Origin of the sequence: Nostoc edaphicum CCNP1411 (assembly GCF_014023275.1) — a bacterium.
GTDB lineage: Bacteria > Cyanobacteriota > Cyanobacteriia > Cyanobacteriales > Nostocaceae > Nostoc > Nostoc edaphicum_A.
In genome coordinates this window covers 403,700-461,370 of record NZ_CP054698.1, presented here as the reverse complement: position 1 = coordinate 461,370, position 57,671 = coordinate 403,700, and the positions used below count along the sequence as shown (strand labels likewise).

At 38.9% G+C, this 57,671-nt stretch carries 42 protein-coding genes and 1 riboswitch (2 of these 43 running past the window's edge); of the genes, 16 read left to right on the top strand and 26 right to left on the bottom strand.

Annotated elements, in window-relative coordinates:
* Positions 1-380, bottom strand: the 5' end (the start) of a protein-coding gene (locus HUN01_RS04685; protein ID WP_181930301.1) for an ABC exporter membrane fusion protein. Its footprint begins 910 nt before the window's first position; the window shows 380 of its 1,290 coding nt (coding positions 1-380); its start codon is at positions 378-380; its stop codon lies off the left edge, out of view.
* Between the two features lie 125 nt (positions 381-505).
* A complete protein-coding gene (locus HUN01_RS04680; protein WP_181930300.1) occupies positions 506-1,099 on the bottom strand; it encodes a TetR/AcrR family transcriptional regulator in 594 nt (197 codons plus the stop codon).
* A 315-nt stretch (positions 1,100-1,414) separates the two neighbouring features.
* Here HUN01_RS04680 and HUN01_RS04675 point away from each other — a divergent pair, with 315 nt between their 5' ends.
* Positions 1,415-2,560 (top strand): endo-1,4-beta-xylanase, encoded by a 1,146-nt coding sequence (locus HUN01_RS04675; RefSeq protein WP_181930299.1) that lies wholly within the window; start codon positions 1,415-1,417, stop codon positions 2,558-2,560.
* Between the two features lie 196 nt (positions 2,561-2,756).
* On the opposite strand, the gene HUN01_RS04670 is transcribed toward HUN01_RS04675, so the two are convergent.
* The 12 genes from HUN01_RS04670 to HUN01_RS04615 form a co-directional block, all read right to left on the bottom strand.
* Positions 2,757-3,581 (bottom strand): WecB/TagA/CpsF family glycosyltransferase, encoded by an 825-nt coding sequence (locus HUN01_RS04670; RefSeq protein ID WP_181930298.1) that lies wholly within the window; start codon positions 3,579-3,581, stop codon positions 2,757-2,759.
* A gap of 153 nt (positions 3,582-3,734) precedes the next feature.
* A complete protein-coding gene (locus HUN01_RS04665) occupies positions 3,735-4,886 on the bottom strand; it encodes a glycosyltransferase family 4 protein (RefSeq protein ID WP_181930297.1) in 1,152 nt (383 codons plus the stop codon).
* Between the two features lie 105 nt (positions 4,887-4,991).
* Positions 4,992-5,885: a glycosyltransferase family 2 protein gene (locus tag HUN01_RS04660; RefSeq protein ID WP_181930296.1), complete on the bottom strand. Its 894-nt coding sequence runs from the start codon at positions 5,883-5,885 to the stop codon at positions 4,992-4,994.
* A gap of 133 nt (positions 5,886-6,018) precedes the next feature.
* On the bottom strand, positions 6,019-7,035 hold the full coding sequence (locus HUN01_RS04655) for a hypothetical protein (RefSeq protein WP_181930295.1): 1,017 nt from the start codon (positions 7,033-7,035) through the stop codon (positions 6,019-6,021).
* Between the two features lie 24 nt (positions 7,036-7,059).
* Positions 7,060-8,331, bottom strand: a complete 1,272-nt coding sequence (locus HUN01_RS04650) for a glycosyltransferase family 4 protein (RefSeq protein WP_181930294.1) — start codon at positions 8,329-8,331, stop codon at positions 7,060-7,062.
* Between the two features lie 42 nt (positions 8,332-8,373).
* Positions 8,374-9,201 carry a class I SAM-dependent methyltransferase gene (locus tag HUN01_RS04645; RefSeq protein WP_181930293.1) on the bottom strand — a complete coding sequence of 276 codons (828 nt, stop codon included), beginning with the start codon at positions 9,199-9,201 and terminating at the stop codon, positions 8,374-8,376.
* Between the two features lie 41 nt (positions 9,202-9,242).
* Positions 9,243-10,472 (bottom strand): O-antigen ligase family protein, encoded by a 1,230-nt coding sequence (locus HUN01_RS04640; protein ID WP_238845986.1) that lies wholly within the window; start codon positions 10,470-10,472, stop codon positions 9,243-9,245.
* A gap of 28 nt (positions 10,473-10,500) precedes the next feature.
* Positions 10,501-11,427, bottom strand: a complete 927-nt coding sequence (locus HUN01_RS04635; RefSeq protein ID WP_181932558.1) for a glycosyltransferase family protein — start codon at positions 11,425-11,427, stop codon at positions 10,501-10,503.
* A gap of 25 nt (positions 11,428-11,452) precedes the next feature.
* Positions 11,453-12,775 carry a flippase gene (locus tag HUN01_RS04630; protein ID WP_181930292.1) on the bottom strand — a complete coding sequence of 441 codons (1,323 nt, stop codon included), beginning with the start codon at positions 12,773-12,775 and terminating at the stop codon, positions 11,453-11,455.
* Positions 12,776-12,824: 49 nt separating this feature from the next.
* Positions 12,825-13,778: a glycosyltransferase family 2 protein gene (locus HUN01_RS04625; protein WP_181930291.1), complete on the bottom strand. Its 954-nt coding sequence runs from the start codon at positions 13,776-13,778 to the stop codon at positions 12,825-12,827.
* A 55-nt stretch (positions 13,779-13,833) separates the two neighbouring features.
* The gene (locus HUN01_RS04620) at positions 13,834-14,775 is read right to left on the bottom strand and encodes a hypothetical protein (RefSeq protein WP_181930290.1); all 942 of its coding nucleotides are present in this window, start codon (positions 14,773-14,775) and stop codon (positions 13,834-13,836) included.
* Positions 14,776-14,850: 75 nt separating this feature from the next.
* On the bottom strand, positions 14,851-17,055 hold the full coding sequence (locus HUN01_RS04615; protein WP_181930289.1) for a GumC family protein: 2,205 nt from the start codon (positions 17,053-17,055) through the stop codon (positions 14,851-14,853).
* 1,477 nt (positions 17,056-18,532) lie between these two features.
* Between HUN01_RS04615 and HUN01_RS04610 the strand changes: the two genes are divergently transcribed.
* From HUN01_RS04610 to HUN01_RS04585, 5 genes are all read left to right on the top strand, one after another.
* On the top strand, positions 18,533-18,925 hold the full coding sequence (locus HUN01_RS04610) for a hypothetical protein (protein ID WP_181930288.1): 393 nt from the start codon (positions 18,533-18,535) through the stop codon (positions 18,923-18,925).
* A gap of 538 nt (positions 18,926-19,463) precedes the next feature.
* Entirely contained in the window at positions 19,464-19,631 is a 168-nt protein-coding gene (locus tag HUN01_RS04600) for a hypothetical protein (protein ID WP_181930286.1), read from the top strand.
* A 54-nt stretch (positions 19,632-19,685) separates the two neighbouring features.
* On the top strand, positions 19,686-19,751 hold the full coding sequence (locus HUN01_RS36505; protein ID WP_420832807.1) for a hypothetical protein: 66 nt from the start codon (positions 19,686-19,688) through the stop codon (positions 19,749-19,751).
* 632 nt (positions 19,752-20,383) lie between these two features.
* Positions 20,384-21,403 carry an RpoD/SigA family RNA polymerase sigma factor gene (locus tag HUN01_RS04590; protein ID WP_181930285.1) on the top strand — a complete coding sequence of 340 codons (1,020 nt, stop codon included), beginning with the start codon at positions 20,384-20,386 and terminating at the stop codon, positions 21,401-21,403.
* Positions 21,404-21,521: 118 nt separating this feature from the next.
* Complete coding sequence (locus HUN01_RS04585; protein ID WP_181930284.1) at positions 21,522-22,016, top strand: ureidoglycolate lyase; 495 nt, start codon at positions 21,522-21,524, stop codon at positions 22,014-22,016.
* Positions 22,017-22,097: 81 nt separating this feature from the next.
* Here HUN01_RS04585 and HUN01_RS04580 read toward each other — a convergent pair whose 3' ends face one another.
* Positions 22,098-24,740 carry a hybrid sensor histidine kinase/response regulator gene (locus HUN01_RS04580; protein ID WP_181930283.1) on the bottom strand — a complete coding sequence of 881 codons (2,643 nt, stop codon included), beginning with the start codon at positions 24,738-24,740 and terminating at the stop codon, positions 22,098-22,100.
* A 393-nt stretch (positions 24,741-25,133) separates the two neighbouring features.
* The gene (locus tag HUN01_RS04575) at positions 25,134-25,832 is read right to left on the bottom strand and encodes a rhomboid family intramembrane serine protease (protein WP_181930282.1); all 699 of its coding nucleotides are present in this window, start codon (positions 25,830-25,832) and stop codon (positions 25,134-25,136) included.
* A 181-nt stretch (positions 25,833-26,013) separates the two neighbouring features.
* Here HUN01_RS04575 and HUN01_RS04570 point away from each other — a divergent pair, with 181 nt between their 5' ends.
* Positions 26,014-28,143, top strand: a complete 2,130-nt coding sequence (locus HUN01_RS04570; RefSeq protein WP_181930281.1) for a tetratricopeptide repeat protein — start codon at positions 26,014-26,016, stop codon at positions 28,141-28,143.
* Positions 28,144-28,664: 521 nt separating this feature from the next.
* On the opposite strand, the gene HUN01_RS04565 is transcribed toward HUN01_RS04570, so the two are convergent.
* Complete coding sequence (locus HUN01_RS04565; RefSeq protein ID WP_181930280.1) at positions 28,665-30,113, bottom strand: MFS transporter; 1,449 nt, start codon at positions 30,111-30,113, stop codon at positions 28,665-28,667.
* Positions 30,114-30,190: 77 nt separating this feature from the next.
* On the opposite strand from HUN01_RS04565, the gene HUN01_RS04560 reads away from it, so the two are divergent.
* The 3 genes from HUN01_RS04560 (at position 30,191) to HUN01_RS04550 (ending at position 33,136) form a co-directional block, all read left to right on the top strand.
* Positions 30,191-30,709, top strand: a complete 519-nt coding sequence (locus HUN01_RS04560) for a phosphoribosyltransferase (protein WP_181930279.1) — start codon at positions 30,191-30,193, stop codon at positions 30,707-30,709.
* A 240-nt stretch (positions 30,710-30,949) separates the two neighbouring features.
* Positions 30,950-31,504, top strand: a complete 555-nt coding sequence (locus HUN01_RS04555; protein ID WP_181930278.1) for a GIY-YIG nuclease family protein — start codon at positions 30,950-30,952, stop codon at positions 31,502-31,504.
* A 3-nt stretch (positions 31,505-31,507) separates the two neighbouring features.
* A complete protein-coding gene (locus HUN01_RS04550) occupies positions 31,508-33,136 on the top strand; it encodes a DNA sulfur modification protein DndB (RefSeq protein WP_181930277.1) in 1,629 nt (542 codons plus the stop codon).
* Between the two features lie 31 nt (positions 33,137-33,167).
* Here HUN01_RS04550 and topA read toward each other — a convergent pair whose 3' ends face one another.
* Positions 33,168-35,339, bottom strand: coding sequence for a type I DNA topoisomerase (topA, locus tag HUN01_RS04545; RefSeq protein WP_181930276.1), 2,172 nt, complete (start codon positions 35,337-35,339; stop codon positions 33,168-33,170).
* 131 nt (positions 35,340-35,470) lie between these two features.
* On the opposite strand from topA, the gene HUN01_RS04540 reads away from it, so the two are divergent.
* Genes HUN01_RS04540 through HUN01_RS04530 form a run of 3 tightly spaced genes read left to right on the top strand, consistent with a single transcriptional unit; the run spans position 35,471 to position 37,870 of the window.
* Positions 35,471-35,674 carry a hypothetical protein gene (locus HUN01_RS04540; protein ID WP_181930275.1) on the top strand — a complete coding sequence of 68 codons (204 nt, stop codon included), beginning with the start codon at positions 35,471-35,473 and terminating at the stop codon, positions 35,672-35,674.
* The gene (locus HUN01_RS04535; RefSeq protein ID WP_181930274.1) at positions 35,664-37,019 is read left to right on the top strand and encodes an AAA family ATPase; all 1,356 of its coding nucleotides are present in this window, start codon (positions 35,664-35,666) and stop codon (positions 37,017-37,019) included. Before HUN01_RS04540 ends, HUN01_RS04535 begins: the two co-directional genes overlap by 11 nt.
* Complete coding sequence (locus HUN01_RS04530) at positions 37,016-37,870, top strand: DUF4435 domain-containing protein (RefSeq protein ID WP_181930273.1); 855 nt, start codon at positions 37,016-37,018, stop codon at positions 37,868-37,870. The genes HUN01_RS04535 and HUN01_RS04530 overlap by 4 nt, the downstream gene beginning before the upstream one ends.
* A 266-nt stretch (positions 37,871-38,136) precedes the next feature.
* Here the strand turns inward: HUN01_RS04530 and HUN01_RS04525 are convergent, their stop codons facing one another.
* Positions 38,137-39,051 carry a DUF928 domain-containing protein gene (locus tag HUN01_RS04525; protein ID WP_238845976.1) on the bottom strand — a complete coding sequence of 305 codons (915 nt, stop codon included), beginning with the start codon at positions 39,049-39,051 and terminating at the stop codon, positions 38,137-38,139.
* Between the two features lie 314 nt (positions 39,052-39,365).
* On the bottom strand, positions 39,366-41,276 hold the full coding sequence (gene ftsH, locus HUN01_RS04520) for an ATP-dependent zinc metalloprotease FtsH (RefSeq protein WP_181930272.1): 1,911 nt from the start codon (positions 41,274-41,276) through the stop codon (positions 39,366-39,368).
* Positions 41,277-41,662: 386 nt separating this feature from the next.
* Here ftsH and HUN01_RS04515 point away from each other — a divergent pair, with 386 nt between their 5' ends.
* Complete coding sequence (locus HUN01_RS04515; RefSeq protein ID WP_181930271.1) at positions 41,663-42,208, top strand: NADPH-dependent FMN reductase; 546 nt, start codon at positions 41,663-41,665, stop codon at positions 42,206-42,208.
* Between the two features lie 111 nt (positions 42,209-42,319).
* On the opposite strand, the gene HUN01_RS04510 is transcribed toward HUN01_RS04515, so the two are convergent.
* The 6 genes from HUN01_RS04510 to HUN01_RS04485 form a co-directional block, all read right to left on the bottom strand.
* A complete protein-coding gene (locus HUN01_RS04510) occupies positions 42,320-43,153 on the bottom strand; it encodes an energy-coupling factor ABC transporter ATP-binding protein (RefSeq protein WP_181930270.1) in 834 nt (277 codons plus the stop codon).
* On the bottom strand, positions 43,134-43,940 hold the full coding sequence (gene cbiQ / locus HUN01_RS04505) for a cobalt ECF transporter T component CbiQ (RefSeq protein WP_181930269.1): 807 nt from the start codon (positions 43,938-43,940) through the stop codon (positions 43,134-43,136). Before cbiQ ends, HUN01_RS04510 begins: the two co-directional genes overlap by 20 nt.
* Positions 43,937-44,239 carry an energy-coupling factor ABC transporter substrate-binding protein gene (locus tag HUN01_RS04500; protein WP_181930268.1) on the bottom strand — a complete coding sequence of 101 codons (303 nt, stop codon included), beginning with the start codon at positions 44,237-44,239 and terminating at the stop codon, positions 43,937-43,939. The genes cbiQ and HUN01_RS04500 overlap by 4 nt, the downstream gene beginning before the upstream one ends.
* A complete protein-coding gene (locus HUN01_RS04495) occupies positions 44,226-45,002 on the bottom strand; it encodes an energy-coupling factor ABC transporter permease (RefSeq protein WP_181930267.1) in 777 nt (258 codons plus the stop codon). Before HUN01_RS04495 ends, HUN01_RS04500 begins: the two co-directional genes overlap by 14 nt.
* Before the next feature lie 27 nt (positions 45,003-45,029).
* Positions 45,030-45,169: riboswitch (cobalamin riboswitch) on the bottom strand.
* A 300-nt stretch (positions 45,170-45,469) separates the two neighbouring features.
* On the bottom strand, positions 45,470-46,549 hold the full coding sequence (locus HUN01_RS04490) for a hybrid sensor histidine kinase/response regulator (RefSeq protein ID WP_181930266.1): 1,080 nt from the start codon (positions 46,547-46,549) through the stop codon (positions 45,470-45,472).
* 12 nt (positions 46,550-46,561) lie between these two features.
* Positions 46,562-52,360: a PAS domain S-box protein gene (locus HUN01_RS04485; RefSeq protein ID WP_181930265.1), complete on the bottom strand. Its 5,799-nt coding sequence runs from the start codon at positions 52,358-52,360 to the stop codon at positions 46,562-46,564.
* Positions 52,361-53,632: 1,272 nt separating this feature from the next.
* Between HUN01_RS04485 and HUN01_RS04480 the strand changes: the two genes are divergently transcribed.
* Both HUN01_RS04480 and HUN01_RS04475 read left to right on the top strand, forming a co-directional pair.
* Entirely contained in the window at positions 53,633-56,971 is a 3,339-nt protein-coding gene (locus HUN01_RS04480; protein ID WP_181930264.1) for a PAS domain S-box protein, read from the top strand.
* 156 nt (positions 56,972-57,127) lie between these two features.
* Positions 57,128-57,671 carry the 5' portion of a response regulator transcription factor gene (locus tag HUN01_RS04475; RefSeq protein ID WP_181930263.1) on the top strand. Its footprint extends 191 nt past the window's final position, so the window shows 544 of its 735 coding nt (coding positions 1-544); it begins with the start codon at positions 57,128-57,130; the stop codon falls past the right edge of the window.

The following is a 57,671-nucleotide window of genomic DNA, read 5'->3' as shown; positions in this document are numbered from 1 at the left end:
AGTTTAGCTTGAGCAACTCTAACTTGTTGTTGGGCTTGTAGTACAGCAGTTTGTAAGCGATCGCGGGCGTCTAAAATTGCCACCATCTGTCCGGCTTTAACGCGATCGCCTTCTTTGACTAAAATTTGAGCAATGCGATCGCCATCCAATGCCAAGGGTGCAAACAAGCTAATTACCTCTGCTTCCGGTTCTAGTCGTCCTAATGCAGCCACTTTTTGACTTTTAGGCGTGGTTTCTACTGGCTCAGATTTCTCAGCTTGACTAACTAACCCAAATTGAGAAATCCCATAAACAACAATTCCACCTGTAACAGCAGTAGCGGCAATTACTAATGCAACTAACCATTTATTGGAAGTCTTTTTTGATAGCTTTTGAACCATCTCTTTTACTCTCCTAAAAAATAATTTTTTCTACATCAACTTAGCTAATATTGGTAGGAAATACTTCTTACTAATCAATTAATTCATGATTGTTATATATGTTAATTTTACAACTTATTGAGTTATTAAATATAACTCCTAATTCCTGACTTATGTTGCGGCAAATATGCCGTGAGCATTTTGCCTAATAGCGCACATTGTTCCATAAAATCAATTGTTTCATCACCCCATAATTTCTCCAGAATTAAACCATTTACAAAACTCAAGACGAAGGAAGCTAATACCGGATCTTGAATACCTACAAAATCACAGGCTGCCTGCTGATAACGCTGATTAGTCCGCTTAAAAACACTATTACTCAACATTTCTTTAGAGTCTTGATGTTGACAAAAATCAATCCATATATAAGTCCACTTAATAAAGTAATCTTCATTTTTTACTAGATATCTTCCTAGTGCTTCCATCCCCTCTTGTAGGGTTTGCGCTCCTTCCAATTCAGCCAATGCTGCACTTAAATCTTGCTCACATATTTCTTGGGCCAATTGCTCAAATAAAGCTTGTTTGCTAGGAAAATAGTGGTACAACGTACCAGTAGAAACCCCTAATCCTTCGGCAATTTGGCGCATAGTAATGGAACCATAGCCTTTTTGGGCAAATAAATCAAAGCACTTGTCGAGCAGTTCTTTACGGTATTGCTCATGGTCAACAATCTTAGGCATGACTCAGGTTATTTATATTGAACGCTCGTTATACATTAAAATAACATCTTTAATGCTGAGGTGTAAAATCATAGCTAATTGATTTAAATCGAACATGCGTTATAGTTTAACCTAGTTTTGCGCTAGATGTAATACATCATCAATTTTTAGTAAGTGTTGGTGCAACGTTCCACAGTAAAGTTTACTGAAAAGGTAGACAAAGTTTAGCTTTGGCTCTTTAGGATGCAATGATTGTGGGAATCAGAACTAAGCTTCAAAAGTATCAAAACTTATTCTGTAATATAATAATACGTGTGTTTTTATTAAGTAAAATTTATGCCTGACCGGAGAAAATTTTTAACAAGAGCGGGATATACAACCCTTTCTGCCCTATTGACTATGGGGTTTTTACAGAAGGATAAGCAAAAAGAAGACCAGACTACCAATGAAATTGCAGCAAATTATCCAAATGTAAATTCTCCTCTTCGGCAATTAGCTGCGGCCAAAGGAAAGCGTTATGGCGCAGCAATTTCTAGTGAATTTTTGCAAACAGAGAAGGATTACGCTGACCTGATTGCTCGTGAATGTTCGATTGTGACACCGAATGGTGAATTGAAATGGAACGCCACAGAACCACAGCCAGGAAAATTTACTTTTGAATCAGCAGATGCGATCGCTAATTTCTGCGAAAAGCATAATATAGAAATGCACGGGCATACCCTTTTTTGGCACATGGGAAGACCAGACTGGCTTCCTTATCCCCCTACACTGAAGATGATCGAACGCCATGTTAAAGGAGTTATGGGTCATTATCGTAAGAGCAAGGTTTTAAAGTCTTGGGATATTGCCAATGAAATTATTGCTGATAATGAAAATGAAGCCGACAATGCCACCTACGGTTTGCGTAAAGGGGTAAAACGAGAATTGATTCGAGACTTATTTTTAATTGCTGCTTCAGTTGATAGCAGCAAGAAATTTTATCTAAACGATTTTGGCATCGAAGGCGCTACATGGAAGTCAGATCGATTCTTAAAAATGATCGAATATCTGAAGAATAGTGACGTTAAAATTGATGGGGCAGGCATCCAGTCGCATCTATGGTTTTCTACTGCATACGGTTTTGATGAGAAAGGATTTAATTCCGTCTTAAAACGGCTTAATGATCTTGAGGTAAAACCAATAATTACAGAATTAGATATTATCATTGATACCCCATTGCCTGATAGTATCAAAAAACTAGACCAGATGGTAGCCGACAGTTACAAGCGATATCTTGATCTGTGCTTTGCTGCTAAAGTTGATACTGTCATTACATGGGGGATTACCGACCGTCATACCTGGATACGTCATCCTGACTGGATGCCAGGAAAAACCTTTAGAGACAATCCAAGTCTCTGGAAATTTCTGCGTCCACTCCCCTTTGATGAGAACCTGCAACCTAAACCTGCCCGCAATGCTATTGCCAAGGCTTTCAGCAGTTAACTTAATACTCCACCCAAGCGAAAATAGCTCTTTTTAAAAATTATTCTAAGCGAAGTATGTGGCGATGTTCTTCGCTACTCACAAACATGAAAATTGAATAAGATGCACTGACTAATTAATGATTAAGCCTTAGTACAGTATTTCATAAATTCTGGATGAATTGAGCGACCCACTGGTAAGGCTTTAAGAAGCTCTTTCACGCGATAAACTTGTGAAATCTTGTACTTAGAAATAGCAGCATTTTATTTTTTTTTTGTTGACTTGAGATACTCCAAATTTCTCGTAAAAATAATGTGCCAACAAACCAAGGCTCAAGTAAGTAACGTCTCCAAAGTCTTTTAGGTTCAGACAACAAACGATACAACCATTCCAATCCCAATCTTCCCATCCAGCGTGGAGGAGTAGGTACTACTCCTGCTACATAGTCCATGCAGGCTCCACTAGTCAAAATAGTGTTGGTATGAATATGTTCAAGATTTTCAGAAATCCAATGCTCTTGGCGTGGCATACCCATCCCTACCATTAATACATGGGGTTTGTAAGCATTAATTGCAGCCAGAGTAGCGAGATTTTCTTGACTATCTTTATCCATATCAATGTAACCATGAGCGCAAGCAATCTGTAAACCAGGAAATTTCTGGCACAAAATACTTACTCCTTTTTCAGCAACTCCTGGCTTTGAACCTAAATAGAATATACGCCAGCCTTTATTAGCAGCTTCCGCCATCAGAGACCATACCCAGTCAGCATAGGTTACTCTTTGTTCTCGTTTAATTGGAAAACCCAACAGCTTTCCAATTAACACTAAAGGCATACCATCAATATGGGTATATTCTGCCTTGGCATAAAAAGCTTGCATTTCTGGATCATTATGGAAGAGATAAAGACTATGCAAGTTGTGATTAGCAATAATCCATTTCTTGTTCTTATCAATAGATTCTTGAATCAATAAATTTAAGTCGAGCATAGAGAGTGCATCTACTTTAGCACCCAGAAGTTTATAAGAGAATCGATTTTTCATGTCTTGTTTTTCTTATGATCAGTATTAGATGTTATCTCATGATAAAGGGGGATATTTTAAAATTAGTTTTTAGCAATGTTTAAATACTTCAGGATTGAAATATTTAAACCGACTAATTTTTCTTAGTTTAAATATGTTAAAAAACAAATCTAACTAAGAAGGACTGACTCTCATGAGTATTTCCGCGATATTTTGCGCTCTTGCATTCCAGGAATATTTTTCTGTAATTAACGTATAAGCTGTATCTACAAGTGATTGATATTTATCAATATTTGAAGCAGCATCCAGCACTGTGCTAGCAACTTCTTCGCTAGAGTATCCTGTTACTAACAGATGTTCTAAGTTGCGAAATTCTTCTAACCCTCGCAAGCCTTCTGGTGTTGATACAACTAACTTTTTACTAGCAAAATAATCTAATGCTTTATTGCGAGCACCTCCTGCTACGGCTTGTTTTGAAAATGGCAGCAAAGCGATATCTGCATATTTAAGATGGTCAACAAAATCTTCTCTCCTAGGTAAAAATCCTAAAAAAGAGATATTAGAGGGTATTGGTTCTGAAATATCACTACTATCCCTACCAATGACAATAAAATGTAATTTATTTTCATGGCTTTCAAGGGATTTAGCAACCTCAATAGCCATTGATACAGACATATCATTAGTTGGAAATTGAAATGTTTTGGGAGCAATAAGAACCACTATTTTAGCTGGTCTGAATGCTTGATAGGGATCTTTATCGGGAAAATCTTCAGTATTTAGTAAGTCTTCAGTCACTCCATTTCCGATGCAATAAATTTGCTGTGGAGTTTTACCATACCATTGGGAAATTAGTCTAGGAATGGATTCACCTGCTGCAATAATTGGACTGCCAGAGAATATCAAAGTCCCCTGAGCAATATATGTTTTAATACATTGTGCAAACTCTTTGAAGGGATTAGCAACTGAAAACAAGCGCATCCAGTATTCGTATGGCGAGAATGTATGAAAATCAAATACAAGAGAGGAACTACTGTATTTTCTAAGCTTTAGTGAAATTAAAGCAGCCAATCCAGGTAGTGTTTCTTGAGCATACACAATATCTGGACAGAACTCGTCGATACACTTTTCTATAGCTTTAATGTATGACTTTAAGCTTCTTGAAGCAATCGAAAAAGAAGGTGCATAATTAACAGATGAACAATCTAAACCTAGCTGAAAAACATCAAAATATTCCGTCAGATATTGTCCTAGATAAAAAGGTCTAGTAAATGCACCAAATGGTTGACTAGAATCGAGTGTTGAGACAATTAGTAAGCGTTTACCCATAAAATGATTATTTTGTAATCTAAGAATTCAAAATTGCCTTTGTCAAATTATTAAGATATTTATAAATTATCCAAATACTATTGACTAATGACTTTCGTGTGAATATTAAACTTCTGAGTTAGTTTGATTGATGTCCTCAGCAAATGTGGGAGAAATTGCCAAATCCTTATAACCAATAATTGCTCTGATATAGGGTAAGAACCAGTAAAATATCCAAAATGGTCCAGAGTGTCTGCTACAAAATATAGTCCATGATTTCAATGGAAATCCTTTAATTTGCAGAACCTTTTTCAAGCGTTCTAATATATTTAAATTGGTATCGACCCAGCTATTGCGGATAGAATTTCTATTACAAGTACCAATATATCCAGGGGCTACCCATATTTTACAACCCATTTTACGCGCTCTCAGGGCATAATCTAAATCTCCTAAACTGTGAACAAAGGCTGTATCAATATTGCCAACTTTTATGGCAATACTTTTAGGGATTAGCACGCAGTTACCATACATAGCATCGCATTGTTGGATAACAGAACTTGGTTCTAAAAATTCAAACTTGTTAGAATACCACTTTTTAGATTTTACTGCTCCTCCATAGGTTGCTTTTCCTGTCATTGAGTCTCTAGTTGAACCAACTACAATCGAGTCTGGATAACCAAGTTCTGTCAAATTTTGATGAACCTGCAATAGTTTACTCACAGCGTTGGCTTCCAGAAATGTGTCATCATTTAACCACAGATAATAATCATATTGATGTTTTATTGCCTCACCAAAGGCGAGATGCATCCCTCCTACCCAGAATAAATTGCCATTACCCTGAAGTATTTTTACCTCTGGATATTCTGCTTTGATAGCCTCTGTAGTCCCATCAGAACTACCATCATCAGTTAAATAAACATCACAATGATTGTTTTGCTGATACAAAGCATTTAGACAGGCAAGAGTTGTATTCCGCCTGTTATAACATGTCATAATTACAGCTAGATTTGCTTGCTTCATTTAATTTCCCTCATATAATATCTACTATCTACAAAAATAGTCATAAGAATAATGCACTTTTATGCAATTTTTATAAATTTACCTTTATAATCCAAACATCAAATTTTTACTTTCTGTATATTTTTATGTAATTTTAAAATTTAACCATCTTTTCTATCCAACCACTAAGATTAATATCTAAATTAAAGTTTTTTAGTTTTTGTTCCATTCTTCTGACCACCAACATATATCTATGCCAAACTGATACACGAGGCATATTAAGTCTGACAACTTCTTGACATAACCATCGATATTTATCTGAATTGATATTGAATTTTTTCAATCTTTTTATTTGTGCATTCCAATCGTTATAGAAGAATAAGTTGAAATAATGAATGGATATGATATCGTCCCAATGTTTAATTTGTAGTTCTGTTGATAACCGATTATGTAAAGGTAATGGATAACTATAATTAGAAGGAAGATGTTCGACGTTTTCTTCCAACGCACATAAAGTTACAGACAAAACAGACTGCTCAACAAAATAAATACCCTGAGGAGGAGTAATATCTAGGCGCATTACTTTTTCAAAATTCTCTTTCCAAGTTGTAAATATACCTGCACTCCTTCTCACAGCAACCAAACCAGAATTCCAATAGCCTCTGATTCTCTTATTACCAATTGGTGTGTCAACAAATACCTCACGCTTTACTCCCAGCACTTCATATAGTTTTTGCCAATACCATTCTTGAGGATCTTGTAGACCTGTAGAACCAATTCCTTGACCATACTCAGGACGCACCCGTACATTACAGTTTGCTGGCAACAAAAATTCTTTTGGCTCCGAAAAAAAGCATTTATCACTGTCTAAAAAAACTAATATTTCTGCATCGATATTTTTTTCTGCATAGGCACAAACTAGAGGTTTGTTAGCTAAATAGTATTCATGAAATTCTTGATTTATCGGAATTTGTTGATGGATCACCTGTAACGCTTCAAACGCTTGTTGAGTTTGCTTTAATATAGGTTCACCTACTCTGGGATGAAAGCTATATATAGGTGTATTTTTCAATTCACCGCAGAATTTACGAATACTTTCTGCAAGCATCAAGGATTGACCTTCTAAACGGCCTGGTTCTGTACAAATTATAAAAGCTATAGGTATTGACATATTATGAAGTATTGATTTACTAAACTAATTACTAAATGAAGATTTCTTTGCGATCATCAATATTTCCTGAAACAAAGCTGAATAACGACGTGCTTGAAGTTCCAGAGTGAATTCTTGTTCGACTTTTTCACGCGCATAAAATGACAGCTTTTGCAACCTCTGTTCATTTTCAAGTACCCAGGTAATTCCTTTGCCAAAATCCTCAACTTCATAAGGTTTAGCCAAATAGCCGTTCTGCTGATGATCAACAATATCTTTTAAGCCAGTAGAATTAAATGCCACAACTGGAGTACCACAAGCAAGTGATTCTGAAGCTGTCTGTCCAAAAGATTCTTGTAGAGACGGTACAAGCATCACATCAGCTGCTGAGTAAACAGTTGCTAGAGATATATCATCGTGTAAGTGTCCCAAATAGTGTGTTTTGAAACCCAATTCAGGTGAATTTTCGGGTTGAGATGCACCGAAGATAACGATCTCCAACTTATCTTTCCAGCCAGATTTGCTTAATTCTTGTAGTGCTGGTTGCAGATAATGAAAGCCTTTTCTATGGTCATTAGTTGCATCTAATGCTCCAAATAGAATAAGTTGTTTATCTAGAGGTAAATTGAGTAATTCCCGTGCTGAACTTTGATGAACAGGTTTATACTTTTGAGTATCCAGTCCATTCGGAATTACTTCAATTCGCAAGTTCTTAAAAAGAGAACTAGACTTGGCGCATTCGGCTAACCAAGAACCTGGTGAAACAATTGTCATATTTAAATTTCTCAAAGCTTTGGCTTTACGTTGCCATACCCAGTGGGATAAGTCCGAATCTTTTTTGCTGTTTAGTTGAGGACAGGCTCCACAGGATATTTGGTAGCGATCGCAATCTCCAGCATAGCCACATCCCCCAGTAAATGCCCACATATCATGAATTGTCCAGACCAAAGGGCGCTTTAGTTTCGCAAGAGTTTCTATTTGCATAAAAGCTGCGCTAATCCAATGCAAATTGATTATGTCTGGATTAATCTGAGCCACTTGAGAAACTACTCTATCTGGCAACCATTGAATAAAAAACGGAGTATTTTGCTTTTGAGAATAAAGCTTTAAAGGCAAAGTTTCAAATGTCAACTTTGCTTTGGCGATGCCTTGAAATAATCTGATATTAGGTGCAATTACTGTTTTGTCATCAGTAGATTTTTCTTGCACCAGCATTTGTGATTGTAAGTCAATATTTTGTAACCCTTTGTGCAAGCGATATGCAGCACGAGCCGCACCACCACCTACATCCTGGGTGCTAAGGAGCAAGACGTTCATATTAGTACTATTTAACTTTAAAAAACATGCTTGATAACAATATTATTTGTTTGGTTTGATGCCCTCACAATATAACGAGCCTGGTAGATATACCGTTCCATCAGCATTTATATCTAATACTTCATTACTAAAGTTTGGAATATCACTTGTATGAGCATCTAACAATTTAATATCCGAAAAACCAACTCTTTCAAAGAGCGTTTTCATGCTATGGCTATCATACATCCACTTATGTTTTTCACCCAGTGAGGTTTCATCAATCATAGACTTGCGGACATACCGTGGTATTAACCTTTTTACCATGTCAATATAAAGATATTTAAATTTGTTTCTGAGTTTATTGTGATTGAGACTAAAAACCTTTTCCAACAAAGAAACAGTATTATTTGTTGCTACCTCTTCTTTGATATTTACACCTGTTCTTGCTTCTACATAGTTGATAGATGATTCATCATTATTCTCAAGCACTTGTCGCCAATAAGTTTTCATCAATCCGCCATGTTCTGTTCTAACCAATTGGTCAATTAACTCAATAATAATCCATTCATATTGTTTCCTTGATTCTTCATTTTCAATACTATCGATAATTCTTAAATATTCACGGCATGTTCGTTCTAAGTCAGGAACAACTATACGTAAAATTCCTTGAGGTTTTAAAACTCTATAGCATTCTTTCACTAACATTTCTCCCGTTTCCTTAGAGAAATGCTCTAGGACATGACTGCTATAAATTACATCAAAATAATCTTTAGGGTATGGAAGTGGTTGCAGTAAGTTATGGGCAATTACGTCAGGGTGCTCAGAATTAAAATCTATATTTATCCATTCAGAAGAAAATCTGTGTCCACATCCAAAATTTAACTTTTTCATGTTTTTATCCTTTCAATTATGCAAGTATGTAAATTATTTACCTATTTATATATTGGTGCTCGCTGAAAACTAAGAGTCAGAGATAGAGAAGTGGTGAGATACATTAACCAATTCCAACCAGGGATTAATAACCTTGCTTCTGAGAAATTCACTATGACGATAATAACTAGCATCTGCATTGGCCAATAATCTTCCGGTTTTTTTGCCACTGAAACGATTCGAGTCAGTGCCATTACAAAGAACCGGATAAATCCTGCGGCAAAAGTCAAGAAACCCAAAAATCCTAATTCTAACAATAGTTCTAAAAATCCATTATGAGCATTACTTGCCCAATCATAAGTAGCTCTCAGATTAGATGCAGCATTACTAGTCCAAAATGCCGAATATCCATAACCTAGCCAAGGTCTTTCCAAAACCTTAGCTATTACTAATTCCCAAAGATCAGAACGTCCATTTAAGGTAAGGTCTTTGCCAGAAGTACCAACTACAGTTTCAGCGTTATTAATTAGTAACATTGAAACAATAATGAGTAACATTAAAGCTGTAGTAATCATAATAACTTGTAATTTATAATTAGTCTTTTTGAAGGATTGGTAGAAAGGTAAAAGTAATATCATTGTCAATAAAATCGCCAAAGATGTTGTGGAACGCGTGAGGATAATTAGACATACAGATACGCCACAGATTGACCACATCAACCAGCGATACCGATGACTACTAAGGGCAAGATGCAAAAAAACTCCTGCACTCCAATTCATCATGTATCCTAATTCATTTTTATGACCATAAATTCCGCTCCACATATCTAATAATTCAGGTGCTGTGTGAATATAACCTGGTACGAATGCAGAGAATATCATAGATAATAATGTAGCTGCACCAAGCGCCCAAGCTATTAGCCTCATTTGTTCCCTAAGAGGATAACGCATTGCCAAATAGATGGCAATAAAATATATTCTGATTAGACCTTTTATATAATTAAGACTAGAATTTATGTCTTCTGACCACAGTACAGAAAATAGAACTATTGCTAGTAAAAAAAACTGCAATGGACTTTTAGTAATTACATAAATAAAACCTTTCCAGTATGAAATAAAAAAATAAAATAGGATTAAATATGAAACTATATTGAACAAAGTATCTACCTTATCACCTCCCAGGGTAGACATAGAAACTTCTTGTGCAGGATGTATTGTTAATGCTCCTACAGCAATAAGTAATAGCAAAATAGTTAATATTTTTTCTGTTAATTTTACCTTCATCGCTGACATTTAATTTCTTAATTTACTGAATATATCACTATTTTTTTATGGTTGAGTAATTCAATCTTTTCTTTACTTCCTCTTTGAAAATATCCAATGCAGTTGCTTTATAAACTGTTTTCTGCGTAAAATTATCTGCCTCTATATTCCTCACAATAAACGGTGGATGTTTTAAGGGAAATTCCATCGCTTGCATGGACATATTAATGAACGAAAATTCTTGGTTGGAAGTGAAGTGAGTCGCGTCTGCACCAACACCAACATTAGAGATTAAATTGACGTTGGGAATAACGCTTAAGCTACCCTGTATCCAGCAAGCAAATGTCCATTGGTAATCCCAGGTTATACCTGTAGGATTGTTATAAACAGACTGAAATATTCGTCGCCAATAACTTACTGCTTTTGGGTCTACAAGAATATCATGTAAAAGGTTTTCTGCTTGCACCTCTTTCCAGAGTTTGATCGTCAAATCATAATGTTGCCAAGCACGTCTCCAACTTGCCCAGCCCCAACAATGATTGTAACGAGATAAATAGTAACTATAATTTGTGCGTTTTCGTCCAAACTGAAGATTTTGAGCCGAGATTGTGGCGATTCGGGTATCATTTCTATATTTTGCTAACAGTTCTTCACTAAATCTAAAAAATGTTGGGTGAGGGATACAATCATCTTCTAAAATAATTGTCTCTTCAACATTATTAAATACCCAATCTAAACCACTAGAGACTCGTTTGGCACAACCTAAGTTGACATCAGAATAATTTTTGATAACTTCACAGTCCCAATCAACTCTCTCAATAATTGCCCGAGTCGCTTCACACTTTTCTGCTTCATCTTCACGGTCAGTGCGTGGGCCATCTGCAATTACAAAAAGTTTTGTTGGTTTGGCTTGGCGAATAGCTTCAAAAACTTTCTCTGTTGTTTGTGGGCGCTTAAAAACAATAAAAGTTACTGGTGTTTCCATCATAATCAAGGTTAAATAATAATGATCAATACTTGTAAAAAGGAATAAGCGATCGCACCTGAATTTTAAATATTTTTTGTGTTCTTGGGTCAAATGCGTTGCACACAAAAGCAGCAGCAGCTTGAGAGATGATTGTTGCGATCGCAGCCCCAAGTCCTGCATACTTAGGAATAAGGAATAAGTTAAGAATAATATTTAGGATTGCCCCAAACAAAGTCTTACCTAAAGAAACGTGGTTCAAACCTTCAGCAATAAACCAAGGTGATGTTGCTAGACCCATAAATACAAACAAAGAAGTCCAAATATGAACTGCTAATATTGATCCTGCTTCTGCATATCCACTTCCAAACATCACCATAATTATCTTGTCAGACAGAAATGACATTGGAAGAGCAATTGCCAAAGATATACATGTCATTAGACTGAGTAATTGTCCAATTCGCTGATAGTAAAGACTTTCAGACTTTTCCTTAGCTGCGTAAATTGCAGGAGCAACAGAAGAAACAATAGCCCCCGGAATAAAATACCAAATTTCAGAAACCCTAACAGCAGCAGTATAAACTCCAACCTCACTATTTCCGATCATTTGGCCTAACATCACCTGATCTATTTTCATAAAAATCAGGATAGCGAACCCCGAAAAAATGAGAGGTAAACTCTCTTTCAGAAGAGTTTTGGCAGCAGAAAAACTCCAACGCCATAACCACAACGAAGACCCTTTGACTTGGTAAACAATCAGCAATCCAATTGCACTCATCGCAAATTCTGCTAATGTTACCCAAGCAAAAGCTAACAATGGTGCTTTTGTTAAAATTAGTCCGATTTTGATAGCACTATTTAGCAGAAACGCTGTGTTCTTAGCAATCACAGTGTATTTTGACTGCACCTGTGATTGAAACCACAGTTCAATAGTATCAGCCGCCCTAAAAATTCCTGCCATTGCTAAAATTGCAACTAGCCATATCTTCAGTGTTTCCTGCTCACCTAAGAAAAACATAGTGCTAACTGCCAATAAGACAGAAGCAATTCCACCCAGCAACTTTAGCCAAAAAGTAGTTCCTAAAATTTCCTCTTTGTTTGATGATTGACGCACAAGATGGCGAACTACTACGTCGTCCAGTCCTAGAGTGAAAATTGGGCTAAATAAGGTAACAAAAGCTAAAGCATAGTTAAAGACACCATACTGCTGTACTCCTAAGTAGCGTGCTATCCATACTCCTACGACTAAGCTTGCACCCATACGTAGAATACGGTCAGCAAACAACCAACTTGTATTGGCAATAATTGCACGCAGTCCAGAACGAGATTTAAGTTTTGATAAGTTTTTAATTTTTAGTTTACTTAACATTATTTTTATGAATTAATCATGCAACGTTCTCTATCCCTATCAATATTGCCTACAATACTTTTAATTTCCCAGTCATCAAAGTTTTCAAAAAATAGCTAAATAAGAAAACAATGCCTTTTATTTTCCAAAAAAAGTTATGCTCAAACAAAAATATTATTTTCAAATATGAAATAAAATCTTGATATTTTGGACATGGTATTGTTTTTAACTCATTTAGAGATGTGAAAGCCAATAATAATGGTAAACTCAAATTATTTTTTTGCAGAATGTAATTAAATAAGGAATTGCGTTTCCAGAATCTCTTATACTCATAGTTGTTATCTATGTCTAAAAAAATTTTGTTATGATACTGATTACTTTTATGTATTCTATACATCACTAAAGGTTTAGATATATAAAACTTTTTAGCTCCTACCAAAGAAGCTCCCCATACCAGACAGTCATCAGCCCTTACACGCCAATCTTCTACATTTGGAATAGGCAAAAATTTTCTAATTATTTCTTTACGGATTGATAATGTTGAAGTTATGGAGCCAATCCATTCACCACTATATAAAGTTCTGATTACTGAATAACCCAAATCTAAATCGATAGCATCAGCTTGAAATATTTCTTCTAATGCTCCAAATTTTTTATACGCACAAAAAACAAAATCACATTCACTACGTCTCTTATAAAAATTTAATGCTGTTTCTAAATATTGAGGTTCATAAATATCATCGGCATCTAAAAAAAATATAATGTCTCCAGTTGCAGCTAAAAAACCTTCGTTGAATGATGATAGTTGTCCTTGATTTTTTTCTTTCAAGACAGATTTAACATTAGCTACTTGAGTAAATTTGGTTATGACTTCTACTGAATTATCTGTGGATGCGTCATCAACAATAATAATTTCATCAAATTTAACTGTTTGATTTAAAGCGCTATCAACCGCCTCTGAGAGAAATTCAGCATAATTGTAATTATTAATTAAACAAGATGTTTTTATTTTATTTTTATCCATACAAAATGCCTCAATAGATAACAAAATAAGACGAAAATATTTTTGGAACCAATAATTACCAATAGGCCGGATATTTTGAGGGACTTGTAGGGACATCATCAGGTCTACACCTAACCCAGGATTCATTATAAAGAGACTGAAAAAACGGAATTTTATCCCAACGGTTGCCTTTAATGCCAAAAAGAATTTGAGTTGCTCCTCCAAGGTGGAGAGCCTGTTTACCAAGAGATTTAATGTAAGCAGCTAATGGAAGTCCATAAGCACCACATCCGATAATAGCTATGTCAAAATCTTGATCTTTAATCTTGTTACACATCCAATCATAAGCATCGAACCAAGTATTGAACTGAGTTTGAGTTCCCGCTAGAGACTGTACTGCTTTGAAGGTAATTAGTTCAAATTCAGGCAAAATACTTTGGTTTTCAAAAAGTAACTTCCTATGGTTTTTATATTGTGATGAAATTGTTTCTGCAAAAGGATGAATGACTAAAACCTTTTTTCCCTCAAGATTCTTGCTCCAAGGGTCGTTGTGATAATAAGGTTCAAGCGTATTTAATTCCACAAAAGAAGCTTTTGGGCAAGAATTTCTGATAATTTCTGGTTCTCCAATTTGAAACCATACTCCTAGAACATCTATAGATTTTGACGATTCTAGAAAAAGTTGACTAAATCGATCTAGATGTTTTTCATCTGCTGGGAAAAACCCAGAATCATTAGATATTGACTCAAATATAGATCCCTTATAACCTCCTTTTAGGTATTCATGTACACAATAAGCTTCTGTGCTACCAAAGCGAGAAATCATAAAAGGTTTACTATCTTTAATAAGATTGGTAACTAATTCATTACTCTGTTGAGGAGATAATATTTGCTGATATATGTCATAGTTTTTTACATGATTTTTGAGAATTATTGCCTTTGTGTAAATAGAGCCTTTCCATTTAGCTAATGGAGTATTTGATTTTACGAATTGCTTGAGATTTTTGCTTAACGTCATTAATTTAGTCCTACAGTCAAAAAATTTGGTTTAGATGGTTGTAGTCAGATTCGCTTTCGCAATTCATCGAATAACTTAACGCTCTTTGGAAAATTTTGTTAGGCTGCTAGATACTAAATCTTGTTCAATTTGTCGTTTCTTATTGTCATAAAAATAATTATTAGGTTCATTTTTAGTATTCACACCATTGATAACTATCCCTAATACCTTCTGACCTGACTGAGTTAAAAACTCTTTAGCTGCATTCGCACTGTTAAGGTCAACTACTCCAGGACGAACAACTAATAAGATACCGTCAGTGAGTGTGCTTAGAACAGCAGCATCTGCTATTCCCGACAGAGGAGGAGTATCAAATATTACCAGATCATAATCTCTTCCAAAGCTACTAATTAATGTTGCCATGCGTTGAGAATCTAGCATTGCAACTGGATTGGGAGGTAAAACTCCAGAAGTAAGAACCTCAAGATTAGGCATCACTTCTTGTACTACCGTATCTAAAGATGCTTGTCCAATAATTACATTGCTTAGTCCCATTGCATTTGGTAGCCCCCAGATATGATGCTGTATGGGATGACGCATATCTGCATCCACCAATAATACCCGACGCCCTGCCTGAGCCATAGTCACAGCTAGATTTGCAGATACGTCAGACTTTCCTTCTTTGGCAACGGAACTTGTAATTACAATGCTTTTGAGCGGTTTATCAGAACAGAGAAACTTCAAGTTAACTTGTAGTATTTGGTATGCATTACCAACAGGGAAGTAAGGAATATCTCTGCCAATAATTTTGGGAATAGCTCTATCGAGTCCTGCTATAGAAGAAGGATCTTTAGCATTTCTGCCTTGTGTCGGAATTACTCCTAAAACACTATATCTCAAGACTTCTTTAGCTTCTTTGACGGTCTTCACCGAGCGGTCTATTAAGTCTAAACCAAAGGCGACAATGATACCTAAGAAAAGACCAATTCCCCCTCCACCAACAATAAATAAGATTTTGCGAGGTCCTTCTGCTTTATCGGGAATTAAGGCATAGGAAATCACACGAGCATTAGGAATCTTTTGATTCTGTGCAACATCAATTTCTTGGCGTTTCTTTAAGAGTGTTTCGTAAGTCGTTTGAGCCGCTTGCAGTTTCCGTTCTAGCTCTCGTTGGCTTTGTTCTAGCCTTGGCAAATTATTTGCTCGTTTGATGTAGGCATCTTGCTGTCGCAAGAGTGTGCCAATTTGTCTTTCTAGACCAACCCGTTGTGCCTGAGCACGAGTAATATCTGCAATTAGGCTTTGGCGCAGTTGTCCAACCTGTAAACTTCCCTCTGTTATCTGCGCTGTACCCGCTACTTGTCCTACCCGCTCTTTTAGCAAGCTTTTAAGAGCTGTGACCTTTTCTTCTAAGTTAGTGATTGTAGGGTGTTCAGGTTCAAAACGAGTTCGCTCTAGTGCTAGTTGACTTTCTGTTTCTTGAAGTTGAATAAGCACTTTTTGAACCCCAGGTGCTTGACTCAAGTCAGATGCGATGACACCTTGCTGTGAATCTACTTGAGCTTCACTACGTAACTGTTCCAAACGACCTTTGACATCATCTAATTGAGCTAAAGCTTGAGAAATTTGGTTTCCTAACTTGGAAATCGTATCGACCGCTGCGGTTGCTTCTTGTTCCAGGACAACAATTTTATTCGTTTCTTTAAATAGTCGCAGTTTTGATTCGGCTCTTCTGACAATTTCCTCAGCTTTGGGTACTTCCGTTACGAGAACTTGTTTGGCTGTCAATGCTTCATTCTGATTAGCCTTGATATTTAGGTCGATATAACTGTCGATAACTTCATTGACGATTTTGGCAGCCAGTTCTGGATCGCCGCCTTTATAAGAAAGTTGTACAACATCAGTACCTTTGATTCCTTCTATTTTTAGTTGTTCTGCCAGGACGGGAATCGATAAGGGTTTGCCTTGACTATCTTTGAGCTTGAGGGAATTAATTGTTTTCTCAATCACTGGATTTGATCCAATAACCCTCACCTGAGTTTCCAGAGGATTGTCGTTTACATTCAAAGCCTCTAGGCGTCCTATGTCTTGCGGTAACCCTGTGAGTGAGGAAGATCGATTTGTTTTAATCATCAAACTTCCTTCTGCTTTGTATGAGGGTTTTAATGAAAATGCATACAAGCATCCAAAGGTAACAGCTATGCTAAAAATTCCTACTAGAGGTAACCAGCGCCGTTGTATAACTTCTAAGTATTTTTGAATATTTACTTCTTCAAAGTTGGGTAAAGATTCCATTGTCATAATATATACAAACTTTCTTTTATAAAAAACAGACTATTTACTTGCAGGAGATTTTCCTCAGTATTTTACTGGTAGTAGGACTGTAGTCTAATTTGCGATGGTAATATTTGCGTTGATTGTCACCTAATGCTTTTTTTCCTAAGATTGTTCAATATCTGAAGTCAACTAATAGTTTTAGTAGTCTCAATTTTGACTTAGATTTTTTGATATCCTCCTGACATCGAAAACAGGATAACTCACAACTTTCTCCCTGATTCACTGGCTTTTCATTCTTTTGGTTAACTTTGGTTAACTTAGTTTTATGTTGTTACTGATGCAAGTATTGATTAGTAATCTAACACTCAACATCATATTATGTAAGAACACTGAATTTGATAACTTTACAAAAAATTCATACAAAAAGCTGGTATATTCGCTATCGGTTTACTGATTTTGAAAAGACAAGAGGAGTTAATTCCTTCAGGGTAAGGAATATAACAATTGTGTCAGCCTACAAGCAGTGAAACCACTTTAGAGATAAGCTTTGTGCAGTGAAAAGAGACATTTAGAAAGACTATATGGATATTTACGTAAGTGACTTCAAAGTTTTCAGCAACAATTAATTCTTGCTCTGAATAATAGCCAATCTTGGAAATGATACGGGATTGGCAACAATAAAATTGTGTGATTTTAGTATCGAAATTTTAAGGATTCGTGAGCAATTTAATTTGCCCAGACTGGTGAAAAACTTTTTTGATGTAGCTTGATGTGTGAAAATTACAACACAGTGCCCGTCCTTGGGTGTATATCCCGGTTTTTTTGGCTTGCCTGTAAATTTGCAATTACCTTACTTGTATTCTGCAATTCAGGCAAAATACTACTTCCAAGATTTCTCTAAGAATATATATGTTGTCTTATACGTGTAACTACAGGGTAACACGCATGATAGATAAACGGCTAGTAAGTAAGTTGACATAGTAAAACTAAAGTATGTAAATAAAGATAAAGTAGGCTAAAACCCTTTTCCCTTCTGTTTTCTGCTTGATCGCAATGACAAATTTTTAGGCTGACTTATTTAGTACGGGTAAGTAGGATAGATTAGTCAACATCAGGCTAGTACAGTACTGCTACAATCCAGTTACTATCCCAATTAAGCAGACAAGGTGCTTAACCCGTATTTCTCACAAGCTTTGCGATCGCCAATTTCGTAATCTTTACCCAGAGCAGGTTTTGAGCCTGTTTATCGGAAAACACATAAATCTAGGTTTTATAAGGCTTTGAAAGATGTGGTGAACAATCAGGGTTAAGCCTCTTGTTAAAAGTAGGCAAATTTTCGCGACAATGTACTCTATATCTCACTATATTTTTAATGAAGTTTAGGCATACTTCTTACTACCTGTGTTAATCTGAAGTACCCAAACTAGATTGCTATTTCTTGGTTTCTGTATCTAGCCAATTGTAATTATTAAACTGACATTAAATGTTGAGAGATTGAATTATGAAATCCTCTTCTATTATCTTAGTCGTTGTGATTAGCGCACTTGCTCTCTCCCAGAGTGCCTATGCTAACCAAGAGAATGTTCCCATGACAACAGATGATCGCAATCAGGCTGGAGTTTTATTGACAGAACCAGCCACGATTAACGCTACATGGAGTAATTTTATCGGACAGACTAATAATCCCAAACAAACTACTGAATCAATTTCGCTAGTGCAAGAGCCAGGATGCCCAAAGATTAACCCGATTGAGTTCATCAATAACCCAGAGTCTTTCTTTAAGCAATGTCAGAAGCCAGCAAATACCGAAAGTTCTCAAAGTACTGAGCCAATTGAGTATTTCAAGGTTCCTAAGCTGGATTCTGGTCTTAGGGTGACAGTTACTCAATTTTAATATAGGAACTTTTTTAACAATAGATAACTAATTCTCGGTAGTGTAATTTATCTAGATAATTTACGCTCAAATATGGATGAAATATTTATGCTAGTACAGCACGGCGGAAATAAACCACCCATTCCCAATCAACAAAACCCTTACGCTGTATTCATTTTTAATTTTTAATTTTTAATTCCGCCTTGCGGTACTAGCTGCTTTAGCTCAAAGCAGAAAAGCTTTGCCGGAATGTTTGCCGAACCCACCAGTAGTCTGTGTAATCATAGATGCCCAAAAGGTAGTAGCTCAAGGATACACGCGGGCACCGGGAAAAAACCATGCTGAGGCTGACGCACTTAAACAGATTCAATGATGGGTGAAGAGTTAGATTAAGACCTTAATATAGTGCCATTTTTCCAAAAATCTTTGCGATAAGTCAATCATCTGTATTGATGCATAACTGTGCTTTTGTGTCAACTTAAGGTGAGAACGAGTAAGCGAGAAAACTGTGAGATGTTGCTTTGTTACAAGTCTCAGATTATTTACGACTTCTCCAAAAGTGGGTAATCTTGCTGTTCAAGTTGTGCTGTACAACAATCAGCTACCCATCCCTAAACAAAAATCTTTTCGCTTCAACAGGATATTAGTGGCGATCGCGGGTGTTGGTGTCTTGCCAAGTATTATCCTTGGTGTTAATGTGACCACTGTTACTACTTTTAGTCTATAAAATGTTTCCAAAAGCAATCAAATTGATAATACCGCATCTAATGCAGATATCTGCGTGCAGTATGACACAAGTGCAATTGTCACAGATATCTGCGTCTTTGTTATCTTAAAGCCCAAATGACAAGTATTTGACCAAACTGCTAAAGAAAGCTGTGCTTGAGCAGGAGAGGGGCTTTGTTTTGTGTTTAACAATCGCCTGCTATGTACTCAGCTTCATGATGATTGGATTATCTCGTAAAAAAATAGAGGTAAAAAATGGAGGTAAAAAATGGATATCTGATAAGATTTACAGAGACAAATTCTGACCAGACTATTAATATTTAAATAAATAATATTTTTGTTGTTTAATAATTCTGATTTATTTGGATAGTTGCTGTTAATAATTTATCTCTTAGGTAATAAAATTGTTGCTTGGTAAGCTTGTTATTGTTTCCAGTAAATGCATTGGATAATTAGACTAAACATAATTCGTGTTTGAAAATATGCAAAAATCCAGAAAAAAGGAGTGTAATTACTTCAAATTATATGCTGATAATACTTTAGGTAATTGATTTGTGACTGGTGATGATGTTAGTATTAAAGGGTGGGTTGATTTTGGGTTTATTATCTCCAACAATTAACTTGTAATGTATCATAAGACCTAAATTCATCAGTATTGCCAATTGCATTGATTAGCAGTGTGAAATGACTATGGGTCTGAATATCTAGACTTGATACCAATAAATTGATGAGGTTACAGAGGAGCAAATAACCATGAGCAACTTAACATCTCCACCTACCGAAGTTCAAAAAACGAAGAAAAAAAGTTTAGCCGCAGATAAAAAGCCTCGAGTTACAGATGATATTGTGCGTAGTTATCTGCAAGAGATCGGGCGTGTAGATTTGTTGACTCGCGAACAAGAGGTTATTTTTGCCCAACAGGTGCAGCAAATGATGAATTTATTAGCTGCTAAGGAAGAATTGGCTGTGAAATTAAATCACGAACCAACGCTGCAAGAATGGGCAGATCAGTTGGAGTCTAGTGTTGAGGTGTTAAAGCAACAGCTAAGTCAAGGACACCAAGCCAAGCAGAAAATGATTCAGGCTAATCTCCGGTTAGTGGTAGCAGTGGCGAAGAAATACCAGCACCGCAACTTGGAATTTATGGATTTAATTCAAGAAGGTACTTTAGGTTTAGAGCGAGGAGTGGATAAATTTGATCCCGCTCTTGGTTATAAGTTTTCAACCTACGCTTACTGGTGGATTCGTCAAGGAATTACACGAGCGATCGCTCAACAAGGACGGACAATTCGTTTACCTATCCACGTCTTTGAGAAACTGAACAAAATTAAACGGGTGCAGCGAGAATTATCTCAACAGTTGGGCCGCGTTCCCACTACTGCGGAAATTGCCAGCGCGTTATCTTTGACACCCAGCCAAGTTAGAGAGTGTTTGTACTTGGCCCGCCAACCTTTCTCCTTAGAGGCGCGAGTTGGTGAACAACAGGATACAGAATTGCAGGACATACTGGAGGATGATGGCCCTTCTCCCGAAGACTATGCTGTTGAAGAATCTCTGCATCAAGACTTACAAGACTTGTTAGCAAAGCTGTCTCCCCAGCAGCGAGAAATATTAACCTTGCGCTTTGGTCTTACTGATGGCTATGAACTTTCTTTAGCACAGATTGGCGATCGCATGGGTATTAGTCGAGAACGGGTGCGCCAGATAGAGCAAAAAGCTCTCAGTCTCCTCCGACGCCAAAAGGAACAAGTACGTAGTTATCTAGCTAGCTAAGGTTATTTTTTTACGATAGTTTAGGGTATTTAAACTCAGGAATTCACCATCATGACTGTATAAAATTCAGTCATTTTGGGGGAAAATAAACCTAACTAATCTCTCTCGAAGATTTGATATGAGCATATCAAAAACAGTGCAACAATTGCAGTTAGAATGGGTGACTTCTGAAAACTTTCAGCGTTATGGACAGGTGATTTTTGCAAGTCTTGATGGCAAAAGTTACGATGGAGAAGATGCCCAATTAAACCTGCAAAACGGGATTCCACGATTTTATATTATGCGGTTGGAAAAGAGAGGGCGAAAGTTTCACAAAATTACTCGCCATCTGCAATGCACTCAATGTCTGGGTTCTTTGGAAGGGAAGGATTGGTTAATTGCAGTTTGTCCTCCTGATAATGATGTGAATGAACCAACATTAGAAGAGATGGCTGCTTTCCGGATTCCGGGGAATTGTTTTATTAAGCTACATGAGGGTACTTGGCACGCTGGCCCCTATTTTGACCATGAAGCTGTGGATTTTTATAATTTGGAATTAGCTGATACAAATATGGTGGATCATTTCACCCATGATTTTCTTAAGAGTCATCAATTAGAGTTTGAGATGGTTTAGGTAATTGACACAGAGTAGTTGACAGAATCAACCAAAGATGCATCTATAGGAGGACACCAGAGGCTATCTCCTATAGACGCATTAGCTTGGATTAATCAAATCAGCGATCGCCTTTACCAATACATCTGGATCTACTGGTTTAGAAATATGCATTTGAAATCCTGCTGCTAATGCTTGCTGCTGATTCATTTCCCCCGCATAAGCTGTCAGAGCGATCGCTGGTACGCTTCCTCCTTGTTGGGGCGATCGCGATCGCACTTCACGCATCAGCATATAACCGTCTGTCTTTGGCATTCCAATATCACTAATTAAAACATCTGGGATCGACTCAGAAAGCGCTTGTAGTGCTTCCTGTGCTGATGCTACGGCGGTTACTTCTACACCGTAGTCTTGCAAAATGAAGGTGACTAAATCGCGGATATCTGGTTCATCATCCACAACCAGAACTTGAGTGTTTGAAAGAAGCGAGGATTCCGGCTGACAATCTAAAGACTGATTTTCCTCACGCCAAACCTGTTCATTTCTGACTAAAAGCGGTAGATCAACAGTGAAAGTTGCACCCGATTCTTCTCCAGAACTTTCGGCTTGAACTTTTCCCCCATGCATTTCTACAACCTTACGCACGATCGCTAATCCTAAACCTAGTCCACCAAATGTCCGTGTCGTAGTGCCATCAGATTGACGAAAGTAATCGAACACATAAGGCAAAAAGTCTGGGCTAATTCCCTTACCTGTATCGCTGACCTGAATTTGAACCTGGTTAGCAGTTTCCATGAGTCGAATTTCTACCCGTCCTCCTGTTGGTGTAAATTTTACCGCATTGGAAAGTAGATTCCACACAACTTGTTGAAGTCGATTTGGGTCGCCCATAACTTGTCCCAAATTGGCATCAAATATGGTCTGAATTTGAATTGACTTGGCTTCTGCTGCTAGTTTTACTGTTTCTAGTGCTGCTTCAACTACCATTACCAAGTTTACTGGACAGATATTCAAGTTTAATTTTCCTTGGAGGATGCGAGACACATCCAACAAATCTTCAATTAGCTGGGTTTGTAACTTGGCGCTGCGTTCAATGGTTTCTAAAGCGTGGTTGGTAGTTTTTTCATCAAACTTGCGAGTCCGCAGCATTTTCGACCATCCCAGAATGGGATTGAGTGGGGTTCGCAGTTCATGGGAGAGAACCGCTAGAAACTCATCTTTAATTTTGTTGGCAATTTCCGCTTGTTTACGTGCTGTCCTTTCGCATTCTAGTAGGCGATCGCATTCTTTTTCAGCCAATTTGCGATCGGTAATGTCCAAGACAAAAGCAACACCATGTTCTTGGGAGTCATTCAGCAAGGCCATCCCCAAAACAATTGGTACTCGCTTTCCGTTGCGGTGGATATACTCTTTTTCGTAAATTTTGGAAACTCCAGTGGTTTGCACTTCCAAAAGGGCGCGATCGTCTAAATCCTGATACTCGCCAGGAGTAAGTTCTCTCCAATTAATTCTATCTAAAGTGGCAAACTCATCACGAGTGAAGCCAGCTAGTTGGAGAAAGGCATCATTGGCATCCAGAACCAAGCCATCGACATTCCAAAAAGCGACCCCAATCAAATTAGATTCAAACAAACGCCGAAATCGTGCTTCACTTTCGCGTAATGATTTTTCTGCCCGTTTGTGTTCGGTAATATCGCGAGAAACAGTGATTACGCCTTCAATAGTTTGATCAACATTGCGTAATGGTGTGAGGATATATTCATAATAATGCACCCCATCAGCAGTAACATATTTACATTCATCTTTAAACGGCTGCCCAGTTTTCATTACAGCTTGTCGTTGATTATCTACTTGCGTTATCAGGTCTGCGGGTAAATCCAATTCTGGCAAAGTTTTTCCGACAATATCCTGGGGTTTTAAACCTAATACAGTAGCTCCATCACTACTGACATACTGATAGCAACCTTGGCGATCAAAGATGTAGATGTGATCCACTGAAGCGGTGAGAATGGCATTTAAAATATTTGCCTGTTCTTGAACTTGGGTAGTTAGTTCACGAGTACTTTCTTCAGCTTGCTTGCATACAGTAGTTTCCATACAAACGCCGATCATTCGCACCGCTTGTCCCTGATCGTCATAGATAAATTTTCCCTTGGCAGAAATCCAAGGTGTACTTTGGTCTGAGCGAACTATCCGAAATTCATCGTTGTAATCAGTTTGGGTTGCCAAAGTGTGAGCGATCGCTTGTATGACAAATGGCTTATCTTCAGGATGAACGCACTTCAAAAAGCCTTCATAACTACCGTCAAAACTTCCGGGAAGCAGACCAAAAAGCACTTCATGATTTTCCGACCAAATTACTTGATTGGTAACAATATTCCAATCCCACAATCCCATTTGAGAAGCATCTAGAGCTAGCCTCAACCGTTCTTCACTCTCCCTAAGAACTACTTCTACTTGCTGTCGCTCCACAATTTCTTGTTGGAGTTGTTGTAAAATTACTGCCACATCTATTGGTAGATTTATAAATATGGATGTATCCTTCTCAATCTGCCACTCGACAACTTTAATATGGGAATCTTCTACTTCTAATGGCAGCTTTCTTTTTAGTTCTCTTAATTGCTCCTCAAGTGCTGCTTGCCTTTGTTGATAAAATATTTCTGATTGCTCTAACTCTGCTACTCGCTGCCGCAGAACTGTTAAATTATCAGTGATTTGAAAGTTAATTTTATCAACATTTGGCATTTTGTACACCGATTATACTTAATAGCATTACCTTGAAGAGTAGGCATACCCTAGTCTAATAAGTATGTATTTTCTAGCTCAAGAACGCAATCCATCAAAAGGCACATAAATTCAAAATTCAAAATATTACCACAGCAATTATTCTAGCTATTAACTATATGCTTTCTTCTGCAAACGTAGCTTAGGTATTTCAGCCAAAAGACATATAGCAATCCTAAATGACTTGTGAAAATGTGCGATGTCCAGATCCCCGACTTCTCGAAGAAGTCGGGGATTTAATTTTTCACGAATGATTTCGGATTGCTATATATAAGTTACATTGAAGAAGAATTCAGAAGTCAGAATTCTATTGTCGAAAACTTTTAAAACATCCTCTAAGTAGCTAAAGAAAGTTTATCGTTTCAATCGCATGAAAGCCGCACCAATTAATAATCCCACAACCTGCCCTAAAAAAACAACACCCGATTGATTTACGCCGACAGGAGGAATATTTAAACTACCTATACCATAAAATAATTGCTGCACAAACCACCAAAATATATAGAAAAATGCTGGCAGTTCGATGGGGATATACAAGATTATTAGCGGCAAAACTGTGTCAATTTTAGCTTTAGGAAACTTAATAATGTATGCCCCTAAAATAGCTGCGATCGCACCATTTGCCCCAATCAATGGTACTGTCAAATTCGGTTCAGCTAGTATTTGCAATACCCCTATCATCACACCAGCAGCCAGATAGAATCCGAGATAGCGTCTATGTCCCAGAATATTCTCGACAGTCTTGCCAAACACCCACAAAAATAGTAGATTTCCCAATATTTGGCTAAAACTGCCGTGCAAAAATATTCCAAAAAGTAGTGAAAATAATCGCCAAATTACAATTATCCAAGCAGCAGAGTTGAAAAAGAGAGCATTTGTAACTGCTCCACTAATCTGGGCAGGAATCACACCCCAACTATTGATGAAATAACCTAGTTGACCACTAAATTCTAGTTTAAGTTCCCATAAAAATACAGCCAGGTTAATGCCAATCAACCAGTAATTAATAATCGGCTTACTTCGACAACGAATATTATCACTAATAGGAATCATATAGATTTGTCATTGAGCATGGGGCATTGGGCATGGGGCATGGGGCATGGGAGAATAATCAATAGTTTTTCTTCCTATTCTTCTCCTTCTTCCTCATCTTCTTCATCTTCTTCATCTCTCCACTCCTTAACCTGTGGCAAGATTGAAATCAGATCGCATCGCACTTAAGTAGGCAAACGAGATGCTGGGAAACACACTTGTAGGAAGATACCAAATTATTAGGAACTTGGGAGGTGGGGGTTTTGGTGAAACTTTTGTGGCTTGTGATACCCAATTACCTGGTTCACCTCCATGTGTCGTAAAAAAACTCAAACCCCAGGCAAGCGATCCAGTAACTTTGGAGACAGCTAGGCGTTTATTTGATACGGAAGCACAAGTTCTGTATAAATTAGGAACTCACGATCGCATCCCCCAACTTTTAGCTTATTTTGAGGAGAATGCCGAATTCTATCTTGTACAAGAATTGATCGAAGGTGATGACCTGAGTCAAGAAATAACACCAGGCAAAACCTTAAGTCAAGAGCAAGTAATTTCACTTTTAGAAGAACTTTTGGCAATCTTAGAATTTGTCCATCAACAGAATGTAATTCACCGTGATGTCAACCCTCGAAATATTCTCAGACGCCAACCAGATGGCAAATTGATTTTAATTGATTTTGGTGCAGTTAAACAAATTGCGACTCAAGTGATTACTCCCCAAGGTCAAACACAAGCTACTGTTGCTATAGGTACGCCTGGATATATTCCTGGAGAACAAGCTCATGGTACGCCAAAATTAAGCAGTGATATTTATGCTGTGGGAATAATTGCTATTCAAGCTCTCACAGGATTATCACCAGAGGAAATAGTAAAAGATGCTGAGACTAATGAAATTATCTGGCATAATCAAGCCACGGTAACGCCAGAATTTGCTCAACTCTTAGATAAAATGGTTTGCTACGACTTTCGGCAACGCTATCCTTCGGCAACGATGGCGTTAAAAGCGCTGAAAGAGTTAACGCAACCACCCGCACCGACAATAGCTTTAAATCCTATTTCTCCACCAAAAAATATAAACAAACCTCAACCGAAAAAAGGCATTTTGGGTAAAGTTTTACTAGCGATATTTTTCGTTGGGGTTAGCGGAATAGCATCAATATTGATTTGGAATCACATTAATTCAAATAATGCCATAGAATTATCTAAACAAGGAAATACCCTTTTTGATTTGCAACGCTATCAAGACGCGCTAGCAGTATATGAAAAAGCTGTTAATATTCGACCAAATCATGCTCAAGCCTGGAATGGTCAAGGTAAAACGCTGTATAAATTAAAAAAATACAAAGAAGCATTAGCGGCGTATGATAAAGCAATTCAAATTCGTCCAGATTATTTTGAAGCTTGGAGCGGACGGGGGTTTGTGTTGGGAAGCTTACAGCGATATCAAGAAGCGATCGCCTCTTTTGACAAAGCTTTACAATTAAATAATAACAACTCAGAAATCTGGAATGCTAAGGGTGAAGCTTTCAGTAATTTGAACCAATATGACCAAGCAATTCAATCTTATGAAAAGGCAATTGAACTCAAACCAGACAATTATCAAGCTTGGTACAAAAAAGGATTAGCGCTACAGAATTCTAAGCGATACGAAGAAGCGATCGCAGCATATCAAAAAGTTGTTGAATTAAAACCAGACTACGAGGAAGCCTGGTACAATCGGGGAAATTCACTAGTCAATTTGCGACGCTATCAAGATGCATTTACTGCTTATGATAAAGCAGTGCAATACAAGGCAAATTATTATCAATCTTGGTTGTCAAGAGGTAATGTACTACTGAATTTACAACGTTATCCAGAAGCAATCGAATCTTTTAATCAAGTAATTAAATACAGCCCCAGAAACTATCAAGCATGGTATAACTTGGGTTGGTCGCTGCATCAAAATCAACGCTATGAAGAAGCGATAAAATCTTATAATAAAGCAGCAACAATTAAGCAAAATGACTATCAAGTTTGGTATAATCTAGGGAATTCACAATACATTTTGCAAAAATACGAAGATGCGCTCGCGTCTTATAATAAGGCAGTTCGTTATAAACCAGACCATTCCGAAAGCTGGTATAGCAGAGGCAATGCCCTATTAAATTTGAAGCGGTATCGGGATGCGATCGCTTCTTACGATCAAGCAATAAAATACAAGTCTAATTACCAACAAGCAATAGACGGCCGCAACCAAGCCCAAATTCAACTGCAAGGCGAAAAACCACAGCCGATAATTGTACCCATTATCCCCACTCCTAATCCTACAAATTCACCGCAGACAACACCCTAGTACAGCACGGCGTAATTCGTAATTCGTAATGACGTCAGGGATGGCTTATTTATGCCGTGCGTTACTAGTATTCTGCCGCTGGGGTTTTACGCTCGATTATAAAAACATCCCAAATTTTCTTGTGGGATGGGTGTCCCCACCACTGGTGTCAACTTAACGCGAAACCGCACGTCCGCCAGGGATTGTAAATCCCTGTCTCATAGCTAAAGGCCTCTGAAGAGGACTTCATAGCGCAAAAATTTTCAGTCTACTTCAGTAGACTTGAGCAATTAGTCAGGGATTTACAATCCCTGGCGGGTGAACAACACCCAATCAGTACGCTATTTTTGGCTTAAGTTGACACCAGTAGTGTCCCCACCCGTCCGAATACGGTTTGGGGAAAGGTGAATTCAAACCTTTTCCCTTTACCCGAATAGGGTTCAGTTAAGGGCTAATAGTACAAAATTGTGGGTTTTAGAGACGCGATAAATCGCCGTCTCTACAAGTGTTTTGGTCTTCCCCGTTAACCGAAAAGTTTTGCCTTAACTCCCCCTCTTCTCTTGCCGTTCTTTGAGTTTCAGCATGATTTCTGCGTGCATCTCGCGGGTAATTGGGTAAAAATACGTTAAAATCAAGCCAAAAATCAAACAAACTGTAGGTATAGGTCCAACAGCAATGCGAATAGCAAACAGTGCCGATTCCGGTTGGATAGGTAGTGGACTTCCGGCTACAGATTCTTTGAAACCCGATACTTGCAAAGCATTGCCCACCAAAAACAGCCCGAAAGCTAAACCAAATTTTTGTAGCAAAACCATGAAGCCATAAAAAATACCTTCTCTGCGTTGTCCGGTTTGGAGTTCATCTAGTTCAATCACATCTGGAATCATCGACCAAGGAATTAGATAAGCTGTGGATACACCAACACCCGCCATGACAGCCATCACATACATCAAAACTATTTGACCAGGTTGTAAGAAAAATAGTCCGGCGGCTGCTATTATCCATAAACTCATTCCTAGAAAATAAACAATTTTTTTGCCAACTTTTTTACTCAACGCACCCCACACAAATAGCATCAGCAGGGCGGTTCCTTGGACTGCAATCAGGACTGTGGGTACATCTGATTCTTTAAGACCCATGCAATTGACTACAAAATAGGGAATAATGCTGGCTGTAATCTGCACACCTAGCCAAGAACAAAGATATATACCAATAACAAATAAAAAAGGTCGGTTGCTAAAGACAATTTTTAGCTGTTTAAAGAAGGGGAGAGATGCGGGTTCCTCAACTTGGATGCGTTTGGCCTCAAAAGCCAAGATGCGATCGCGGACTCCAAAAACGCACCAATATAATCCTAAAATTGAAATTACAGTACAAATTGCTGCTAAAACGAGATATTGTTGTTGGCGATCGCTAATTTGAGAAAAAACAATTTGCGTTAAAATCAACGACAGAATACTGCCGCCAATAGAAAATGTAAAGCGATAGCTGTTAAGGCTGGTGCGTTCGTCATAATCTTGAGTTAGTTCTGGAGTCATTGCCGTATAAGGCAAATTCACAACTGTGTAAAACACCTGAGATATCACCCCAATCACGACGTAATACCAGAACAGCGGCAAAAGATTATCACTCTGATTTGCACTAAATTGCGGTACAATCCACTGCAAGAAAAAGAAAATTCCAAAGGGGATTGCTCCATAAAACATCCAAGGAAGACGACGACCCCAACGACGAGATTTAGTTTTATCAGTCAGGAAACCGACAAGCGGATCATTTATGCCATCCCAGATTTTGCCAATCATCAAAATACTGCCAGCTAAACCCGCAGGGATACCAGCGACATTTGTGAAGAAAACCAGCAGAAAAAAGACGGAGATATTGGCAGTAATTGCCGGCCCTAAATCTCCTGCACCGTAAGCTAGCTTTGTTTTTAAGTCGAGTTTTTCACTGAGAGGATCTCGTTGGGCATCGCCAGCAGCAGAATCGTTCATAATAACTTGCGCTCATACTAAAATAAAAAGTTTGTAATTGCCTTCAATACTAGTTATCTACCACTCCCGTTAGACTTATGCCAGACCTTTATGTTTCTTGGCCAGATTATCACCAAAAAATTGAACAACTGGCTATTCAGATTTATCAATCCAGTTGGGAATTCAACCAAATTATCTGTCTTGCCAGAGGAGGACTACGAGTTGGAGATATTCTTTCCCGTATATATGAGCAACCATTGGCAATTTTAGCAACCTCATCTTACAGTGGCCCCGGCAAGCAAGAAAGAAGTAATTTAATTTTCTCCCGCCACTTGACAATGACTGCCGAAAAATTAGGTTCGCGCATTCTCCTAGTGGATGACTTAGTAGATTCTGGGGTAACACTGCAACAGACTATACCTTGGCTCAAGGAAAATATTGATTTCCCCATTGAGGAAATTCGCACCGCCGTTCTTTGGTATAAAGCCTGTTCAGTTATAGCACCTGATTATTATGTTGATTATTTAGCTGAAAACCCCTGGATTCACCAACCCTTTGAACACTACGAAAATTTGAACCCCGGAGAACTTGCGGCTAAAGCAAGGAAACTGTGTTAAAAGATACATAGGCTCATATTCACCAGCTTTTAGCTGTTCTTTAATGCTAAAGCCCAGATTGCAACTTCTAAACAGTCTATATTCTGTTTTAGGAGCATCGTTTGTCTTTAAGATGTACTCTTGTTCTTCAAGGCGTGAGTAGATGCCGTCTTAAATGTTAGGTGTTGGGGAAAGGCATAGCTTTCTGCTCATGGAGATAGAACAGAGCTTTTTCATCTAAATTTTTTGTGATTTCTATCTATGGAAGAAACAGTTCACGACAACTTTTTCAAAAACTTTACCGTAGTAACGGCAACTATATCTGCCGCAGATTATCTTCCTGAAACATCAGGTATTTATGCTTTGTATCATGCATTTGATTTTTTAGAGAATAGATTATCTGACCATATAGATACTCGGATGAAAAATACGGTATTTAAAACAAAGTTTTCTGAGAAAGATAATAGAAGTAAGTTCATTGTCGATACTTGTGGAGAGTCCGTTGGTTTGTCTCAACAAATGAATCAATTTATCAAAGCTGTTTCTCAGCCTAAAGAACGAAGAATATTAAAAAATCTTTTAATTTCATGTAGCATTCTCCAACGCCCAGATTACATTGGTACTGCAAGCAACTTAAGAGATAGATTCATTCAGCATTTGGAGCGAGATGATGGGTTTTTCTCAAAGTATGCAAACTTAAGACTCAATGATGAATTCTTATTCATTTGTTTTCCTTGCCCAAAAAATATTTCTAGAGAATTGGAAAGCCTGTTAATTCAACTATGTCAGCCTAAATTTAATACACAGAGGAGTTAGAAAATGGAATTAGATAATCAGTCTCCAGAGACGATTGAATATAAGGCAATCAGTGGTAAGTTTGGTGATGTTAGGTACTTTATAACAACACTTGATCAAAGTGATGCAGTTGAAAATATTAGATTTGCTGATGAAATTCAAGGCAGTTGGAGTTTCTCTGAACGAGTTCAGAGGAAACTAGATGAAAACAGAGCGAATACAGAAATATTTTCTTACTTAGCACAAGGTGGAATTCGCTTTTTTAATTCAATTGTCGTCGTACTTTTACCCAACTCGAATGATCAAAGAGAGTTTTGGGACTTCTCTACAGTTAGTAGCGACGGAAAACCTATTGAAAAATGGGTTAATTTAAAATTATATAAGAATGTAGCTAGAATTGTAATTGATGGTCAACATAGACTTCTTTCACTAAGGAGATATTGGAATGCCCATACTGGAAAAGAGCCTTTAAATCCTCAACAAATAAATGAAAATTTCAATTGCTCAGAAACTTTTGATATACCAGTCGTTTATCTAGTCTTTCGCGATCTTGGCAAGGTTGGTCATGCAGACTCAAGCGAGACTGTAAGAGATGAGATAATTAAAGCAACTCGCAATATCTTTACAGTTATAAACAAGACTGCTAAATCAATCGATAAACAAACTCAACTATTGCTTGATGACAGTAAAATATCAGCATTGATTCCTAGAAAGCTTTTAGAGGAAGGAGTGCTTGAAGATAGATTCGTTAAATGGTCTTCCAAGTCAAGGAATTTGACTCAATCAGAACCTTACCTAACGACTCTAGATTTGGTTAGCCAATGTACTATTGAACTATTGAAAGATTATCAGAAGCAAGCTTTAAAGAAATCATTTAATTCATTAACAGAACGTGATACAGCTTTAGCAAACTATTATGAGTCTCATCCTAAACTTCCTGTAATAGGCACAAAAGCATTGCTTAAGTGGTTTTTTACTGAACTTCAACCATTCAAGGATTGGGTATCACAGCTTAACTACGTAGGTATTAACATCCCTATTCAACCTGAACAATCTCGATTAAGTGCAGTTCAAAAAACAAGTATAAAAGAATTACGAGATTCTAATATTCTGTATACTATACTAGGACAAAAAATTCTATTTTCTGCTGTTTCAAGGTTCCTCCTTAAGATAAGAATAGAGTACCGTATTCCAGTGATTCTTGATGCCGTATCGCTTAGTATTACTAAAATGGATAAAGATGGCTTTTTCTGCCGAAATGCACCCCATTGGTTTAATGTTCTAGTGCGGCCAAATGAAAAACTAACCATGATTACTACAGGAACTGGAACTGAGAAATGTATAGAACTTGTCAAAATGATATTGTTGGATTCGTCTGATGGCGTGAGAGATTTGATAAAACGCACTAAAGATGATGTCAGTAATGAGATCAACTGGAATGAAGCTTCGATTTCAACTTGGAGAAGAGAGTTTCATGTAATATTACCTGAAGTTGATTTTATTGATGAGCAGATAAAGGAATCTTCTGAATCAGATGACTCTTTTGCTGAAGTTAGAGATTTGCTTGACTCTTCTGAGGAGGACGAAGAGGAATCTGATGAAATTGAAGATGATGAGGATATTTTTAAAGAAACTGAAGAAGTAAAAGACTAAATTGAATGACCTGCAACACTAATAGCTAAAATTAGTGAGGTTTTGATATTTCCCCAAATTTAGGACTCCACCACCCTTTTGGTGTATTGAAATAAGCTACATCTTTATGTTTGGTATCCTTACGGGATTGTGAATCAGAACATCGCAACATTGTCTTATTCTGCCCCTCTTTGATATAACTGTACTCCTCTAGAGCTTTCTTACATACTGGGCAGGGATATTTGGTAATCTTAACAGGAGGTTTTTGTTGATTCTCAGCTTGGACTGTTTTAGTTTGTGGTGGCTGCCAAGTTTTGTTAAAGTCGCTCCAAAATAGCACGACATTTTCACAGCCTTTTGTGCATTTGAGGAAATATTTCTTTTTAACCTTAGTACTCGGAATTTTGGCGAGAAAATTTTTGCATTCAGGGCATCGCGTCTTGGAAGTTTCGTATTTCCGCTCACTTATCACATTAGCTTTTACTATTGAGGAACTTGGAACTACAGTTTTAGCTTTGGAGAGTGCTGGTACAAAATAATTCTGATTCCAACTAGTTAAATAATGCTGCCAAGAATTCTTTCCTTCGGAAATGGCATCAAGAGCATCTTCCATTTTTGCTGTAAATTCCGCCTCTAGCAAATCTGGCAGTGCTTTGAGCAAAAACGCATCAACTTCTAACCCTAACGCTGTTGGTTGCAGATGGTCTTTTTTCAACTCGACATAATTGCGTTTTTTTAAAGTAGCAACAGTAGGAGCATAGGTACTTGGGCGACCAATTCCTTTACGTTCCATCAATTGCACCAATTTTGGTTCGCTATAACGAGGTGGTGGCTGAGTCTGCTTCTTTTCATGTCCAGCATTCTCTAGCTTCAATGCTTGTCCCTGTTGTAATGAAGGTAAAATACTATCCTTGCTGAGATTGTTCCAGTAGCGGGCATAACCATAAAATTCAATTACTTGCCCTCTGGCTGACCACAGTAGGGAACCAGACTGAGTAATCACCAAAGTTTTACGCAATTGAGCAGCCCGACACTGAGAGGCAATTGACCGTTTCCAAATCATCACATACAGATTAAACTCATCATCAGGAAGTTCTAAACGCAATTGAACTGAGGGACGAAACACATCGGTTGGACGAATCGCTTCATGTGCTTCTTGAGCCGATTTGCTACTGCGATGCTTGGCGACTTGCTGCGGTACATTCTGCGGATCATTTTGCTCTAACCATTTACGGGCGCTGGCACAAAATTCTGGACTCAGCATTACTGAGTCTGTTCGCATATATGTTATCAGCCCTGCCTCATAAAGCTTTTGGGCCACAATCATGGTTTTGTCGGGAGCAAACCTCAGCTTTGAACCGGCTGCTTGCTGAAGGCTAGAAGTTGTAAATGGTGGCGGTGGCTGGCGGTTAGCGATTTTTCCTTCAAAATGAATAACTTGATGAGGATGCCGCTGTGCTTCTTCAACTAAACGTGTGGCCTCTGCTTCGGCAAGAACACGCTTAGACTCCGGTTTTTCTGGAGTATTACCTACTTTTGCGTCATCATGAGTTTCAGCTTCTTGTTCTGCTGCATCTTTTGCAGAATCAACCGTCCCTTTATAAAAAGCCCGAAATCCTTCAGCATAATCTACCCAGACACTCCAGTAATCTTGGGGGACAAACGCCAGAATTTCATTTTCTCGCTGACAAATCAAGTGCAGTGTCGCGCTTTGGACTCTGCCAACACTTTTAGCGCCGTTATTCAATGCCCAAACTAAAGGGCTACCTTTATAACCTACCAACTTATCTAGGCAATCTCGGCATAGCCCAGCACCGATTAAGTTTTGGTCTAGCTTTCTGGGATTTGCGATCGCACTCTGCACCGCCGATGCTGTAATCTCTGTATAAATTACTCGTTTCGGTTCCCTTAAACCCAGCGTTTCTTTGAGATGCCAAGCGATCGTTTCGCCTTCCCGATCTGGGTCAGTTGCTAAGACAACTTCATCAACCTGTCTCACCGCAGACTTGAGTTTCTGGATTGTTTCTTTCGCTCGTTGGTCACGCGGGACGTAATTGCATCGGACATTACTGCCGTCCATGACGAAGCCCAAGGAATCGTCCCCTTCATTGCTGAGTTCTCGGATATGGCCACAACTGGCTAGAACTTTCCAATCCGAACCCAGAATTTGACTGAGTTTTTTGACTTTTCCGGGGGACTCTACCACAAGCAGGCGTTTGATCATAGCAACTGCGTTCTAGATTTTAAGCAATAAACTGGCAATTGCAATTAGCGATCGCCTATTCTCGTCATGTGGATTTTCTAGAATACTGTACCAAAAAGCTTTGGAAATTGCTCAACTCAGTTTAGAGGGAAATGATGCCTGATTGTGCGATCGCTGTTGCAACTGTCTCAACTATTATGATTTTAGCCTCAACAACCCAGTTAAACAGGGGAAAATCTGTAGCAACATCCCGCAGGGTGTGTCGGCTACCCTCTGGGAACTTCCAGAGAAAGATAGAAGTTAGAATTAAAGCGATGAAGCCAATGGCTATAGGACTAAATGACTATGCGAATTAAGCAAATTTACGTCAGTGGCTTATTTGGAATTTTTGACCATGTGATTCCATTGAACATGGATGAACGAATTACCATTATTCATGGGCCAAATGGTTTTGGAAAAACAGCCATATTAAGAATTTTGAATAGTTTTTTCAACTCCCGAAACGCAGAATTGAGAGCTATCCCATTTATAAATTTTCGAGTTGAATTTGATAATAATAGTAGTGTTGAAATAATAAAAAATGCCGAGAATGCAGAAGAGTTGGAAAAGAATGATATTGTTTTCAAATTTTATCAGCCTGATTCAGAGCCAGCTTCTTTTTCTCTAAAGCCAATAAATATTCGCTCTGATATAGACTTTCCGCTTGGGATTTTGGATGATGTGATACCAGGACTAGAACGAATAGCTCCTCGAAAATGGCTGTATAATCCTACTGGAGAAACTCTTTCTTTAGAAGAAGTTGTAGAGCGCTTTGAGAATTTATTGCCCTTAGATTTAAGACAACAAGAAGAGGTTGAGTGGCTAGAAGAATTGAAGAAAAATATTCATATTCGCCTCATTGAATCACAACGTTTGCTGAATTTTGTACCTAAACGTTCTTCCAGAACGTATCGTGGAACACCTTCAATGTTGTCTACTGTGTCTGCTTATTCTGATGAACTTGCTCAGATCATGCAAGATAAATTTAAGGAATACGGTACAGTATCTCAATCTCTTGACAGAACTTTTCCAGTTAGGGTGGTGAAGCAACAGCTATCCGCAGATTTGACGAATGAACAACTTCGTAATGATCTAAACGAACTTGAAGCAACTCGCTCTCGTCTAATAGAAGTAGGTCTTTTAGATAAAGATGAAGATGCAGAATTTCAAATTCAGCCTCAAGATATAGAGGAAAGCACCAAAAATGCTTTGTCGGTATATGTTGAGGATGTAGAAAAGAAGCTGAGTGTTTTTGCTGAAATAGCAAGGAAGATCGATTTATTAAGGAAAATTATTAATAATAAATTTGCCTATTCCTACAAAGAGATAAACTTTAGTAAAGAAAAGGGATTTGTTTTCACTACACTTTATAAATCCTCATTATCTGATTCAAAAGCTCTTTCGCCAATAGATTTATCATCTGGAGAGCAACATGAGTTAGTTCTTCTTTATGAACTACTATTTAAAGTTCAACCTAATTCTCTAGTCTTAATTGATGAGCCTGAATTATCTCTTCATGTAGGATGGCAGGTTCAGTTTTTAAAGGACTTACAAGATATTACCCAGCTTGCAGATTTAAATATACTAATGGCTACTCATTCGCCAGATATCATTCAAGATCGCTGGGATTTGACGGTTGAACTGAAAGGGCCACAAAAGTGAGAGATTTTCTTACAGTTGACCGTGTTGCTAACCAAATTCGATTACGACGAAGCACATATACTGGAACTTTTTTATTAGTGGAAGGAAGTTCTGATAAAACTTTCTATAAGCGATTTGTTGACCCATTAGTTTGCGAGTTAGTCGAAACATCGGGTAAGCAGCGTGCTATTGAAATTTTAAAAATTTTGGAACAATCAAATTTTCAGGGAATTTTAGCGATTGTTGATGCAGATTTTGATCGCCTTGAAACTTTGTTATACACCAGCCCTAATCTACTTTGCACCGATAGCCATGACCTTGAAACTATGCTGATTAACTCGCCAGCATTTAATAAAGTAATCGCTGAATTTGGTTCTGAAGATAAAATTAGTAAGCTTAATCGAGATGTAAGATTAGTATTACTTCAAAATGGGATGTCGGTAGGTTATTTACTTTGGATATCTAAATCTGATGGATTAAACCTAACCTTTGAGGGAATTACATTTAGCAAGTTTCTTAATGAGCAAACTCTGCAAATTGACGAACTCAAGCTGATTCAGGAAATTAAGAATAAATCCCAAGCTTTCTCTTTGAACGAGAAAAATCTGCAAGAACGGCTAAAGAGCCAGAAAAGCAATAACCACGATCCTTGGCAAATTTGCTGTGGTCATCATTTGGTGGAAATTTTGTCGTTTGGTTTACGCAAAGCACTTGGCTCTAACAAAGCTGCTGATGTTGAACCTAACAGTCTTGAGCGTAATTTACGGCTTGCTTATGAAGAAATTTACTTTCACCAGACACAACTCTACTTGGACATTCGTAAATGGGAAAGCAATAATCAGCCATTTAGGGTTTTGCGGAATGATACATAAATACTAAATTCGGAAACTATGTACAATATTATTGTTATTTTTGACACGCCAGCGTTTAAAGAGTGTTGGCGTCGGTAGAAAATCAGGCGATCGCATCCTGTTCTCTCTACCAGCTTGACTTACAGCAGTAATTAGCGATAATTGATACCGTCCACGCCATAAGTATTTGCGTAGGCGTAGCCCGTCGTAGACATCGCTTAATCTTAAATTGAAGGGTAAAAAACCCAGCTTCTCTATGAAAACCGGGTTTTTAAGTAATTGTTAATTTATTTCTGAGCAGTACAACATGGCAATAAAGGCTTATTTACAACTTCTTTAATGTCTACTGAATTCAAAAAATCTTCCCAATATTTCTGAACTTCGGGATCATTAGGACGCTGGCTGCGTAAATTAGCTAAAGTTCTCAGAGCATCTTCCCAAAATCCAGCAGTTGCAAATAAAACTGCCCGATCCAAGTCTGTGTTTGGTTGGTTTAGCTGAAGGGATAGGTTTTCATCTTGCGATCGCACAATTGTACCTTCTACATACGAGTCTTTATCGCGGTTATTAGGATCACAAATCATCGAAAAAGTCCAATTATACTCTTTACCGATTTGTAGAGATGGCTGATCAATAGGTACATTTACACTCACAATCCCATTCTGCCCAACAGGTTTGAAAGTTCCCTTATACAATGGGTCAATGCTATCATCATCCCGCAAAACAAATTCTAGTGCTTGCACTGTTGTCGAAGTTTGAGGAATGTAAAAAAAGAATGTGGGACGCTCTGCTGTGGTTCGTTGAGCTTCCTTATCTGTTGGTGTCAGGGGAATAATATATTGTCCAATTGGAAAACAATTTCCCCGTGTTCCAGCCGATCTTACCCTACCAGGTCTACCTGGAACAAAAGCGATACGATTTCTACCACGTTGAATGTAACCTGTAACATTTCTAATTGCAGAAGTAGCATATCTATCTCCAGGACGTAGCCGCTCTGCTTGCTGAAAATTCAATAAAGCTTTTCTATAGTTTCTCCGTTTGGTTTCATTATAACCAAGTTGCATATATTGGGTGTAAGCAGATTTAGCTTGTGCCAGTTGGTAAGCTGACTCTGTTGCCAAAACCTGAGTAGTGCTTACAGACTCGAAGGGGAGAAATGCTAAAGCAGCAAGCAGATAGCTTGCCCAAAATCTATATTTCATGATGTTTATGTCCACTTGTAGTACATTGTTTGGGTATATATAATACAATAGTCTAAGCTTTGCAGTGACAAGACTTTATGTGTGCTACTTTCTGGGAAGGCTGAGGTAGTATTGTAATTTTTTTAAAACAAAATCCCAACTTTTTTAATAAGTCGGGAATCTTAGCATTTGGATTTTCAGTAGTCTAAAGTTGAGAGACTATTAGCTTTTCCCTATTCCTTAATACACATCTGGTGAAATTAAAGATGCGTTATCCAGAACCCTTGTAGAGACGTAGCACTGCTACGTCTCTACATTATTTTTCACTCATCTTTCTAATGGGGTACAGCCAACTTTGCATCTGCTACCTGAGCATTGTCAGCAACAATTGTGCGGAATAAATCGCCTTCAATTGTCTCCTGTTCTACTAGCAAATCTACTAAACGTTCCAAAACTACACGGTTTTCTTCCAAAAGTTCTTTGGACTTGATGTAGGAATTGTTAACAATTTCGCGCACCTGCGAATCAATTTTGGCGGCAATTTCCTCAGAATAGTCTGATTTATTCATCCAGTCGCGTCCTAAAAATACCTCTCCACTCTGATTTTCCAAGGACAATGGGCCTAATTCTGACATCCCGAAGCGTGTCACCATCTGCCGCGCCATCCCTGTCACATGTTGCAAGTCATTGCTTGCACCTGTGGTCACTTCTGGCTTACCAAAAACGATTTCCTCGGCGGCGCGACCACCCAAAGTAGCAGTAATCCTAGCTTTGAGTTGGGAACGGGAAATTAACCCCTGTTCTTCGTTGGGAGTAAACCAAGTTAATCCTAGTGCTTGTCCCCGTGGAATTAATGTAACTTTCTGTACAGGGTCATGGTCTTTGAGCAATGTACCCACTAAAGCGTGTCCAACTTCATGATAGGCAATCAGGCGCTTACTCTTGCTGTCCACTAAGGCAGTACCTTCCATACCTGCAACAACTCGGTCTACAGCAGCATCAATTTCTAAAAGGGTGACAGCTTCTTTGCGCCTCCTCGCAGTGAGAATGGCAGCTTCGTTGAGTAAGTTGGCTAAGTCTGCGCCAGTAAAACCAGGTGTGCGACGAGCGATCGCTTCTAATGATACGCTAGGATCAATTTTCTTATTCCGAGCGTGGACTTTCAAAATTTCCAGTCGCCCTTTGAGATCAGGTGCATCTACCATCACTTGTCTGTCAAAGCGTCCTGGTCTGAGCAGCGCTGCATCTAAAACATCTGGGCGGTTAGTGGCAGCAATAATAATGATGCCTGTATTACCTTCAAAACCATCCATTTCAGTGAGCAGTTGGTTGAGGGTTTGTTCGCGTTCATCGTTACCGCCACCGATACCAGTGCCTCGTTGTCTACCTACTGCGTCAATTTCATCGATAAATATTAGGCAAGGAGCATTCTCTTTGGCTTTTTTGAAGAGGTCGCGCACGCGAGATGCACCCACACCTACGAACATTTCCACGAATTCCGAACCGGAAATACTGAAGAATGGTACACCTGCTTCACCTGCGATCGCTTTTGCTAGTAAAGTTTTACCAGTACCAGGGGGGCCAATTAACAGCACTCCTTTAGGAATCCGTGCGCCTACAGCCGTAAATCTTTCTGGCTGTTTTAAGAAAGTAACAACTTCTTCAAGGTCTTCTTTAGCTTCTTCAACCCCGGCGACATCTTCAAATTTGACTCCAGTTTTGGCTTCCATTTGAAAGCGAGCTTTGGATTTGCCGAAATTCATCGCTTGGCTAGAAGCATTTGTAGAGCGCCGGAGGAACAACAGCATTAAAGCCACCAGTGGCAAAATCCACATCAAATTAATTAACAGCCCAACAGCAGCTCGACTATTAGCAGAGGAAACTTCACCAAAATCAACATTCCTCTCTTTAAGAATGTTAATTAACTCTGCATTTTGCGCCAAAAGTCTCACCTGTTGCGGTGGTGTATTCTCCTTTTGCCCCTTGAGATAAACCTTTGCTAGCTGTTCAGTTTCGTCAAGCTCTACTCTTTCAACTTCTCCCGCCTTCACTTTCTTGATCAACTGGCCATAATTTAGAGGGGTGCTCTCTGCTTTTTGTGCCATGACAGGAGTACTACCGAAAATTCCTGGCAACATAATTAAACTAGCTGCGATGCCTACGGCGGGTTTTGCCAACGCACCAACCCAAGCAACGCGCTTTGACGACTGACTTTTTATCAATGCTTTTTTTCCCAAATTTGTCATAATAGTTACCCTTTGTCTGCTGGCACAAGTTTGAGCGCTGGTTTTATGCCTATTCTTCTATTAAAAATTGTAATAACTGGAAATTACACTTTTCTTATCTAGTCTAACTTCCACACAAAAGCATTCCCAAGTTTCTTCAGGCTATTCCTTCCTCCATGAAAAACTCCATCCACAGGAAAATGGGGAAGAGTCACCAATGCCCCATGCCCTATGCCCTATGCCCTATGCCCTATGCCCATGCCCCATGCCCCATGCCCCATACCCAATGCCCAATGCCCAATGCCCAGCAGATATTAATTTGACACATTCTGACACAAATCGCTAAGATAAACATAGTCATAACGATTCCGCTTTTTAAGAGCTAGTTAATACTTTGTAGGTTAATTATGGTGAGAATTATTGGTATTGGCGGTAGCTTAAGATCCAACTCTTATACCCAGCTTGCTTTACAAGTAGCAGTGCAAAGGGTAGAAGCCTTGGGTGCAGAGGTAGAAATTCTCGATTTACGGCAGTTGCAGCTACCATTTTGCACTGGCGCGAAGGAGTATCCAGAGTACCCAGATGTTCTGCGGTTGCAAAATACTGTTAGTCAGGCTGATGGATTAATTTTAGCGACACCTGAGTATCATGGTGGCGTTAGTGGTGTCCTCAAAAATGCTCTAGATTTGATGAGCTTTGATCAACTGTCAGATAAAGTGGCAGGATTTATTAGTGTCTTAGGTGGACAGTCTAATAGTAATGCTCTGAACGAACTACGGTTAATTACCAGATGGGTGCATTGTTGGGCAATCCCTGAACAAATTGCGATTGGACAAGCTTGGGGTGCGTTCAGTCCTGAAGGCAAGCTACTAGATGAGAAGCTATCTCAAAGATTTGATCAATTTGCTCAGAGTTTAGTTGATAATACTCGCAAGCTGCGAGGTGTAAATTAGTTATATGGTGGGCAAATTTTTGTCCACCCTATATTTCAATACGCTTGGGTTAACGCCAAAAACCTTAAACTGTGTAGGTTGGCGTTTAGTTTTACGTAAATCCTATGTTAATCAGGAAAAATTACGAAATAGCTGTAATATCCGCTGTCGCACTCTTTCTATAATTACTTCCTCTTCAGTAGATAGCCCATCAAATAACATCTCATATATCAATGGTACGCCTAACTCTAACTCTTCTAAAAGTGTACGCTGACTAAATACATGTTGTGGTTTACCTTCTAGCATCAGCTGCCCTTTATCCATGACAAAAACCCAATCTGCCCAACGATAAACTAAATCCAAATCATGGGTTGCCATCAACAAAGTGGTTCCATCTCGATGAATCCTTTTCAAAGTCGCTATCAAGTTACGAGTATGTTTTACATCTAAATATGCAGTTGGCTCATCCAACACCAATAGTTCCGGGTGTAATACCATCACATCTGCTATAGAAACTCGCTTTTTTTGTCCTAAACTCAGATGATGTACTGGTCTTTCTGCTAAAGCAGTCAGTTCAAATTCCACTAATGCTTGCTCTACTCGGTCTTTAATTTCTGGCTCTGGTAAACCCAAATTACACAAACCGTAAGATATATCTTCTTCAACAGTAGAAGCTACTAATTGTTGTTCTGGATCTTGAAATACTAGTCCAACTTTCTGCCGTAAGTTACTAAGATAATTGCGATTATAACTTAACGGTTCATTACGCCAACGTACAATACCAGAATCAGGTTTATAAAGACCGTTAGCTAATAAAAATAGCGTCGTTTTACCACAACCATTCTGCCCAATTAACGCACACCTTTTACCAGATGGAATCTTCAGTGTTAGACCATTCAAAGCTGATTCTTGTGCGCCTGGATAGGTGTAATATACCTGCTCAAATTCAAGTAAATATTCCTGCATTTCGCCAAAATTCTAATCCTATTAATCCTACACAGCCGCAAATTGCTTCGATGATATATCGCGCTTGGGGACGATAGCGGCGGGGATGCCAAACTCGAAATTCACTCACAAAACCCCGTGATTGCAATCCCAGAGAAAACTGACTATATCGTTGTAAGGTTCGCTGTAATAATTGTCCAATTAGTAGTGCTAAACTTTTCATTCCACTACGCCAAGTACGGTAACCACCACGGGAATTTTGTGCCGTCCATAATTCCTCGGCTGTGTTCAGTAGGATGAAAATAAACCGATACATTAGTAATAACAAATCGGTTAAAAGCACTGGAAATCGTAAGTAACGCAGAGTTTGTAATATCTCCGTGAAAGGGACGGTTAACATGAGAAAATATAAGCAAGAAACAGAGGCTAATGCTCTGGTTAAAATTCCTAATGCTTGAATACTGCCATGATGACTGATATAAATATAGAAATGTCCGAGAGTTAATCCATACCACGAATCTAATTGTACGTTTGGCAAATCATTAATCGTAACTCCATTCACCATAAGTGCTGGCAAACTTGTCAAACAAAAAACTATGGTAAATGTTAACAATTTAAAATAAACACCAGCGGGAATTCTTGCATAAATAACTGTCCAAATACCCATCCAAAGTGCCATCAATATTTGCACTAGCGGATGGCTAGCCAGGGAAATAGCCAGAGTAGTAAATGCAAAAATTAGTTTATGCTCTGGTGGCAATCTTCGCAATCGATTGGTATAAGCTAAAGTGTCTAGTTGTAGGCTCATTCTTTAGGTTTTTGTTGTTGGGAACGTCCTTTATACAATCCAATTGCATAACCAACTACTCCCGCACCCAAAGCCGCTTGCGAAGCAAATAATAAGCTTTCTATTTCCCCACTAGCTGGTTCAAAAAATGATTTAAACCAGGGTTTATATTCGGGTTGTATTTCATTAATAGCCTCTTCTGCTTTGCCATCAGCACCGGAAAACTCCCCACCTCGCACAAATATTAGCGGTGCAACTGCTAAAGCGATAACTCCTAATACCAACAGCCAGTTACTCAACCCTTTTTTAGATTGACTCATTGCCACTTCCTCGCTTGATTAATTTCAACAATTCTAATTCTTGAGGATTATAAGATTGCAGCCAGTTCCACACCAACACAGTTAGTAATCCTTCACTAATTGCTAAGGGAACTTGAGTAATGGCAAAAATTCCGGCGAACTTGGTAAATGAAGCGATAAACCCACCAACAGGTGCGGGGAAAGCTAGGGCGAGTTGGATGGAAGTGATAATGTAGGTGAGTAAATCTGCGATCGCAGCTGCTAAAAATATGGCGATTTGTTGTTTACCACCTAACTTTATTGTCAGATTATATATCCAGTAAGCTAGGAAAGGGCCAGCGATCGCCATCGAAAAAGCATTTGCCCCCAACGTCGTCAAGCCGCCATGCGCCAGTAACAAAGCTTGAAACAACAATACTAAGCTACCCAAAACCGACATAGTAAGGGGGCCAAACAGCACCGCACCTAACCCTGTCCCTGTTGGGTGAGAACAGCTACCTGTGACAGAAGGGATTTTCAAAGCTGACAGCACAAAAGTAAAAGCACCAGCCAAGCCCAGGAGTAGTTTCAATTCCGGGTTAGCTTGGGTAATGCGAGTCAGACTACGCAATCCTAATAGAAAAAATGGTAATGCCACAATCCACCAAAAAATTGCCCACTGCACTGGCAAAAAACCTTCCATGATGTGCATGGCGTAGGCGGGTTTGGGTAAACCAATGACTAGATAAAAACTGATAACTCCCATCAGGGTTAGACTGACTAACGCCTGTTTTTTTCTTTTCATGAATCTGTACCTCGCAGATTTATGTAAACGAATTGATTCTAACCGGCGGGCATCCTGACTCACCTAATTTTGGTTCACAGTTGCGGGACAGCGCCGGATTTACACCGGACTTTCCCCCTTGCGTCCGATGGCTGCTTCCCATCAGAACCGATTTGAGTAACTATATCACCATTACGAGTCGTGATGCGTAAAGCCCCCGTGTTTCTAACCGGGGGATATAAGCGAATGTGCCAAATTTATTTGGCTGGGACTTTTACAAAGCGTAGTTTATTAAAACAGTTTAGAGGTCATTTCTAATTAGAGGATGTTTTAAAAGTTTTGGGCGAATATAATTCGCTACCACACAGGCTAATTCCACCTACGTGGACTAGCAGAAAATCGAGTTTTATAACCCGCGTAGGCGGGTTTTGTATGTGTAGCCGCGACTTCTAGTCGCAGAGGCAAGTATTAATTTAGACTAAAGTGAATTATTTATTTTTGAATAATACAGTAAAAATACTACCATTTGGATGATTATCTTCGATGGTAATTGTACCGGAATGTGCCTCGATCGCCATTTTGCAGAAAGCCAATCCTAAACCAATTTGCGAAATTTCTGGCATCATAGTTCCAATTTCATACTTCTCGAAAATGATTTGCCGTAAGTCTTGACGAACTCCCGAACCGGAATCAGCGACTTGCACTTTAGCACCACCTGCTGCCAAATACTCTCCTCGGAGGATGACTTGAGAATTGAAGGGGGAGAACTTAATGGCATTGGAGAGCAAATTATCCAGCACTCGACGAAAGATCACTGCATCTACTACAACAATGCCACCAGGTTCGGGAAATTCACGTATCAGGGTCAGGTTTTTTTGAGTAGCGATCGCCTCAATATCTTCTACAACTGATATACATAGCGCACAAAGATCCACTTCTGTGTAGTTGAGAACCATTTTGCCAGATTCCAGCTTTGCCATAATCAGCAAACTATCAATTAACGATTGTAGTTGTTGTCCAGCAAGTAAAATTTGATCGACTTTTCCTTGTTGTTGTTTCGGTGACAAACCTGCCAACCGAAGAATCTCTGCTCCTAAGATAATAGTGGTAAGTGGATTTCGCAGATCGTGCACAATCATATTTACCATGTCTTCTCGCATCTTGAGCAATACTTGCATACTGTCGTACTGCTGCTTAATCCGCAACATGGAATTAACTCTGGCTCGTAATTCCACACCGTTGACGGGTTTACTAATGAAGTCATCTGCACCCGTCGCCAGACATCGAGCCAAATCTTCTTTCTCAGTTAATGCTGTCACCATAATAATCGGCACTGCTTGCCATTGTGGATCGGCTTTGATGCGCCGGCAGACTTCCATCCCATCAAGATCGGGCATCATCACATCTAATAAAATCAGATCGGGCTGAAAACTATCGAGGCGATTTAGAGCTTGTTGACCACTAGGAGCGTAGTAAAGCTGGTAGTTTTCACCATCCAGTAAGGTTTCAACAACGTCAAAGTTATCGGGTTGATCGTCGATCACTAAAATAGAGGTTTGAATATCCATCGAAAATTTCCGTTACCTGCTTAAGAGTTGTTGAATTGTGCTTACAAGCTGTTTAAGTTTTACGGGTTTGGTCAAATATTCGTTAGCTCCAGCGGCTAAACAAGTTTCGCGATCGCCAGGCATGGCTAAGGCCGTTAGTGCAATGATCGGAATATGCACAAATTGCTGATCGTTACGGATACGCCGCATTGCTTCCAAGCCATCCATTCCCGGCATTTGAATGTCCATTACAATTAAGTCGGGGCGTTGAACTCTAACAAGGTCAATAGCTTGCTGTCCATTGTTTGCCAGAATCAGATGATATCCTCGACCTTCAAGATAGCCGGACATAGTATCAATATTTGCTTGATTATCTTCTGCCAGCAAAATCAAAGGAGTGTCTAGAACTGCTTCTGGTACGCCAATTAGATTTGGTGGGTTAGAAAGGGCAGAATGTTGTAGTTTATCTATAGTTGTTTGAAGTTGAGTGCGGGTAATGGGTTTGACCAGATATTCAAACGCTCCCTGAGCTAGTCCTTTGCTACGCTCATCCACAACTGAAATGATGATCGCTGGAATATATTTGGTTTTTGGGTTGGTCTTGAGTTGATTGAGCACCTCCCAACCGGATAGGTTCGGTAGTTGCAAATCCAGAATAATCAAAGCAGGTTGAACGCGCAGCACTTCTTCTACGGCTCCTTCACCTTTGGGATAGATGATGGGTTGCATTCCCATTTCGCTGAAGTAGCGAGTAATTTGGTCAGCCGCCGCAACAGAATCTTCTATAATTAAAACTTGAGCATTCTCAGCAGGTAAGTGATAGCTGGGCAATAAAGTAGTTACCTGTGTTGTTGACATATTGTCGCTAGCATGGTAGGGAATGTAGACGGTAAAACAACTTCCCTCTCCAACTTCACTCCTAACTAAGACCGTTCCTCCATGTAGGGCTACAATCTTTTGTACTAGTGCCAAACCTAGACCAGTGCCACTGTATTGACGGTTAAGGCTACTGTCAAGCTGGATAAAAGGCTGAAACAGCTTGCCAATTTCTCCAGCGGCGATACCGATGCCGGTGTCAATGATATGGAAGCAGAGGTTTGGGGAGGATGAGGGGGACAAGGGAGATGAGGCAGAGGGGCAGGGGGAAGGGTGCAGAGGAGAGGAATTTTCCCCCTGCTTCCCCTGCCTCCCCTGCTCCCCCTGCCTCTCTTCCCCTGTGCCCCCCTCCCCTTCCAGCCGGACTTCTAGCGTTACAGATCCGCCGTCTGGTGTGAACTTGACAGCGTTACTCAGCAGGTTAATCAGTACTTGACGCAGGCGGCGATCGTCTACTTGGATGCTGTCAATATGCTCAGAAATATGAGTAATAAGATGAATATTCTTTTTCAAAGCCATCTGTTTAACAAAGGCAATACTGGTATCACAGAGGCTCCTGACAGAAACATCACTCAATTGCAGTTCCAGTTTGCCAGATTCGATTTTAGACAAGTCTAGAATGTCGTTGATTAGTTCTAGCAAATGTCTACCACTGCGCTCAATAGTAGCGATCGCTTTTACTTGTCTTTCATTAATGGAGCCGAAGACACTTTCTTGTAAGCCCTCTGACATCCCCAAAATTGCATTGAGAGGTGTTCGTAGTTCATGGCTCATGTTTGCGAGAAATTCGTCTTTGAGGCGAGTGGCGCGGGCAAGTTCCATATTTGCGTTAGCAAGCTGCTCATTCGTTTGCCGTAATTGTGCTTCGGCTTGTTTGCGTTCTGTGATATCTTCATGAGATACCAGTATGCCAATCACCTCTCCTGCGCTATTGGTCAGGGGAACTTTATTCGTTCGTAGCCAGAGTTGTTCGCCATTAGCCCCTTCAAATGGCTCCTCATAGCCTAGTTTAGGTATTCGAGTGGTCATCACCATCATATCGTCTGTACAGTAGAGGTGTGCCAACTTTGCCCAAGGTAATTCAAAATCGGTCTTGCCGATAATCTCATCAGTTGTCAGTTGAGAATGGCGGATAAATGCTGGATTGCAACCAATAAACCGCGATTGGCGGTCTTTCCAGAAAACACGTTGCGGAAATGTATCTAGTACCGTTTGCAGCATTTTGCGTGATTCTTCCAGTTCTTGCGCGGTTTGTTTGCGTTCGCGGATATCAAATAGGGTGGTGCGGCTGTATAGATAGTTTCCCTCAGCATCCTTGACAGCAGTAGCGCTTACCAGCACCGGGAAAACTGTGCCATCTTTACAAACCATGTCAAGTTCCAAATCCTTCAACGAACCCTGTTTTTTGAAGCGAGGATAGTTTTGCTCGAAGGACAAGCGACTGGCTTGGGTTAAAAAATTTACCAGGGTTTGGCCAATCATTTCTTCACGGGTATAACCCAACCATTGCAGTTCAGTCTCGTTGACCTTAAGCAATCGGCCTTCGCTGTCGAGGGAATAGTAGCCACAGGGAGCATTATCGTACAAATCTTCGACCTCATGGGCATATTTCGCCAATGCCTCTTGTGCCTCTTTCCGTTCGCTGATATCAGCGATCCGGACTAGATTCATGGTACGTCCGGCTACAGTAATCGTCTTGGCTGCGATGTTTCCCCAGAAAATCTTACCCTGAAGAGTAATATATTCAATCTCTCGGCTCCATACACCTTTTGACTGCATATCTCTGACGATCGCATCTGTTTCGCTGGCAGTGAATGGACGCAGTTGGAGTGTCTGACCATTGATACTGACTAATTCAGCTTTGTCAACCGCCTCAAACAGTTCCACTGCCTGCCGATTGCAATCCAGGGTGAGCAGGGTTTGTGGATCAACCAGAAAGATGGCATCAGCAGATTCGTTAAAAATTGCTTCTCGTAAATCCCTGTTGTGGATGAGTTCTTGTTCGGCTTGTTTGCGATCGCTAATATCATAGTTAACCCCAATCATCCGTACAAGTTCACCCTGCTGGTCACGTTTGAGAATACCGTAGCCTTTGAGGAAACGAATTTCTCCACTTGGTTGAACGATGCGGAACTCGACATTATATTCTTGATTTCCTTGGATAACTTGCTCCATAGTTTCCAGCAGATAAGGGCGATCTTCCGGGTATAGGCAGTTAAACCAAGCATCAAAAGAACCGTTAAAATCAGTTTTACTCACTCCATACAGTTCGTACATCCGATCGTCCCAAATCTGCCTTGCTTGGACGAAATCATATTCCCAAATACCAAATCCTCCAGAGCGGATGGCTATGGTTAGCCGTTCGGATAGGTGATGCAACTGTTCTTCAGCAAGTTTATGATCGCTGATATCTGTCAGTGTGCCGATGTAGCCAATAATGGTGTCGTTGGTGTTAATTTCGGGTAGCACTTGGACATAAAACCAGTTGATGCTGCCATCTGGGCGTAGATGCCTGCCCTCACTCTGATAAAATTCCCTTGGGTTAACATGTCCTTGCTCAAATTTTAGAGACCATTCCCTCCCCAAACGCTCGGCGTCTTCTGGGTGCAAAGCCTGTATCCATCCCACCCCCAATGCTTCCTGTGTTGGTCTACCAGTCATCTCACTCCAGCGGTCATTAGCATAGATGCAGTTACCAAGGGCATCCAGCCGGAAAATAGCTACAGGAGCCGCTTCTGCCAAATTTGCATAACGGAGTTCGCTATCTCGAAGGGCTGTCTCTATTTGTTTTTGCTGGGTAATATCTTTGGCAATACCCAGAAAGCCGATATTGTTTCCTTCTAGATCCTGGAGAATTTTTACTGACAGAAATACAGGGAACCGCGAGCCATCTTTACGAATGTAAGTCCATTCGTTTTCATAGGTGCTTCCGTCTTGAGTGACGATAGTAAAAAATTCCCTACCAGGTGCAATTTCCCTACCCAATTTCAACGAGAGTTCTGCTGCTCGTTGGTTGAGTTCTTCCGGGTCGTGAAATGTAGTTGGATTTATTTGCCGAACAACTTCATCTGCTGTGTAGCCCAACATTTTCTGAGCGGCTGCATTGAAGGTTTGGATGCCATTTGAGTTATTAAAAATAATCGCATAGTCAGTACCATCTAAAATGGCTTGCTGCAAATTAGCGATCGCTAATAATTGAGCTTCTGCCTGTTTGCGCTGTGTAATGTTAATATGGCAACCAATCATTCGCAGGGGATTGCCGTCTCGATCCCACGCAATGACGCGACCAGAACAAATTACCCAAACGGTAGAACCATCCTTATGTCGATATCTCACCTCATTGTAAAAGGGGATTTGTCCGCGACTTTGGACGTGTTGCTCGAAAAGTTCCAGAACACCCGGTAAATCCTCTGGAAAAACCAAGCTTTGCCAGCTCTCTGGTGTATTTGGCAACTCATGATCTTCATAGCCGAACATCTGCTTGAAGGTTAAGCTCAAGTACTCCTGATTGCCCGGAATATTCCAATCCCAGTAACCTGCTAGCCCGACTTCAAGAATCTGCTCCAAAAGATGTAATTCAATTCGCAGCATTTGGGCCCGCCGCCGCTCCTCCTCTGAGAGCTTGCGTTCTGTAATATCTATCAGCACGCCCAGCATGCGCAGCAGTTTTCCGGTTGCGTCATAAACTCCCCGTCCTTTTGCCGATACCCAGTGAATGCTGCCATCTTGCCAGACAACTCGGTATTCCACAGCATAATCGGTTTGGGTGGCGATCGCTTGCCTCAGTTCCGGCTCAACCCATTTTTGATCCTCTGGATATAATTGATTGAGCCACTTTTCATAAGTCCAGTTCACATCACTCAGATCCGAACCAAAACAGCGAATTGCATTCTCGCTAGCAAATATTTGATGGGTGATTGGGTTCCATTCCCAATAGCCAATACCAGCAAAACTCAGGGTAAGTTTGAGTTTCTCTTCGCTGGCTTTTAGGGCTGCTTGTGTCCGTTGGCGTTCTGCCAGTTCTGCCTCTAATTGCTGATATGCACTTCCCTGTTGAATGGCGATCGCTATTTGCACCGCTAGTTGATCCAACAAATCTAGTTCTACAGATTGCCAATGACGAGGCGCACTACATTGGTGAGCAATTAATAATCCCCATAATTGCTCTTTGACCAAAATAGGTACTACCAGATTAGCTTTGACTTCAAATTGTTCTAGAAGTTGCAAATGACAATTCGTTAAACCAGCTTGATAAATATCGTCGATTGCTCGTTTTTTCCCTTGACGATAGTCACTTCCGGCTCCCTTTTGAAAGCAGGTGTCCAAAATCTGCTGCCCCAAAGCCACAGTCCAACCTGGAAGCACTGACTCCGCCTTAATTGTGCCGCTCATATCCGGCTGAAATTGATAGATAACTACTCTATCTGCTTTGAGAAACTGCCGCACTTCTGTAGCTGTGGTATGCAGAATCTCTTCTAATTTGAGAGACTGACGAATCCGTAAAGCGATCGCAGCAATCAGTTGTTGTTGTTCTCGACTTTGTTCTAACTGTCGAGTCAAATCCATCCGTTCAATGGCATGATGAATTGCACCTTGAAGAACTTCAGGTGTAAGTTTCTTTTTAACCAGATAATCTTGCACACCACTTTTCATCGCCCGGACAGCAGTAATTTCATCCGCTTGTCCTGTCAGCATAATCACAGCAGTTTGAGTATTGCTATGGCATTCCCGAAACTGTTGAATAAACTTCAGCCCATCACCATCGAGTGACAAAAAATTCAGCAAAATGATATCTGGTATCTCCCGTTGACACCATTTCAGTGCTGGCGTTCCCGTTTCAAACTCCAAAAAGCGGTAGGTATACAGGCTGTCTTGCTCCAAAAAGCGACGATATGCTTCCCGATCTTCAGCGCAATTATCAATCAGCAGGATTGTGAGGCAAGAAGAATGACTCATAAGTTAAAAATACAAACGCGATCGCGTTTCAAAAAAATTATAGCTCGATATCATCGTGTTAATAGCTTGATGTAAATCGAATCACGCTTGGACAAGAAAAATATAGAACAGGCAAAATACTTGAGATACCTTTATATTGCCCATCAGCGCGATGTCTTGCTCAAATCTCTTAAATTTTTTGCACTTTAATCGCTTTACAACTGGGTGTTGTAAACAAATAGGATTCGCAATTTTACCTAAACACCTCCTCAGAGCTTCAGTAAATTTGCGACCTTCAAAATTCATCCATTAATAGCCGCAAGAGCAACGCTCAAACCTCTGTTTGGCAGTGATTTTTATCATTAGTCAGACTGTTTTCAAGTTTCACATCATCGATTTTATTGGCTTGTTCTGTGCCCTTATTCTATAAAATTTCCTCTATCCTACGGATGATCTGTAGTTGCAACGTCAGTATTTCTTCAGGAATTCAAAATAGCCATTCAAGTAAATACCCTCAATTTAACCAAAAAAAAATTCCTGTTTTCCCTCGATTACATTTTCATTTAAATCCTGAATACTAAAGCTATTACAAACAATAATTACTCAAAAATATTTGTTTGTAGTCAGTTTATAGTATTTAAAAATTTCATGCTTACGTCAAATCGCCAAAGGAGTTTTAATCTAATGTCACTAGCAGGTATAGAGCGTCGATTCCAACATAAGCTAGACCTTAAAAAAGCTGTAAATCACAAATTGAATCCTGTTAATTTTGTGTTGTTACTAGTAGCTTCAATTATTCTAGGAAGCTCTAGCTTTATTATCGCTTCTTATGTATTGTCTTCAGTTAGTTCGATCATTTTATCTTCAGATACTAATCCGACATCAATTCCCTGGATTGACAATAAGTTTGACTGTCAATACAGTAGTAGAACCTGGCAGGATAGCAAGTGTTGGGATTATGAACATAATCCGACGTTTTAAAGCTGAGTCCTTTGCTCAAAGCTTACTTTTGACTTACTTCTAATTACTTGGATTACGGTTAAGCTGCATCTACCTTAAAAACCGTTTTTTTTAAATTAAGGAACAACTCAGAACTCAAATAATTAAAAAATAATATCCACTACTAAAGAAATCAGGTTTCAAAATAAATGGGACTTGTTAAAAATAATATAAAATCCCTATAAGAATATAAAAAATAATCACAGAAAACACTGAGGCTGTTTAATTAATTATAAGTAAAAATATTATTTATCTCTTTGTCAAAGATAATTCTATTCCAGGCATCTATACATAATGTTCATTAATTCTCTCATTTCTGATAATTTACAACAGACAATCATTCGTCATCCGCTCGTTGTTAGCTCTGAGGTTATGCTTCCATATGTGATTGCACTAATCAATGAAGCATCAGGTAATCATGATAGTTGGTCAATTAAAGATAGCAATTATTTGCCTCATTCAGGTAAAGATATAGCTAGCAACATATCTCAAGCTACTAGTTGTGTTTTAGTTCTAGAAAACTCGCATTTGGTGGGTATAATTACGCAACGAGATTTAATTAAACTAACAGCACAAGGTAAAAATATAGAGGATGTCAGTGTTGCCCAAGTGATGACCAGAGAGTTAATAACATTGAAACTAAGAGATTTCAAAGATGTTTTTGCTGCATTACATCTGCTGAGAAAAAATCGAATTTGTCATCTGCCTATTATTGGGGATCAAGGAGAATTAATTGGATTAGTGACTCCTAGCAGTCTGCTGACAGTTTCTATTCTACAAGCCGAACTTTACAATTATACACGAGTTAAATTTGTAGAACGCCAGAAAATTGAGGCAGAACTGCGATTAGAGCGTAATTTTATTTCTACCATTTTGAATCTAGCAGATGCTCTAGTTATAGTACTAGATTGTCAGGGAAAGATTCTTCGCTTTAATCATACTTGTGAACAAGCTACAGGTTACGCATTTGATGAAGTTAATGGAAGATTTGTTTGGGATGTGCTGCTGTTACCTGATACAACAAAATGTATCAAAGATATTTTTCAAAATTTAGCTGATAGAGAATTTCCTCAACGTTACGAAACTTCTTTAGTAACTAAAGATAGTGAGCAACGCTTAATTTCTTGGTCAAATAAGGTCTTACTTAATCGGGACAATCAAGTTGATTATATCGTCTGTACAGGCATTGACATTACTGAAAGCCGAAAAGCACAAGAGGAACTCCAGCAGACTCGCAACTTTTTACAGTCGATGATTAATAATCTGCCTGTAGCCGTCTTTGTTAAAGATGCCAAATCAGAAAGTTTTGGGACAGTCAAGCTCTGGAATCATACCTGTGAAAATATCTTTGGTATTACAGCAGAGCAGGCTATTGGCAAAACAGATTACGAATTATTCCCGAAAGAACAAGCAGACTTTTTTTGTCAAAAAGACCTAGCAACTGTTGCTAGCGGCGTACCTCAAGATATTTCTGAAGAACCTATTGACAGTCCTAGTTTTGGCAGAAGAATTTTACATACAACTAAAATTCCTTTGTATGACAAAAACCAACAACCCGAATACCTGTTGTGTATTTCCGAAGACATTACAGAATATAAACGAGCAGAAAAAAATCTGCAACAAGCAAAAGAGCAATTACAAACGGTTTTAGATGCAGTACCTGGGTTTGTTTCTTGGGTAAATGATGATGGATATTATTTAGGGGTTAATCGCCATTTAGCTGAAAGTTTTAACTTGACTACCGATGCTTTTGTTGGTCAAGAATTGGGCTTTATGGAAAACAGCCCGCAATTTACAGAATTTATGCATGAATTTTTAGATAGGCAAGATGTAGCAGATTCTAAGGTTATTGATGTCCAAATTAATAATAAAACATGCAATTATTTGCTCGTAGCTCAAAAATATCAACAAAACACAGCCGCCGTTGCTATCGGAATCGATATTACAAAACGCAAACAAGCTGAAATAGCCTTACAAAGTTTGATAGAAAGCACAGCTTCTACGACTGGACGTGACTTTTTTCCAGCATTAGTTGAGCATATTTCTTCGACTTTAGATGTCCGTAACACCTTAGTCAGTGAGTTAATTGATGAGCAAGCTCACACTTTAGGATTTTGGTCTGATGGGCAGTTACAACCCAATCTTTGCTATGACCCAAAATTAACTACATGTGAAATTTTGCTCAAGCAAGGATTTTACCACTGTAGTTCGAGAATTCAGCAACTTTTTCCTAATGCTAAAAGATTAGCTGCTATGGAAGGTGAAAGTTCTATGGGAGTTATTTTGAGTGATGATTTTGGTCAACCAATTGGCTCACTATGCATAGTAGATGACAAACCCATACCTGACCAACATAAATTTGAAGGAATTCTCAAAGTATTTGCAGCCAGAGCATCTGCTGAACTGCAAAGGCAACGAGCGCAAGAAGCTTTACAAAAACTCAATCAAGATTTAGAAGTCAGGGTTAAGCAACGTACTTTAGACTTACAACAAAGTGAGGCAGAACTTAGAGCTATTTTTAATCAAGCAGCAGTGGGAATTAAACTAGAAAGTTTAGATGGTCATTTTCTGAAAGTTAATCAAAAGTTGTGTGAAATTTTAGGCTATAGCCAAGAAGAAATACTAAAGAAAAACTTTAGAGATATCACACATCCAGAAGATATACAAATCCATCTCAATCAGTTGCAAAAATTAATAGCAGGAAAACTAGAAACATTCTCCATTGAGAAGCGCTATTTACATAAAAATGCTGATGTAATTTGGATAAATCTCACGGTTTCTCTAATTCGAGATCCGAGTGGTAAACCCATTTACGTGATCGGTGTAGTTAAAGACATACGCGAGCGCAAACAAGCTGAAGAAAATATTTGTAAAGCTTTAGTAAAAGAAAAAGAACTCAGTGAGTTGAAATCTCGTTTCATTTCTATGACCTCCCACGAGTTCCGAACTCCTTTAGCTGTGATTGCTTCCTCTGCTGGAATCTTAAAAAGTTTTAGCCATAAATTAGATGAAGAACAAAAGAATAAACATCTCCAGTGCATTCAGACTTATGTTCAACACACTACTCAACTATTAGATGATATTTTGCTAATTAATAAGGCTGAAGCTGGAAAATTAGCATTTGAACCAACTTGTGTTAATTTGATTAATTTCTGTCGTTCTTTGGTAGATGAAATTCAACTCAGTTCTCCGAATCATACCCTAGCCTTTTCTCCCCAGTACTTGGGTAATTCATCAACAGATGATCACTTTATGGCTTGTATAGACAAGAAGCTTTTGCGACAAATATTGAGCAATTTGCTTTCAAACGCTGTCAAATATTCACTAGACGGTAGCAATGTTGAAGTTGATCTGTTAGTTCAAGATAAAAGCGCAGTTTTTCTAATTCAAGATGAGGGTATTGGTATTTTACCAGAGGAGCAACAGAACTTGTTTGAACCATTCTACCGAGCTAGCAATGTTGGTAATACGCCAGGAACTGGATTAGGTTTAGCAATAGTCAAAAATTGCATAGACCTTTATAGAGGAAGAATTACCTTCGCTAGCCAGGTCGGAGTTGGTACGACATTTAGGGTAGAACTACCACTAATGACAAGTGACCTACTCCATGAAAAATATCTAATGTGTTATTAGTAAATAATTTTAGGGAACAATAAACTGCAAGAGATTTTTTGGAATCTAATGTAAATTACCAAGTTGTTAAGCTGAATAATCAGTTTTAGCAACTGCATTTACTGGTCTATAGATATCACAAAATCGCCTAATCAGAATCACTATTCAAATAAACCAATGAACAAAAAAATATTAGTAATTGAAGATGAAGTTCAAATTTGTTCAAATATTCAACAAATTCTAAGTTTCTCCGACTTTAATGCTATTACCGCAAATAATGGTTTAGAAGGATTACGACTTGCTAAAACAGAACAACCAGACCTTATTTGTTGTGACGTTATGATGCCTGAACTTGACGGTTACGGTGTACTGACAGCCTTACGCCAAGACCCGGTAACTGAATCTATCCCAGTAATTTTTCTGACTGCAAAAGTAGACCGCGGTGACTTACGCCAAGGTATGGAGTTAGGAGCCGATGATTATCTTACAAAACCTTTCTCTACAGAAGAACTTTTAAAGGCAATTAAGGTCAGATTAGAACGCGTAGAAAAACCAACTTTAATCAAACAACAATATGAGCAAGAACATCAAAAAAATACCAAATTGAAGCAGCAGATAGAGATAAATTCACAAAAACTGCAAGAGAGCCAACACCTGGCAGAAATATGCAACGAGGTTATACAAAAACTTTTACAAGATTTAGGTAATCCGCTTTCAAATA

Excerpts from the sequence above, each read along its gene's own strand:
- HUN01_RS04580 (WP_181930283.1), bottom strand. The coding sequence starts at position 24,740 with ATGCCAAATGTTGATAAAATTAACTTTCAAATCACTGATAATTTAACA.
- HUN01_RS04650 (WP_181930294.1), bottom strand. The coding sequence starts at position 8,331 with ATGAACGTCTTGCTCCTTAGCACCCAGGATGTAGGTGGTGGTGCGGCT.
- HUN01_RS04575 (WP_181930282.1), bottom strand. The coding sequence starts at position 25,832 with ATGATTCCTATTAGTGATAATATTCGTTGTCGAAGTAAGCCGATTATT.
- HUN01_RS04630 (WP_181930292.1), bottom strand. The coding sequence starts at position 12,775 with ATGTTAAGTAAACTAAAAATTAAAAACTTATCAAAACTTAAATCTCGT.
- HUN01_RS04510 (WP_181930270.1), bottom strand. The coding sequence starts at position 43,153 with ATGCAGGAATATTTACTTGAATTTGAGCAGGTATATTACACCTATCCA.
- HUN01_RS04560 (WP_181930279.1), top strand. The coding sequence starts at position 30,191 with ATGCCAGACCTTTATGTTTCTTGGCCAGATTATCACCAAAAAATTGAA.
- HUN01_RS04565 (WP_181930280.1), bottom strand. The coding sequence starts at position 30,113 with ATGAACGATTCTGCTGCTGGCGATGCCCAACGAGATCCTCTCAGTGAA.
- cbiQ (WP_181930269.1), bottom strand. The coding sequence starts at position 43,940 with ATGAGCCTACAACTAGACACTTTAGCTTATACCAATCGATTGCGAAGA.
- HUN01_RS04645 (WP_181930293.1), bottom strand. The coding sequence starts at position 9,201 with ATGAAAAAGTTAAATTTTGGATGTGGACACAGATTTTCTTCTGAATGG.
- HUN01_RS04670 (WP_181930298.1), bottom strand. The coding sequence starts at position 3,581 with ATGAAAAATCGATTCTCTTATAAACTTCTGGGTGCTAAAGTAGATGCA.
- HUN01_RS04675 (WP_181930299.1), top strand. The coding sequence starts at position 1,415 with ATGCCTGACCGGAGAAAATTTTTAACAAGAGCGGGATATACAACCCTT.
- ftsH (WP_181930272.1), bottom strand. The coding sequence starts at position 41,276 with ATGACAAATTTGGGAAAAAAAGCATTGATAAAAAGTCAGTCGTCAAAG.
- HUN01_RS04555 (WP_181930278.1), top strand. The coding sequence starts at position 30,950 with ATGGAAGAAACAGTTCACGACAACTTTTTCAAAAACTTTACCGTAGTA.
- HUN01_RS04640 (WP_238845986.1), bottom strand. The coding sequence starts at position 10,472 with ATGTCAGCGATGAAGGTAAAATTAACAGAAAAAATATTAACTATTTTG.
- HUN01_RS04480 (WP_181930264.1), top strand. The coding sequence starts at position 53,633 with ATGTTCATTAATTCTCTCATTTCTGATAATTTACAACAGACAATCATT.
- HUN01_RS04655 (WP_181930295.1), bottom strand. The coding sequence starts at position 7,035 with ATGTCAATACCTATAGCTTTTATAATTTGTACAGAACCAGGCCGTTTA.
- HUN01_RS04500 (WP_181930268.1), bottom strand. The coding sequence starts at position 44,239 with ATGAGTCAATCTAAAAAAGGGTTGAGTAACTGGCTGTTGGTATTAGGA.
- HUN01_RS04660 (WP_181930296.1), bottom strand. The coding sequence starts at position 5,885 with ATGAAGCAAGCAAATCTAGCTGTAATTATGACATGTTATAACAGGCGG.
- HUN01_RS04540 (WP_181930275.1), top strand. The coding sequence starts at position 35,471 with ATGATGCCTGATTGTGCGATCGCTGTTGCAACTGTCTCAACTATTATG.
- HUN01_RS04495 (WP_181930267.1), bottom strand. The coding sequence starts at position 45,002 with ATGAAAAGAAAAAAACAGGCGTTAGTCAGTCTAACCCTGATGGGAGTT.
- HUN01_RS04585 (WP_181930284.1), top strand. The coding sequence starts at position 21,522 with ATGAGCATATCAAAAACAGTGCAACAATTGCAGTTAGAATGGGTGACT.
- HUN01_RS04550 (WP_181930277.1), top strand. The coding sequence starts at position 31,508 with ATGGAATTAGATAATCAGTCTCCAGAGACGATTGAATATAAGGCAATC.
- HUN01_RS04620 (WP_181930290.1), bottom strand. The coding sequence starts at position 14,775 with ATGACGTTAAGCAAAAATCTCAAGCAATTCGTAAAATCAAATACTCCA.
- HUN01_RS04515 (WP_181930271.1), top strand. The coding sequence starts at position 41,663 with ATGGTGAGAATTATTGGTATTGGCGGTAGCTTAAGATCCAACTCTTAT.
- HUN01_RS04665 (WP_181930297.1), bottom strand. The coding sequence starts at position 4,886 with ATGGGTAAACGCTTACTAATTGTCTCAACACTCGATTCTAGTCAACCA.
- HUN01_RS04680 (WP_181930300.1), bottom strand. The coding sequence starts at position 1,099 with ATGCCTAAGATTGTTGACCATGAGCAATACCGTAAAGAACTGCTCGAC.
- HUN01_RS04635 (WP_181932558.1), bottom strand. The coding sequence starts at position 11,427 with ATGGAAACACCAGTAACTTTTATTGTTTTTAAGCGCCCACAAACAACA.
- HUN01_RS04535 (WP_181930274.1), top strand. The coding sequence starts at position 35,664 with ATGCGAATTAAGCAAATTTACGTCAGTGGCTTATTTGGAATTTTTGAC.
- HUN01_RS04610 (WP_181930288.1), top strand. The coding sequence starts at position 18,533 with ATGAAATCCTCTTCTATTATCTTAGTCGTTGTGATTAGCGCACTTGCT.
- HUN01_RS04490 (WP_181930266.1), bottom strand. The coding sequence starts at position 46,549 with ATGGATATTCAAACCTCTATTTTAGTGATCGACGATCAACCCGATAAC.
- HUN01_RS04570 (WP_181930281.1), top strand. The coding sequence starts at position 26,014 with ATGCTGGGAAACACACTTGTAGGAAGATACCAAATTATTAGGAACTTG.
- HUN01_RS04485 (WP_181930265.1), bottom strand. The coding sequence starts at position 52,360 with ATGAGTCATTCTTCTTGCCTCACAATCCTGCTGATTGATAATTGCGCT.
- HUN01_RS04615 (WP_181930289.1), bottom strand. The coding sequence starts at position 17,055 with ATGACAATGGAATCTTTACCCAACTTTGAAGAAGTAAATATTCAAAAA.
- topA (WP_181930276.1), bottom strand. The coding sequence starts at position 35,339 with ATGATCAAACGCCTGCTTGTGGTAGAGTCCCCCGGAAAAGTCAAAAAA.
- HUN01_RS04625 (WP_181930291.1), bottom strand. The coding sequence starts at position 13,778 with ATGGATAAAAATAAAATAAAAACATCTTGTTTAATTAATAATTACAAT.
- HUN01_RS04590 (WP_181930285.1), top strand. The coding sequence starts at position 20,384 with ATGAGCAACTTAACATCTCCACCTACCGAAGTTCAAAAAACGAAGAAA.
- HUN01_RS04525 (WP_238845976.1), bottom strand. The coding sequence starts at position 39,051 with ATGAAATATAGATTTTGGGCAAGCTATCTGCTTGCTGCTTTAGCATTT.